This is a genomic window from Psychrobacter sp. ASPA161_6 (assembly GCF_051970285.1).
Taxonomy (GTDB): Bacteria; Pseudomonadota; Gammaproteobacteria; order Pseudomonadales; family Moraxellaceae; genus Psychrobacter; species Psychrobacter glaciei.
In genome coordinates this window covers 57,672-115,342 of sequence record NZ_JBEFNJ010000003.1, presented here as the reverse complement: position 1 = coordinate 115,342, position 57,671 = coordinate 57,672, and the positions used below count along the sequence as shown (strand labels likewise).

Annotated in this window: 48 protein-coding genes (1 of these 48 only partly in view); 17 read left to right on the top strand and 31 right to left on the bottom strand. The window is 43.1% G+C overall.

Annotated elements, in window-relative coordinates:
* On the top strand, positions 1 to 13 hold the 3' end of the coding sequence (locus ACTQ9T_RS09690) for a TRAP transporter permease (RefSeq protein WP_420850986.1). Its footprint begins 1,991 nt before the window's first position; only the last 13 of its 2,004 coding nucleotides appear in the window; the start codon falls outside the window, past its left edge; it ends in the stop codon at positions 11 to 13.
* 141 nt (positions 14 to 154) lie between these two features.
* On the opposite strand, the gene lipA is transcribed toward ACTQ9T_RS09690, so the two are convergent.
* Positions 155 to 1,201, bottom strand: a complete 1,047-nt coding sequence (gene lipA, locus ACTQ9T_RS09685) for a lipoyl synthase (protein ID WP_189584448.1) — start codon at positions 1,199 to 1,201, stop codon at positions 155 to 157.
* A 368-nt stretch (positions 1,202 to 1,569) separates the two neighbouring features.
* On the opposite strand from lipA, the gene acnB reads away from it, so the two are divergent.
* The 3 genes from acnB to ACTQ9T_RS09670 all read left to right on the top strand — a co-directional run bounded on the left by acnB (position 1,570) and on the right by ACTQ9T_RS09670 (position 5,436).
* Positions 1,570 to 4,173: a bifunctional aconitate hydratase 2/2-methylisocitrate dehydratase gene (gene acnB, locus ACTQ9T_RS09680; protein WP_415228340.1), complete on the top strand. Its 2,604-nt coding sequence runs from the start codon at positions 1,570 to 1,572 to the stop codon at positions 4,171 to 4,173.
* Positions 4,174 to 4,386: 213 nt separating this feature from the next.
* Positions 4,387 to 4,827 (top strand): DUF805 domain-containing protein, encoded by a 441-nt coding sequence (locus ACTQ9T_RS09675; protein ID WP_440464921.1) that lies wholly within the window; start codon positions 4,387 to 4,389, stop codon positions 4,825 to 4,827.
* 165 nt (positions 4,828 to 4,992) lie between these two features.
* A complete protein-coding gene (locus ACTQ9T_RS09670) occupies positions 4,993 to 5,436 on the top strand; it encodes a PACE efflux transporter (RefSeq protein ID WP_440464920.1) in 444 nt (147 codons plus the stop codon).
* 119 nt (positions 5,437 to 5,555) lie between these two features.
* On the opposite strand, the gene ACTQ9T_RS09665 is transcribed toward ACTQ9T_RS09670, so the two are convergent.
* A complete protein-coding gene (locus ACTQ9T_RS09665; RefSeq protein WP_240215857.1) occupies positions 5,556 to 6,353 on the bottom strand; it encodes an enoyl-CoA hydratase/isomerase family protein in 798 nt (265 codons plus the stop codon).
* 352 nt (positions 6,354 to 6,705) lie between these two features.
* On the opposite strand from ACTQ9T_RS09665, the gene ACTQ9T_RS09660 reads away from it, so the two are divergent.
* Positions 6,706 to 7,518, top strand: a complete 813-nt coding sequence (locus ACTQ9T_RS09660) for an alpha/beta fold hydrolase (RefSeq protein WP_201591557.1) — start codon at positions 6,706 to 6,708, stop codon at positions 7,516 to 7,518.
* Positions 7,519 to 7,630: 112 nt separating this feature from the next.
* Here the strand turns inward: ACTQ9T_RS09660 and ACTQ9T_RS09655 are convergent, their stop codons facing one another.
* The 5 genes from ACTQ9T_RS09655 to ACTQ9T_RS09635 all read right to left on the bottom strand — a co-directional run bounded on the left by ACTQ9T_RS09655 (position 7,631) and on the right by ACTQ9T_RS09635 (position 13,520).
* Positions 7,631 to 8,710, bottom strand: a complete 1,080-nt coding sequence (locus tag ACTQ9T_RS09655; RefSeq protein ID WP_010199540.1) for an HpcH/HpaI aldolase/citrate lyase family protein — start codon at positions 8,708 to 8,710, stop codon at positions 7,631 to 7,633.
* Between the two features lie 69 nt (positions 8,711 to 8,779).
* The gene (locus tag ACTQ9T_RS09650) at positions 8,780 to 10,006 is read right to left on the bottom strand and encodes a cysteine protease StiP domain-containing protein (RefSeq protein WP_440464919.1); all 1,227 of its coding nucleotides are present in this window, start codon (positions 10,004 to 10,006) and stop codon (positions 8,780 to 8,782) included.
* Between the two features lie 32 nt (positions 10,007 to 10,038).
* The gene (locus tag ACTQ9T_RS09645) at positions 10,039 to 10,863 is read right to left on the bottom strand and encodes an HAD hydrolase family protein (protein ID WP_440464918.1); all 825 of its coding nucleotides are present in this window, start codon (positions 10,861 to 10,863) and stop codon (positions 10,039 to 10,041) included.
* Between the two features lie 42 nt (positions 10,864 to 10,905).
* Entirely contained in the window at positions 10,906 to 12,228 is a 1,323-nt protein-coding gene (locus ACTQ9T_RS09640; protein WP_440464917.1) for a phosphoribosyltransferase domain-containing protein, read from the bottom strand.
* Between the two features lie 65 nt (positions 12,229 to 12,293).
* Entirely contained in the window at positions 12,294 to 13,520 is a 1,227-nt protein-coding gene (locus tag ACTQ9T_RS09635; protein ID WP_440464916.1) for a S1 family peptidase, read from the bottom strand.
* Between the two features lie 859 nt (positions 13,521 to 14,379).
* Here ACTQ9T_RS09635 and ACTQ9T_RS09630 point away from each other — a divergent pair.
* Both ACTQ9T_RS09630 and ACTQ9T_RS09625 read left to right on the top strand, forming a co-directional pair.
* Positions 14,380 to 15,087, top strand: coding sequence for a hypothetical protein (locus ACTQ9T_RS09630; RefSeq protein WP_189584478.1), 708 nt, complete (start codon positions 14,380 to 14,382; stop codon positions 15,085 to 15,087).
* Between the two features lie 121 nt (positions 15,088 to 15,208).
* A complete protein-coding gene (locus tag ACTQ9T_RS09625) occupies positions 15,209 to 15,949 on the top strand; it encodes an MHYT domain-containing protein (RefSeq protein WP_352310161.1) in 741 nt (246 codons plus the stop codon).
* A gap of 251 nt (positions 15,950 to 16,200) precedes the next feature.
* Here ACTQ9T_RS09625 and ACTQ9T_RS09620 read toward each other — a convergent pair whose 3' ends face one another.
* Positions 16,201 to 17,343 carry an ATP-grasp domain-containing protein gene (locus ACTQ9T_RS09620; RefSeq protein ID WP_440464915.1) on the bottom strand — a complete coding sequence of 381 codons (1,143 nt, stop codon included), beginning with the start codon at positions 17,341 to 17,343 and terminating at the stop codon, positions 16,201 to 16,203.
* 824 nt (positions 17,344 to 18,167) lie between these two features.
* Here ACTQ9T_RS09620 and ACTQ9T_RS09615 point away from each other — a divergent pair.
* The gene (locus ACTQ9T_RS09615; RefSeq protein ID WP_440464914.1) at positions 18,168 to 19,472 is read left to right on the top strand and encodes a TerD family protein; all 1,305 of its coding nucleotides are present in this window, start codon (positions 18,168 to 18,170) and stop codon (positions 19,470 to 19,472) included.
* 105 nt (positions 19,473 to 19,577) lie between these two features.
* Here ACTQ9T_RS09615 and ACTQ9T_RS09610 read toward each other — a convergent pair whose 3' ends face one another.
* From ACTQ9T_RS09610 to queC, 13 genes are all read right to left on the bottom strand, one after another.
* The gene (locus ACTQ9T_RS09610; RefSeq protein ID WP_440464913.1) at positions 19,578 to 20,255 is read right to left on the bottom strand and encodes a hypothetical protein; all 678 of its coding nucleotides are present in this window, start codon (positions 20,253 to 20,255) and stop codon (positions 19,578 to 19,580) included.
* Positions 20,256 to 20,372: 117 nt separating this feature from the next.
* The gene (locus ACTQ9T_RS09605; RefSeq protein ID WP_010199561.1) at positions 20,373 to 20,981 is read right to left on the bottom strand and encodes a TerD family protein; all 609 of its coding nucleotides are present in this window, start codon (positions 20,979 to 20,981) and stop codon (positions 20,373 to 20,375) included.
* A 182-nt stretch (positions 20,982 to 21,163) separates the two neighbouring features.
* Positions 21,164 to 21,922: a TIGR00266 family protein gene (locus ACTQ9T_RS09600; RefSeq protein WP_440464912.1), complete on the bottom strand. Its 759-nt coding sequence runs from the start codon at positions 21,920 to 21,922 to the stop codon at positions 21,164 to 21,166.
* A 222-nt stretch (positions 21,923 to 22,144) separates the two neighbouring features.
* Positions 22,145 to 22,720 (bottom strand): TerD family protein, encoded by a 576-nt coding sequence (locus ACTQ9T_RS09595; RefSeq protein WP_189584493.1) that lies wholly within the window; start codon positions 22,718 to 22,720, stop codon positions 22,145 to 22,147.
* A gap of 480 nt (positions 22,721 to 23,200) precedes the next feature.
* Complete coding sequence (locus tag ACTQ9T_RS09590; protein ID WP_189584496.1) at positions 23,201 to 24,268, bottom strand: DUF475 domain-containing protein; 1,068 nt, start codon at positions 24,266 to 24,268, stop codon at positions 23,201 to 23,203.
* 294 nt (positions 24,269 to 24,562) lie between these two features.
* A complete protein-coding gene (locus ACTQ9T_RS09585) occupies positions 24,563 to 25,138 on the bottom strand; it encodes a TerD family protein (RefSeq protein ID WP_189584499.1) in 576 nt (191 codons plus the stop codon).
* Between the two features lie 254 nt (positions 25,139 to 25,392).
* Entirely contained in the window at positions 25,393 to 27,735 is a 2,343-nt protein-coding gene (gene rlmKL, locus ACTQ9T_RS09580) for a bifunctional 23S rRNA (guanine(2069)-N(7))-methyltransferase RlmK/23S rRNA (guanine(2445)-N(2))-methyltransferase RlmL (protein WP_440464911.1), read from the bottom strand.
* 633 nt (positions 27,736 to 28,368) lie between these two features.
* Positions 28,369 to 28,896 (bottom strand): peroxiredoxin, encoded by a 528-nt coding sequence (locus ACTQ9T_RS09575; RefSeq protein ID WP_440464910.1) that lies wholly within the window; start codon positions 28,894 to 28,896, stop codon positions 28,369 to 28,371.
* A gap of 401 nt (positions 28,897 to 29,297) precedes the next feature.
* Positions 29,298 to 30,485, bottom strand: coding sequence for a mechanosensitive ion channel family protein (locus ACTQ9T_RS09570; RefSeq protein ID WP_227669940.1), 1,188 nt, complete (start codon positions 30,483 to 30,485; stop codon positions 29,298 to 29,300).
* Positions 30,486 to 30,636: 151 nt separating this feature from the next.
* The gene (locus ACTQ9T_RS09565; protein WP_240215870.1) at positions 30,637 to 32,133 is read right to left on the bottom strand and encodes a dihydrolipoyl dehydrogenase; all 1,497 of its coding nucleotides are present in this window, start codon (positions 32,131 to 32,133) and stop codon (positions 30,637 to 30,639) included.
* 166 nt (positions 32,134 to 32,299) lie between these two features.
* Positions 32,300 to 32,797, bottom strand: coding sequence for a peroxiredoxin (locus ACTQ9T_RS09560; protein WP_189584514.1), 498 nt, complete (start codon positions 32,795 to 32,797; stop codon positions 32,300 to 32,302).
* Positions 32,798 to 32,955: 158 nt separating this feature from the next.
* Positions 32,956 to 33,285 (bottom strand): hypothetical protein, encoded by a 330-nt coding sequence (locus tag ACTQ9T_RS09555; RefSeq protein WP_010199594.1) that lies wholly within the window; start codon positions 33,283 to 33,285, stop codon positions 32,956 to 32,958.
* Positions 33,286 to 33,514: 229 nt separating this feature from the next.
* Entirely contained in the window at positions 33,515 to 34,231 is a 717-nt protein-coding gene (gene queC, locus ACTQ9T_RS09550; RefSeq protein WP_440465072.1) for a 7-cyano-7-deazaguanine synthase QueC, read from the bottom strand.
* A 291-nt stretch (positions 34,232 to 34,522) separates the two neighbouring features.
* Between queC and ttcA the strand changes: the two genes are divergently transcribed.
* Complete coding sequence (gene ttcA, locus ACTQ9T_RS09545; RefSeq protein ID WP_440464909.1) at positions 34,523 to 35,650, top strand: tRNA 2-thiocytidine(32) synthetase TtcA; 1,128 nt, start codon at positions 34,523 to 34,525, stop codon at positions 35,648 to 35,650.
* 251 nt (positions 35,651 to 35,901) lie between these two features.
* Here the strand turns inward: ttcA and ACTQ9T_RS09540 are convergent, their stop codons facing one another.
* The 6 genes from ACTQ9T_RS09540 to ccoN all read right to left on the bottom strand — a co-directional run bounded on the left by ACTQ9T_RS09540 (position 35,902) and on the right by ccoN (position 42,011).
* A complete protein-coding gene (locus ACTQ9T_RS09540; protein ID WP_440464908.1) occupies positions 35,902 to 36,483 on the bottom strand; it encodes a FixH family protein in 582 nt (193 codons plus the stop codon).
* 175 nt (positions 36,484 to 36,658) lie between these two features.
* The gene (ccoG, locus tag ACTQ9T_RS09535) at positions 36,659 to 38,068 is read right to left on the bottom strand and encodes a cytochrome c oxidase accessory protein CcoG (RefSeq protein WP_189584539.1); all 1,410 of its coding nucleotides are present in this window, start codon (positions 38,066 to 38,068) and stop codon (positions 36,659 to 36,661) included.
* Positions 38,069 to 38,557: 489 nt separating this feature from the next.
* Entirely contained in the window at positions 38,558 to 39,706 is a 1,149-nt protein-coding gene (gene ccoP / locus ACTQ9T_RS09530) for a cytochrome-c oxidase, cbb3-type subunit III (protein ID WP_440464907.1), read from the bottom strand.
* Positions 39,703 to 39,885, bottom strand: a complete 183-nt coding sequence (locus tag ACTQ9T_RS09525; RefSeq protein WP_010199605.1) for a CcoQ/FixQ family Cbb3-type cytochrome c oxidase assembly chaperone — start codon at positions 39,883 to 39,885, stop codon at positions 39,703 to 39,705. Before ACTQ9T_RS09525 ends, ccoP begins: the two co-directional genes overlap by 4 nt.
* Positions 39,885 to 40,523: a cytochrome-c oxidase, cbb3-type subunit II gene (gene ccoO / locus ACTQ9T_RS09520; protein ID WP_201591481.1), complete on the bottom strand. Its 639-nt coding sequence runs from the start codon at positions 40,521 to 40,523 to the stop codon at positions 39,885 to 39,887. Before ccoO ends, ACTQ9T_RS09525 begins: the two co-directional genes overlap by 1 nt.
* Before the next feature lie 9 nt (positions 40,524 to 40,532).
* Positions 40,533 to 42,011, bottom strand: coding sequence for a cytochrome-c oxidase, cbb3-type subunit I (gene ccoN / locus ACTQ9T_RS09515; protein WP_010199609.1), 1,479 nt, complete (start codon positions 42,009 to 42,011; stop codon positions 40,533 to 40,535).
* An 865-nt stretch (positions 42,012 to 42,876) separates the two neighbouring features.
* On the opposite strand from ccoN, the gene ACTQ9T_RS09510 reads away from it, so the two are divergent.
* Positions 42,877 to 43,266 carry a hypothetical protein gene (locus ACTQ9T_RS09510; protein ID WP_010199611.1) on the top strand — a complete coding sequence of 130 codons (390 nt, stop codon included), beginning with the start codon at positions 42,877 to 42,879 and terminating at the stop codon, positions 43,264 to 43,266.
* A 151-nt stretch (positions 43,267 to 43,417) separates the two neighbouring features.
* On the opposite strand, the gene ACTQ9T_RS09505 is transcribed toward ACTQ9T_RS09510, so the two are convergent.
* Entirely contained in the window at positions 43,418 to 44,398 is a 981-nt protein-coding gene (locus ACTQ9T_RS09505; protein WP_201591448.1) for a hypothetical protein, read from the bottom strand.
* Between the two features lie 447 nt (positions 44,399 to 44,845).
* Here ACTQ9T_RS09505 and ACTQ9T_RS09500 point away from each other — a divergent pair, with 447 nt between their 5' ends.
* From ACTQ9T_RS09500 to ACTQ9T_RS09490, 3 genes are all read left to right on the top strand, one after another.
* Positions 44,846 to 46,081 (top strand): lipoprotein-releasing ABC transporter permease subunit, encoded by a 1,236-nt coding sequence (locus ACTQ9T_RS09500; RefSeq protein WP_010199617.1) that lies wholly within the window; start codon positions 44,846 to 44,848, stop codon positions 46,079 to 46,081.
* A gap of 116 nt (positions 46,082 to 46,197) precedes the next feature.
* Positions 46,198 to 46,878 (top strand): lipoprotein-releasing ABC transporter ATP-binding protein LolD, encoded by a 681-nt coding sequence (gene lolD, locus ACTQ9T_RS09495; protein ID WP_440464906.1) that lies wholly within the window; start codon positions 46,198 to 46,200, stop codon positions 46,876 to 46,878.
* Between the two features lie 401 nt (positions 46,879 to 47,279).
* Positions 47,280 to 47,588, top strand: coding sequence for a hypothetical protein (locus ACTQ9T_RS09490; protein WP_440464905.1), 309 nt, complete (start codon positions 47,280 to 47,282; stop codon positions 47,586 to 47,588).
* A 27-nt stretch (positions 47,589 to 47,615) separates the two neighbouring features.
* Here ACTQ9T_RS09490 and ACTQ9T_RS09485 read toward each other — a convergent pair whose 3' ends face one another.
* On the bottom strand, positions 47,616 to 48,191 hold the full coding sequence (locus ACTQ9T_RS09485; RefSeq protein WP_440464904.1) for a DUF2062 domain-containing protein: 576 nt from the start codon (positions 48,189 to 48,191) through the stop codon (positions 47,616 to 47,618).
* A gap of 477 nt (positions 48,192 to 48,668) precedes the next feature.
* Between ACTQ9T_RS09485 and ACTQ9T_RS09480 the strand changes: the two genes are divergently transcribed.
* The 4 genes from ACTQ9T_RS09480 (at position 48,669) to ACTQ9T_RS09465 (ending at position 55,017) form a co-directional block, all read left to right on the top strand.
* Positions 48,669 to 51,695, top strand: a complete 3,027-nt coding sequence (locus ACTQ9T_RS09480) for a ComEC/Rec2 family competence protein (protein WP_440464903.1) — start codon at positions 48,669 to 48,671, stop codon at positions 51,693 to 51,695.
* Between the two features lie 250 nt (positions 51,696 to 51,945).
* Positions 51,946 to 53,001, top strand: a complete 1,056-nt coding sequence (gene sppA / locus ACTQ9T_RS09475) for a signal peptide peptidase SppA (RefSeq protein ID WP_440464902.1) — start codon at positions 51,946 to 51,948, stop codon at positions 52,999 to 53,001.
* A gap of 243 nt (positions 53,002 to 53,244) precedes the next feature.
* On the top strand, positions 53,245 to 54,138 hold the full coding sequence (locus ACTQ9T_RS09470; protein ID WP_440464901.1) for an alpha/beta fold hydrolase: 894 nt from the start codon (positions 53,245 to 53,247) through the stop codon (positions 54,136 to 54,138).
* Positions 54,139 to 54,225: 87 nt separating this feature from the next.
* On the top strand, positions 54,226 to 55,017 hold the full coding sequence (locus tag ACTQ9T_RS09465; protein WP_440464900.1) for a lysostaphin resistance A-like protein: 792 nt from the start codon (positions 54,226 to 54,228) through the stop codon (positions 55,015 to 55,017).
* A gap of 211 nt (positions 55,018 to 55,228) precedes the next feature.
* Here ACTQ9T_RS09465 and dusA read toward each other — a convergent pair whose 3' ends face one another.
* Together dusA and ACTQ9T_RS09455 are read right to left on the bottom strand one after the other, a co-directional pair.
* Positions 55,229 to 56,200 (bottom strand): tRNA dihydrouridine(20/20a) synthase DusA, encoded by a 972-nt coding sequence (dusA, locus tag ACTQ9T_RS09460; RefSeq protein ID WP_201591433.1) that lies wholly within the window; start codon positions 56,198 to 56,200, stop codon positions 55,229 to 55,231.
* A 108-nt stretch (positions 56,201 to 56,308) separates the two neighbouring features.
* The gene (locus ACTQ9T_RS09455; RefSeq protein ID WP_201591429.1) at positions 56,309 to 57,613 is read right to left on the bottom strand and encodes an MFS transporter; all 1,305 of its coding nucleotides are present in this window, start codon (positions 57,611 to 57,613) and stop codon (positions 56,309 to 56,311) included.
* Positions 57,614 to 57,671 lie beyond the last annotated feature (58 nt).

Below are 57,671 nucleotides of genomic sequence, written 5' to 3'. Positions count from 1 at the left end.
TTTAACTGTTTAAAGTGTTGGCTTTGAAAGCTTTAAAGCCTTTACAATTTTATTAAAGTCACAAAAAAAGGGTGAATAACAAATCTGTTATTCACCCTTTTTCTGTTCTTAGGAGATGTCTTAGCGACTAGTCTCACATTACTTTATTGCTAAATTAGCAGCCAAGTTTGCCTTCAGCTTCTAATGCTTTTTTGCTACGAATTGGTGCAGGGCAATCTTCGCCATAGTATTGACGATCTGCAAAGTAGCTTGAGCGTACCATTGGGCCTGCCCAAATGCTAAAGAAGCCAATTTTTTTGCCGTAGTCCATATAGCGTTGGAACTCATCTGGATGGACATAACGATCAACGGGCGCATGATTTTTACTAGGCTGTAGATACTGACCAACCGTAATCATGTCTACGTCATGGGCTTTTAGATCATCAAGTAGTGCATAAATCTCTTCTTCAGTTTCACCAAGGCCGACCATAAAGCCACATTTGGTAGCGATATCTGGACGACGCTCTTTATACAGCTTGAGTAAATCCAAAGAATGCTGATAATCAGAACCCGGACGGAACGCTTTATATAGGCGTGGCACGGTTTCGATATTGTGGTTAAAGACATCTGGCGGCGTTTCAGTTAGCAAGTCTAATGCTACTTCCATACGACCACGGAAATCAGGAACCAATATCTCAATCAAGCAATTTGGGCTGAGCGCTCTGGCTTCATTAAGCACTTCAACAAAATGAGCAGCACCGCCATCTTTTAGATCATCGCGATCGACTGAGGTAATAACCGCATATTTCAGTTTTAGACCTAAGATCGTCTCAGCCGTATGACGAGGTTCGTCGGCATCGAGATTGTTAGGGCGACCATGTCCGACATCACAGAACGGACAGCGACGGGTACAGATATCACCCATAATCATAAAGGTGGCCGTACCATCAGCGAAGCACTGTGGCAAGTTTGGACAAGCCGCTTCTTCACAGACGGTATATAGCTTTTGCTCACGCAAAGTAGCTTTGATACGAGCCACTTCAGCAGGTGATGACATTTTGACCCGAATCCAATCTGGCTTTTTCTTCGCCTCGATGGTCGGGATCACTTTAATTGGGATACGGGCAACTTTATCGTAGCCACGTAGTTTTTCTCCCTGAACTGCTTTTTTGGGTTTAGCTTTGGCAGCAGGAACGTGTGTTTGTACGGCTAATGAGCTCATAGTCTTATCCTAAACCCTGATAATCCTAAACCTTTGTAGGATAAGGGTTTTGTTTATTATTTTCTAAGAATAGGTCGTAAAATTCGTATAGGGATTATAGCAAATCTCAGTCTAAATTTCATCCAACCGTTTTATAATACTGTTATTGATTTTTCAGCATTGAAACAGGCCAAGTAACCGTATAAAAATACCTTATATTTTTTTAATAAATATTGACTATGGAGGCGGGAAAGCGCTTTGCTGGTTAACATTTTGCCCATTTTAAGCTATATTAGCGGGGATAATTATTCCATTTGGTACATAGGCGCAGGCTGTCATGCTGACTACCCACGTATTGTGCTAATCCCCAACTGACGAGGACGACTATTGTGTTAGAAGCTTATCGTAAACATGTCGAAGAACGTGCTGAGCTAGGAACGGTTCCGCTACCACTGAACGAAAAACAAGTAGCAGAGTTGGTTGAACTTTTAAAAACGCCACCTGCAGGCGAAGATGCGTTCTTGATGAACTTGCTAGAAAATCGTATTCCTGCTGGTGTTGACCAAGCGGCTTACGTTAAAGCGGCGTTTTTAGCGGCTATCCTTAAGGGTGAAACATCATCACCACTTATCAGCAAGCAAAAAGCCGTTGAAATTCTAGGCACCATGCAAGGTGGCTACAACGTTCAGCCATTGGTTGCTGCATTAGATGATAAAGAAGTTGCACAAGACGCAGCTGAAGCACTGAAAAAGACGTTGCTCGTATTTGATGCGTTCAATGACGTGACTGAAAAATCGGAAGCTGGCAATACAATCGCAAAAGAAGTTGTTCAATCTTGGGCTGATGCAGAATGGTTCTTGAACCGTGCTGAAGTACCACAAAAATCAACTTATACGACGTTTAAAGTCACTGGCGAAACCAACACTGATGACTTGTCACCTGCGCAAGATGCGTGGAGCCGTCCTGATATCCCATTGCACTCATTAGCCATGCACAAAAACTCTCGTGACGGTATCGTCGCTGACGAAGAGGGTGTTGTTGGTTCTATGAAGCAGATCGAAGAGCTGAAGAAAAAAGGCCATCAACTTGCCTATGTTGGTGATGTCGTCGGTACAGGTTCTAGCCGTAAGTCTGCGACCAACTCAGTACTTTGGTTAATGGGTGATGATATCCCTAACGTGCCAAACAAACGTGGCGGCGGTCTAGTACTTGGTAACAACATCGCGCCTATCTTCTTTAACACTATGGAAGATTCTGGCGCATTACCAATCGAAAAAGTGAATGTTGATAACCTAAACATGGGTGATGTGTTTGACATCTATCCGTACGAAGGCAAAATCACTAAGCATGATTCTGATGAAGTATTGTCTACGTTCAAGCTAAACTCACCAACTTTGCTTGATGAAGTTCGCGCTGGTGGCCGTATTCCATTGATCGTTGGTCGTGGTTTGACCAACCGTGCTCGTGAATATATGGGTCTTGGTCATTCAGACATTTTTGCTAAGCCAGAAGAGCCAGTTGATACTGGTAAAGGCTTTACTTTAGCGCAAAAAATGGTTGGTAAAGCTTGTGGTCTAGAGGGCGTACGTCCAGGCATGTACTGTGAGCCTAAAATGACTACCGTAGGAAGTCAGGATACCACTGGTCCAATGACGCGTGATGAGCTAAAAGATTTGGCATGTTTGGGTTTCCAAGCAGATCTAGTGATGCAGTCATTCTGTCACACTGCGGCTTATCCAAAGCCAGTTGACGTTGAAACTCAGCACACACTACCTGACTTTATCATGAACCGTGGCGGCGTAAGCTTACGTCCGGGCGATGGTATCATCCACTCATGGTTGAACCGTATGTTACTTCCAGATACCGTTGGTACTGGTGGTGATTCACATACGCGTTTCCCAATGGGTATCTCGTTCCCAGCGGGTTCTGGTCTGGTTGCATTCGCAGCAGCAACTGGTGTTATGCCACTTGATATGCCTGAGTCTGTCCGTGTACGCTTCGTTGGCGAACGTCAGCCTGGTATCACGCTACGTGACTTAGTGCATGCGATTCCTTATCAAGCTATCAAAGAAGGTCTATTGACTGTTGATAAGAAAGGTAAAATCAACGAGTTCAACGGTCGTATTCTTGAAATCGAAGGTCTAGAAGACTTGACTGCTGAGCAGGCGTTCGAATTGTCTGATGCATCAGCTGAGCGTAGTGCTGCTGGTTGTACGATTACTCTATCTGAAGCGTCAGTGACTGAGTACCTAAACTCAAACATCACGCTACTTAAGTGGATGATCTCAGAAGGCTATGGCGATGCGCGTACTATCAGCCGCCGTGTTGAGCAGATGCAAGATTGGTTGGCTAACCCAAGCCTGATGCGTGCTGATGACGATGCTGAGTACACGATCGATATGACTATCGATATGAGCACGATTAAAGAGCCGATTCTTTGCTGCCCGAATGATCCAGATGATGCTAAGACATTAGCTGACGTCGCTGGTGATACCATTGATGAAGTATTCATTGGTTCATGTATGACCAACATCGGTCATTTCCGTGCCGCTGGTAAACTGCTACAAGATGTACCAGCAGGTAGCTTAAAAACTCGTCTATGGATTGCACCGCCTACTAAGATGGATGCGCGTCAATTGATGGAAGAAGGTTACTACAACATCTACGCTCAAGCCGGCGCTCGTACTGAGATGCCAGGTTGTTCACTATGTATGGGTAACCAAGCACGTATCGCACCGAAGTCTACTGCGGTATCGACCTCAACTCGTAACTTCCCGAACCGTTTAGGTCAAGGCGCTAACGTATACCTTGCTTCTGCAGAGCTTGCAGCGGTAGCAGCGGTACTTGGTAAATTGCCAACGAACGACGAATATCAGCAGTATGCTGGTATGCTTGATAGCATGGGCGAGGAAGTGTATCAGTACATGAACTTCGACCGTATGACTGACTATACTGAAGAAGCAGACAAAATTAACGTCGCTCAGTTGACCTAATTTTGTTTAAATCTTAAGTTAAACGTTTTTAAGTTTTACAATTCTTATTTAAACAGAAACCCCGTATCGTGATGATGCGGGGTTTTTTGATGATATTTTTAAAAAATATCAATAAATGTTTGCTAAATTTTGTTTGGTATTTATAATCTAATTCGTAAATTCAATTTTTTAATTTACGATTTTTACTTTTAAAGACGTTTAACGATAAATCCTATGGAATATAAAAATATGCTTGATAAGACGACGCCACCACCATTACCACTTAGTGAGGTTGTTAATAATTATGCTGCTGAGGCAAACTACGGCATCATTGACTGGTTCAAAAAAGGCTTGAGAAATTATACCAATTTCTCTGGTCGCGCTCGCCGTAAAGAGTACTGGCATTTCTTGCTTATACAAACAGGGCTAATGATTATTGCTATGATTCTAGATACGATCATATTTGATACAGGAGTAGGGTTATTTTATATACTAGTTGCACTCGGTTTGTTCATACCAAACTTAGCAGTTACTATACGTAGGTTGCACGATACCAATCGCTCAGGATGGTGGATTTTAATATCACTTATTCCATTATTGGGGATTTTATTGATAGTATTTCTTGCAAGCGACACCAAGTTTGAAAGCAATCAGTGGGGTTCACCAGCAAAATAAGCGGTTTTTGATGTCTTATTTTGACATAAGCTCAGACTGATTTTCTACGCTATCTTCTGTATAATATAAGGGCAGGCGGAAACCGTGGCTCTGCACTCAATCTATCTTTTTTCTCTCGGGACGGACCGATACTTTGATATGCACTTAGGTGCTTTGGAGTCTTGGTTGATTACTTTATCCCCACTCAAACGTCGTATCGTCTACGTGATTGTGTTTGAGATTATCGCAATTATTTCCTCTACCTTTGTATTGATGAAGCTGAGCAATAGCGATGCAGCAGACTCTCTACCCGTCGCGATGATGGTCTCTCTGGCTGCAATCATTTGGAACTTTGTATACAACACCGCTTTTGAGACTTGGGAGGAGCGTAGGCAGATAGCAGAGCGCACGCTGCTGATTCGTAGTGTCCATGCATTGATATTTGAAATCGGTTTGGTTTTGATCTGTTTGCCGTTATATATGTTTTGGTATCAGGTTGGTTTGCTCCAAGCATTTATAATGGAAGCTGCTTTACTCGTATTTTTCTTGATTTATAATTTTGTGTTTACCTTTATCTTTGACAAGATATTTACCTTACCTTATCACTATAAGTCAGCATCTGCTTCTTAACCACAGACATAAACGAAAAAAGGGCTACCATATTGGTAGCCCTTTTTTTGATGCTATGGATAGTGAATTATCTGGTTCAGAATAGGTTCAGCCGCCAAATTGAACAGCCTATTACCCAGTTATTTTCCCTGATAAACTGGCTTGCGCTTTTCCATAAAAGCGGTAATGCCTTCTTTAAAGTCATCGGTGACTGCCATCATGTTTTGTTGTTCAACTTCCATATCAAGCGCTTCATTGAGACCAGAAAAGGCGTGAACATTAATCATATGTTTCATTGATGCCAATGCTTTACCCGGTAATTGACTCAAACGAGTGGCAAGAGCCTGCACACTTGCGTCTAATTCATCTGCGCTGACGACACTATTTACTAAGTCTAAACGTGCCACATCGTCTGCTTTGAGCTTATCACCTAGCATCACCAGCTCAGTAGTTTTGGCAGCACCGATTAATTGGTTTAGTAGATAAATACCACCAGCATCTGGAATCAGACCGATATTGACAAAGGCTTGGACGAATTTTGCATTGTCAGCGGCGATACGGAAATCGCAAGTCAGTGCCAGATTCATGCCCGCACCAGCGACCGCACCTTCCAATTTAGCAATAATTGGCTTATGAATATTACGCAGCTTTAAACTCACTTCAGCGACTTCACGTAGCATAAAGTCAAGCTTTGCGACCAATGCCTCAGACTCCATACCGTTCTCTAGCATTTCACCGATATGACCACCACTAGAAAAATTATTATTTGACCCTTGTAGCACAATCACGCGTACGTCTGCGTCTTTATCCGCTTTATCAAGCGCATCTATCATTGCGTTTTTTAATGGTGTGCTAAAGGCATTCAGGGTCTTAGGATCGTTCATGGTGATGGTAGCGATATGATTTTCGCTTTGATACTCGACTAGAGATGGTGACATCTTGGCTTTCCTTAGTTAAATTAGCTGGGTAATATAGGGTTCAAAATAGAAGCTGAGCAGGTTTTGTAACAAATAATTCACTATTGATTACTATAGCAGCTTGCTATGATTATAAAAGCAAGTTTTGTGGGCGCTTAGGACAAATCGACAGTGTGGTTTAATTTATCTCGCTGTGCTAATTCCTTAGGAGGCACAGATAAAAACGGCTCATTCAGAAATAAGACTGTTAACTGAGTGGCTGGTGAATTATGCTAAAAGAACAGTGGGAAAAGTAAAGTGTTAGAAAGACAGGGCTAAAAAGAAAAGACAGTCATACGCTTAATTTTTTAATCGATTACACAAGGAAGTTGTTATGCCAAAGATAAAAATCAATAACGCCAATATCTATTACGAAGATAGCGCCCCAAACGATACGCAAAAACCAGTCATGGTCTTTGCTCACGGGCTACTTTGGAACACTAGAATCTATGACAAACAAGTCGAGTATTTTCAGGACAGCTATCGCTGCATCGCTTTTGACTTTCGCGGACAAGGTCAGTCGCAAATTACCAAAGACGGCTACGACATGGACACCTTGGCAGATGATGCTATTGGTCTACTAGCAGCGCTCGATATAGACAGCTGTCATTATGTCGGTCTATCGATGGGTGGCTTCGTTGGACAACGCATCGCTATCAAAAAACCAGAGCTGTTAAACTCATTGACCCTAATAGATACTTCGGCTGATGCTGAAGACCCTGATAATATTCCTGGCTACAAAAAGCTCATTACGGCTATTCGTTGGTTGGGTATGAAAAGAGTGAGTAAAAAAGTCATGCCTATTATGTTTGGCAGCACTTTTTTGACAGACAAAGCCCGTAAAACCGATCAAAAAGAATGGTTGGCGATGCTCAACGGTAATCGCAAAGGTGGCGTCGTCAAAGCCACGATGGGAGTCATCGAACGTGACGCTGTCTATGATCAGCTTGATAGCATCACGACGCCTACTTTAATCATCGTTGGTGATGAAGATGTCGCTACTCCTTATGACAAAGCTGAGCGTATGCACTTCGCCATCGATGGCTCTAAGCTTGCGATAATAAAAGGCTCTGGACATACTTCAACGGTAGAAGAGCCTGAACAGGTGAATAAAGTGCTCAGTCATTTCTTGACGAGCTGTGTATGATAAATACTGCTAACTCATAATAATAAAGACGCCGTTATCATTGATTTGATAACGGCGTCTTTGGTTTTAATGCTAACTAAGCTAGAGCTCTAGGCGTGATGTGTAGCTAAAGCTACAGTCGTGATGCATAGTCACTATGACCATCATTGATGGTGCCGAATACGTCGGCACGATTGACGATTTCGGTTGCCCATGCACGATGCGTGGCAGGCTCTAGCATGGTGTTGTTGTATTTAAACACCGCTTTGGCTTCGCTATGCAATATGGCTTGTGCCTCATCTAACGTGCTCATCGGCACACAGTAGGCCTGCTGGACTAAAGCGATTTGGCTAGGGTGGATGACTGTTTTGCCGACTAAGCCCAAGCTGACATCTCGGGTCAGCTCTTGCATAAAGAGCGTTGGTTGATCTAAATACTCAAAGACCGGCGCAGTGAGGTAAAAGCCATGCGGCACAAAGCAGCCAAGCAGCTGATAAGCAAGAGTACCGATAGGGGTGTCATAGACAATACTGTTTTTCGGACGACGCAAGCGCAGCGCGGCAAACAAGTCATTACCGCCGATACGTAGAGCGAAAACTGGCTGGCTAAAGGCTTCTTTAAAACCAATGGCCAGTTCTTGATTGTGATGCGGGTTAAATAGGGCAGCGGTCTCAAGCGTGGGCATGAGCAACTGATCGATGCTGAGATTCTGACAGGCCATCCGCCAGTCGGATAAGCTATACATATCGACTTTGGGCATGACGAAGCCGTCGATAAGATCTATATGAGTATAGTCTGCCAATTGTTGCAACATCATCGGATTGCGCGGGCGTATAAAGACCAGTGGACGCGTCGGATGCTGGTTTTTCTGCTCTGACTGCTGCTCTGATTGAATGCCAGATTCTCTTGATGGATCATTGATACTATCGACGTGTATCGCCCAAGTATTGAGCAGGGTTTGCAGTCGTGTCAGTGCCAGCTCGACATCACTGTGACTAACGGCATCTTCTAGGCAGATAATAATACTATTAATCGTTGGTAATTTATCACGCTTAATGACTTGCCAAATATCTTGGCGAGTAGCAGGCATATAAAGGCTCGCACCCAGCTGATACGGATGATGAGTACTGGGCTTGACCATCGCATGCCGTTCAGTGATGAGATGCGCATAAGACTGAGTATAGTTATAAAGGTTTGATTCGTTGTTTGACATAATTGGCATCGTAAATAGTGATAAATGAGTGGTTATACATGGTCATAACAGACAGCTTGTATCGTTGATTCAGCTGTCTTTGCTACGCTGCTTGATAAGAGTGATGGCTTGATAGGGCAGTATTTTATCACCTAATACACTGATATTGATATTTCGCTGCGCACATAAATGTCGCAACAATACGGTATCAGGATGCTCAGCAGTGGCTAATAGGATGCGCTCAGGGTCACGGCGCAATATCGCCCGTGTTGCCTCTGCAATCGTTGGCTTAATACGGTTGCGATTGGTAATAGCGTAGTCCGCCGCCAGTTTATTGATTAATTCAGCAGTTTGGTAGCGTGGCTGCTGGTAGGTTGGCAAGCACTGTGGAGGCGTGCTCAATGAACGTCGTGCCGCATCAATATGATTGATAAATGCTAAGCTGTGATCTACCGCGACCAAATTATCATAAAAGACGCTGCGATGGAGACCTGATTGCGGCTCGGTATATAAGCTACGCGAAATCAAACCCGAGACGGTACTGTTTAGCAGTCCTGATGGTATCAACCAGTCTTCTTCACTAGCCGACAGCCAAGCAACGCCAGCGGGATCAGCGAGTGTTAAGAGGGGTATGACGGTAGTGTTATTGACAGTGCCTTGATCAGAAGTGCTTTGATCAAAAGTATCTTGACCAAAAGTGCTTTGATGAAAAATATTGGCAAAATGTACATGACTAGGGTCGCTGAAGGCTTCAAGACTCCGCGCCAATTCTTGATAAATAGCACCTTTGCCTGTCCAGCCATCGACGAATACTATCGGACTGTTTGGATAAGCATCCAGCAGCATTTGCAACGCGACTGGATCAAGCCCTCGATCCCGAATGATACTGATGCCATAATGCACGCTTGGCAAAGCATAGCTGCTACTTTGGTCTGTTAAAGCGCGCTGCAATAATACCCCAATCGGCAAACCTGCTCGTACCAAGCTGACCAATACTAATGGGCGTTCAGCGTTAACCGCTTGCTCAAAAGTATTGTGCAATGTGTAAGCTAAGTTAGCAATATCAGTCGCAGTCCTCGTCGTGCCTTGCGTTAGCGCCTGAGAATATAGCTGCTCGTGCATCGCAGTTGGCGCGGCCTCTAAGGTCAGCATGTCTGAATAGTGCCGTTGCCCACTTTGGATCAGCGCTTCTTTTTGGCTAACAGGTACATCAGCGACCGCGTCTTTATCGACAATATCGAGCAGCACGGTCACATCGCTGGCAAGATAGCTGCCTGAGCCGTATTTCTCTAGTTTTTGAATATAAAGGTTAGTCATAGAAGGTTTTTTACTCGTATAGGCTGCTGTTGTTATAATTGTTGAGAACTAAGATGGTCATGTAGCTGACCATGGTTGGGCATACCGTACCAGTCCAATAGCTGTAGAAAAGGCAAGTCGGCTAAGCTATCACCAAAACCAAAACTGGGGCGCTGGCTGTCTAAATGATTCTCTAATAAAAACTGTACTGCATGGCGCTTGTGAACCGCATGCGGCAGTATCGCTAAGTTATTAGCATTCACATGGACATAAAAATCTTGATCAAAATTTGGTATGAGTGTGGGTAGCTGCTTGGCTAAATTGGCTAATACTTGATGATCTTTTTGCGCGTGTTTAATCGCCAAATAAATAGTGAGTTCATTGTCAATAAAAACATCGCTATGTGAGGTAAGTTTTAAGCCATTATTAGCCCCAACGTCTTCTTGGTTATGATTACCAATCAAGTCAGTCAACTGCTTTAGTTTGCCTTGTAATGGTGCAAGCTGCTCATGCATATACTGCTGCCACGCGCTTAACAACTCACCCTCAGCCGTTAAAATAATCGCGCCATGGGTTAAGACTTGCCAACTGTAAAAAGGCAATTTAACACGTTTGATTTCATCACGGTCACGTGCCGTCACTACTACCAATTCGGTACTAGCCAATAGCCAATTAAAGAGTGAGGCTTGGCGCTGACTCATAAAGCTTAACGGTTCGCCTTGCTTATTGACCGTGGCGCAAACCAAATTTTCAGGTTCAGTAGTGGGCAAATCCCATGCGTCGATTTTACGTTGGGTTTGAAATAGCGTATCGTCCAAATCCATAAGTGTGTAAGGTTTAATAATGTCGGGATTGGCTTGGAAAAATGGCGTAGTCATAGAAATGTCCGTAAATCATGGGTTTGAAAATCATTGAATAACTTACAGCGTAGGACTCACCACCAGTACATTATCTAAATTTTGCCACAGGTCATCAACACTATCGCTTGAGGTTTCCACACACAATACGATCAAGTCCCAATCACTAGGCTCAACATTATAAGCAAAATTGGTCATACCAAGCCCATAATTATCGCCAAAGCTCAGCATCGTCGTAATCGCACCACCAAGCGCAATCGGTGAGCGGGTCAACGCACTAAATTTAACGATAGCATCTGTGTCTGAATCTGGCTTCTGAGCCGCTGCCTCAAGCCATTCCGCCAATAAAAATGGCAACCAAACAAACTCATTGCTGCCCAATACCAAAATCCGCTCAGGCAACTGAGTAACATCAAAGCTTTTTTGATCAAGAAAGCTTTCTTGGTTATTAAAGCGTGCAAATGCAGCCTGAAAACTTGAAAGATACTTATCAAACCCCTCTGTACTGTCTAGCGTTGGAAAACGCCCCCAGTTGCCCGTATGACCAAGTGCCTGACTACCAGCAGCAGTGGTATCGACCGATGGCATCGTGATGGGTTCAGGATTGGGTGCATCTGTCCATTGCCATGCGCCAGACAGTAAGTGATGACGATGAAACTCAATACCTGTCAAACGATCCGCCATACGCGCAGGCTTGGTGTCCTCTGTCTGCTTGTTTGTGTTTTCTTGATCTAATGACCAATCCACCAAAGTGGTGAGATGTACTTGCTTTAATTGTGTCAGCCCTGCATTGCGTAGGGCAGTGACGACATTGACGCATGTATTACCCGTTGACGCCTCATCATCAACCATAATCAGCGTTTTACTAGCAAGTAACTGCTCTTGAGCGACACTATCAGAGCTCTGATAAATCAAATGCTGGCTGGCATGACTGTGGTCTTCACAAAAAGTCGTCAGTAAAGAATTGGCACCATTCGCATCACTATTTTCATCATGTTGCGCATGACGAGTAGAGTTCAATAGTAGCGCTTGAGGATAGCGCGTTTGTAATGCTTGATGGACACCAGCAGATAGACCGACAGCGGTCTCTGCCATACCAATGACCAAAATTGGCGCTGGCAATTCATTAGGCACTAGGTTTGCCAAATCCGTAAAAGCATGTCGCATGGTACTGGGCGTGACTGGAATATGGCGACCTAGCACTTTTGAGACAAATAAAAATGCACGTTTGGGATTAATGCGCTGAGCAAAGCCAAGCAAGTCTTTTAATTGATAGCTGTCGTTTTTTTCTGAATCACGGTTACTCACGACCATATTCGTTTGATAAGTGAGATCAAGCGTACCGCGTGGTAGCGTGATGGTGGTGCTTTGTTGCTTGTTTGACATTCATATTCCTTAACACACTTTGTTGAAGTGGCTATTTTTATATTAACTTGATTTTTTTAGATATTTTAACCTTGACAGCCCACCAGCCAAAGCGCCCCGCGACTCTGTTTACTGAGTTGCGGGGTAGTCAGTGGAGCAGTTGTGGCGTTAGATCCGTGAGCAGCGCTATCCAAACTGATACCAGCGCTCGCAAGTAGGGCAGATAATAACTGAAATTTTACCGCATAGTTCATATTTTGTGCATGTTCATGGACGAGGCTGGCAGTCACCATGCCGATGACCTCGCCTGTTGGCAGTAATAGTGGACTGCCACTAGAGCCGGGCTGAATTGGTGCGGTAAATTGCATGTAACGAATGTCATCGCTTAAGCCTGTTAGTCCTGAAATACAGCCCTGCGTGACTTGTAGTTGACTACTCAGTCCTGATAGCGGGAAGCCCAAAGTGGTGATAGTCTCGCCCAAAATATCCGAGCACTGCTGCGCTAATGGCAGGTGGCAAGGTAAAGGGTCGCTCACTCTAATAATGGCTGAATCGCTACCGATATCACTGAGTACCACTTGCGCCTCACGGTCAGGCTGACCCTGCTGGCGTACACCAATCATTGCCGCCGATTCAATGACATGATAACAAGTCAGCAGGTGATACTCATCAATCGCAAAAGCCGTACCTGTCCATGTTTCACCAGCTTGAACTTGGCGAGGCGTGCGAGTGTCACTATTGGGAGAACCACGCTGCTGCGCCTCTTGAATGAGCGCATGAGTATCTGGCGGACGAATATCTAGACTGACTTGTACTCGTTGCTCAAGGCTTGCCAGTCCTTGGGTCGAGCTTTCACCGAGCGCTCGACATTTAAATTGCCCATTGCGTTTATAAATCTCAAACACGATTGCGGCTTTGACATGGCGCTCGCTTGCTAGGAAGTCATAGTGAATAGCGCCACCGTTTAACGTCAAACTTACCTTGTGTAATTCGACAGCGGGTAAATTAAGTGTTGGCTCTTGATAAGTATAAGCGATTAGTTGTAAGAAGCTAACCCCTTGCATATCAAATAAGTCAGGTAAATCAAGCTGCCATTCGTGTGGCGTATCGCTATTGTCCAGCTTTGCCCAGTCCTTAGGCTCGTGCAAATAGGCGGGACTACAGACCGCTTTGCGCTGCTCATTTAGAGGTAGCCATAATAGTCCAAGTTGCTGCCCAAACCTAAGCGAATCTGAGGTCGTAAATTCAACAGTACAGCGTTCTTGAGTGATCACTGTGTTTGCGCCTAACACTAATGTGGTCTGTGCTGTCATCGTATGTATCCTAATTGATATTTTCGTGTAGTCGTACTTGTGCGGAGGCTTTATTCGTATGACTGCGATAGAAACCATATTTAGCTATGCTAAGAATTTAACTCAGATGTTATATCAGTGATTTTAGAAAAATGAATATGCTATGGGGTAAATAGTAAATGAAAAGCATAGCGTCAGTTTAAAGTAAAAAACGTGTACTCGTCACAATGTTTTGCTGACAAGCTTTCGCTATTAATAAGAATGATAGAAGCTACAGAAAATCTATTAATAACGTCACATGGTTTTAATATGATTCGATAGAAACTCTATTGAGTTAAGTAAAACCCTATCTAAATCATGGCTTTAAAGAAATGAGATATCTATAAATTAGTAAACTTATATTCTGTATTATGCCTTGAGCCATCTATCGGATAATGTCACCATCTATCGGACAATGGCTTGTGAAGTATTGCTAGACCATAAGAATATCGTGATAATGCGATAAAAATTCATTACTGTTTAGAAACTTTACTGTAGCCTGCTGCTCGTGAAGAGATTTCAAAAGTAACCCCGTATCTGAGACCACCGTTCCTGTCTTATTTTAGCGCTCACTTTTTATTTTTAAATATACAAAAAGCTAAGAATTGCATAGCTGCGAGTAATGCTGTGTTTGATAACTATGCTTATAAATCTAGCAGTTATTACAAGTAAGACGGTTTAGTCACTCTATGTTTAATCGCATAGTTAGAAAAGAATTTTACATATTGCCTTCCCATCATATTTATACGACATAACAGTTAACGAGATAGAAGCTCGCTGTCTGATTTATACAAATGGTTTGGTATAAAAGCTTAGCAGTATTTTAGAAAAGGAATGACTTTTGAAATTTTCTTGTGCATTAGAGACGTCTTCTGAACGCATTCGTTTGGTTAATGTTATTTCACCACTTATCAAAGCAGGTTATCAGCTCGTCTCCCAGAGACAAGAATCATCAGGCAGTGGTGGCAACATCATTCATGTGATTGCGAGAAGTATAGGCGCTAAGACGCAAGCGGATTTGATCGACGACTTGTCCTCTATTGATGGTTGTACCTTGTTTAAACTCGAAATTGATGAAGAAGATATCTCCTCATCAGCACCTGTGCAAACAGGCGAGGATGAAAAAACGACGTTAGCCGCTATTGGTGCTCAATACCCCAAAATAACAGATATCGTCAGCCAATACGAGGCCAGCTTGCCTAGCGATCAGCGTGCTACTGCACTGCATCAGTTAGGACGAAAGGTTGGCGGTGGTATTTATCAACGTGATTATTCACTTGGTAGTCCGCTAAAAATGCCAACGACAATCAGCCGAGAACTCGTACCAGCCTTGAAAGGGTTTTGTAAGGTCAAAGCAAAAAATAACGTGGTTTCTTTAATTAAATGTCCATTCTGTAAGTCATCAGACAGCAATCATTCAGGATGTCATTTTGTCATCGGTTATATCGAAGGGTTTTTGGCGAGTAATCCTGCTATAGAGACAGTCCAAGTTGAGGAAACCAGCTGCGGTGCTGGTAGTACCAATATTTGTGAATTTACCATCGGGTAAACAAAATGAATCATAGACCACTCAATGTCTATATAAAACAATAGTGAGCGCATGGCGTATAAAGGCTTATTCAAGTCTACGCTAAAAGGCTCAGTTCTTATTAAATACAAAAGGCGAAAAAATGATTGAAGTTGAATATAACCTGCTTTTGGTGTTGGTTTCATATGCCATCGCAGTGTTCGGCTCTTATGTGGGTCTAAATCTTGCCATTCGAGTGCCATCTGCTAAGCCAGGATCAGACCTATATTTTTGGGTCGCGCTATCTTCGATTGCCATTGGTGGTGCTATTTGGTCAATGCATTATATTGGTATGATGGCAGTCGATATGAAAATGCCAGTTACCTATAATCTGGGCATGACAATTGTTTCGATGCTGCTTGCTGTTGGTTTTGTGGCTATTGGTATCATGATCGTAGGGCGCGGTGCGTCTAGCATGAGTAAACTGATTGGCGGTGGTGTCTTGACTGGACTTGGCGTTGCAGCCATGCACTATACTGGTATGGCTTCAATGCAGATGGAAGCTACGATGTCATACAATATTCCACTTCTGATCACCTCAGTGATTATTGCCATTGTAGCTGCTATCGCGGCATTATGGTTGGCATTTAACCTACGCGGTACCTTACAGCGTTTCGGTAGTGCGTTCATTATGGGTCTTGCCGTTTGTGGTATGCACTATACTGGTATGGCGGCTATGGAGATGGATGCTACTAACCATATGATGTCTATGAGTTATACGCATGATAGTGCAATCTCTTCAGCGATCATTATTTTTATTGGCTCAGCGATCGTATTGAGCTTGTTATGGGTTCTTGCATCTAAGAATGCCCCTAAGAAAGCAACGCTAGTATTTGGCGAGTAATTCTCAGCCGTTGTTTTTCATCGTTAATGTATGATGTAAACAGTAAAAAAGGTTTTTAGATTGCTATCTAAAAACCTTTTTTGTGCTTGACGATCTTGACTATCGATTAGGCTTATAGTCAATGAGGCTTATAGTCGATTCAATTTAAAAGTAGTACAAGGCAACCGAGTGTAGATGTATATGTGATACTTCAATCGAGGTTAACGCTGTAATACTTTTATAGTGGAATGACTATATCCTCACTTAGTAAGTTACTCAGCGTCTGTCTCTTCAATTTTGACGCTCATCATCAGCGAGCGCACCTGGCAAGGCTTAATTTTTTGAGCAATGTCCTCTAACTGTGGCTTTGCCGTTAATCCTAGCCAATAAGCAAATCCGACTTGTGTGAGATCGATACCGCTATGCGCTGTATAACCGATACCGCCAGAAGGGCGACTGTTAATCTCAAGCACACGGTGCTGACCGTCATCATCTGCCTTGGTCTGTACGCTGACGATACCATCGCAACCAAAGGCTTTAATTAATGGAATCACCACCTCCATAACGTCCTGCTCGTAGCCGACATGCTGGATTTTGCCAGTTTTATGACGAGTAACGGCTGCCAGTACTTCACCATATTCGCACACCACGTCGATAGAGTACTCTTGCCCTGATAGGTAAGGCATTAGCAGCATCGGAATAGGGCGCTCATGTACCATTTGGCTATGAGTGTAGGCATTCACAAACTGCGCGGTATTGATTTTTTTCTCTTCGGTAAAGTATAAATGCTCAAAGCTATCGTAATGCTCGCCATCGTCTTTAGCCAGATCTAGCCGCCAAAAGCCTTGTGCAAAAATACCAGTGACAGGTTTGACGCATAAAGGCTGATGACCATGCTCGCTAAGTAAAGCCTCAAGCTCAGCAGTATTGTCAAAGCGCCAAGCGTCTGCCACCGGAATATTATGGGCATGGCACTGCTGCATAAAGGCAAATTTATCATCGATACACTCTAGCGCTGCGACGCTGGTTGCTCCTGTCAATAATCGAATGCCAGCAGCACTAAATGCCTCACGCTGCGCTTCATAGTCGATACCATTACGACCAGTCAGCAATACTTTTACGTTGTGTTGTTTGGCTTGCTCTAAGACAAATTGCCAGCGCGGTGTGACGGGTTCAGGTATGATTTGCTCATCACTGTCGAGTAGGGTTTTGGATGGCTCAATATATGTGCTGTCGGCAAACTCAAAAATTTCAGGTCTGTCATGGCGGTGTGACGCTATAACATTAAAGGGCGAGTGCGCTTGTGTTTTTAGGGCTTGCAGGCTGGCTAACATATCACGCTGGCTAGACTGACCTTCTGCCAACCAAGCGGCAACGGGGGTCATAGAAAGGATATCGTTAGCAAGGTTACTCATAATTCTCTCAGCATTATTATCAATGTTATAGGTAAGTGTTATAGGTATTAGATAACCGGGCGTGATTGTCGCACGTTTCTTGTCAAGATGGTCAATACTCATCCGTTGCCAAAAAAGCCACGCTGCGCCGTCGCTTATAGCAAAGTCTATTATATAGAAATGCTACGCTCTAGGGCGTGTCCTCATTTAAAAAATGGCGATAAAAATGAGATAAGTTGCAGTCAGACAAGGAAAATAACGCAGATGATATCGAGATATTAGTTAGCTATAGTCAGAGCACTTTTAAACCGCTACGGTGTTATCCGTCCTAGATGTACTCAGTGTACTACCTGCGGTCGGTCGCCTTGTAGCGATTCTAAAATTCCTTGACATTGTTTGGAATTGTTTGGCAAGATTTAACTATTTTTAGCCCATTTCGATGACCATCGATTGAATTGAGAGCACGCCTTAGTGTGCTGATTAAAAATATGACATTATCCATGCTACTATACGACGATAGTGAACCTAAAAAACGCTAGGGCGTGTTGAACATTCACAAATAGGCACTGCTGATCGCTAAAACTGCTCCAAACAAGGCGTAAAACGACGGTAATGCTAGTGCCTTAACTAGATTTACAACGCAGTATGGGGAAGTTTTAGCATCAGCTCTAATATCAACAGAGGGAGACAGGACTATTTTTTGCCACTTCATTGTTAAAAAAAGACGCTTAAAATAACTAAACTTACTGTTTTTAACGTCGAACTGTCTAAAAAATAGTCTCTGTCAGTGCCATGGTTGAATGTTCAACACGCCCTAATATAATAAATAACTCAAAGGACATATGATGAGCCAGAACCAACCTCAAAAACTGATTGCTGGTGCCAATGCGCCACTACCGACGGACAATATTAGCATTCGCATTTTAAGTCAAAATGCCATCGATTGTGCTGCTTATCGTCTGACCACTGACGGTAAAGTGCGCGGTGATGGCGATATGATATTTTATGGGCAGACGCGTAGTGATGACGGCAATGTCAGCTTCCGAGGTCACGATAGTGATGGATTTTTTGATATTAATTTAGCAGCGCAACCGGCGAATATTGACAAAATTGCCTTGGCATTTTCTAGCGCGCAAGCCTTGGCGCAAATCGGTGATGTTGATATCCAAGTATTGCAAGGCAGTCAAGTGCTGATGACTTGTCAGCTTAGTAGTGCTGGGCGTAATGAAAAAGCCATTATCCTTGCAGAATGCTATCGTCGGCAGGGCAGCTGGAAGTTTCGCTTTATTGCCCAAGGTTTTGAAGGCGGTCTGAAGCCGTTATCTGAGCATTTCGGCGTTGAAATTGCCGACGAAGCACCAGCTCAGTCCTCATATCAAAATAGCAATCAGGCTCAAAATCAAAACCAGTCACAGGGTCAATCTCAACCTATCAATACTCAACGTCCAATCAATACGCAAAAGGCGGGCAGTGCCTCTCAAGCAAGTACGCCGCCACCGATTCCAGCCAGTCCTGCTATCAATTTGAGCAAAATCACCTTAACCAAAAACCAATCCAGTATCAATCTTAAGAAGCGCGATGACTTTGGCAAAATCTCGGTCAACCTAAACTGGAACCAACGTCCAGATATGGATAAGCAAGCACCGAAAAAAGGTTTGTTGGGTGATCTGTTCAAGCAGCATAAAGCGGGCGGTATTGACCTTGATGTTGGGGCGATGATTCATCTAAAAAATGGCGAAAAAACCCTGATTCAAGCCTTAGGCAATCGCTTTGGTAGTTTGCAATCAGCACCTTACGTTTGTCTGCGCGCCGACGATAGGACAGGACAAGTGAGTGGCGGTGAGTGGCTCGATATCAATGGTCAGCAGTGGTCGCAAATTGAGGAAGTATTTATCTTTGCCTTCATCTACGAAGGTGCGCCGAACTGGGCAAAAACGGATGGGGTAGTGACCATTCATGTGCCTGATCAGTCGCCGATTGAGACGCGCTTAACAGAAGGCACAGGCAACTTGCCAATGTGTGCCATTGCGCGTTTGGTCAATCAACAAGGCAGTATCAACGTTGAACGTATCAATCAATACTTTAAAGGCCATCAAGAAATGGATAAAGCCTTTAATTGGGGCTTTAGCTGGAAACGTGGTAGTAAGTAAGTGCTTGAATAGCACCCCTTAATACAAATAAACAGCCCCTCTATTATCAATAGACGGGCTGTTTTTGTAAGGCTTATTAATTGTTAGTTGCATTACTTGCTATGTTCAACTTTCAGAAATGCTTTTATTTTTATATCTATCTAACTGAATTTGTAACCGTGTTAGCTTTTTATTAATCATTTCACGATTTTTTGCTGATTTCATCCAATTGGGTAGTCTCGAAGGCATACTAGCATTACCAGCAACGGCTGTTCTTTCTCTTAGTGTTGCATTGATATAACTATGTAATTCAGTTAAGTGGCTCTGATTAAATGCCCAAATTTTACCAAATCGGCAGGGTACTTGTAAGAAAAGGGGAAGCCCAAAATCAGCGTCAATAGCTAACCTTGCATCATAACGTTGGTATTTATTCGCTCTTTCTACGGGTACTGCATTGGTTTTACCACAACTTGAGCAGTCAATAGCAATAATAGAAGGCAAAGCTTGTTTATAGGAGAATATTATTTCTTCGTTAGCAGTCAATCGTGTACCACAAAAGCTACACGGACAATCTCCTATTAGATTACATTGACCTACCCAGTCAGCTTGTTCTTCATTTTTTACTAATGATAATTGGCAGTGTTTACAGACAAATTTAGCACACCAAACTTTGCGTTCGCTTTCTATTCTATATTGATATTCATTTTCAACTTTACCTACAGTGTCACATTCGATACAGCATACTATACTTTGCTCGGCATAATAAGTTAGCCTGTCACCGTTATCAATGTGTCTTGCTTGCATGGCTATCCCAAATTATAAGCTTATTTTATTCATATTATAATAATCAAAAAAACAGCTCAACGAAAGTCGTTAAGCTGTTTGTATTGAAAGTAATGAAATTTAAAAATAGATCAGGGATTAAGCATGTGGCGTAATAGCAGGCATCAAATCATGGAAAGTACGACCTGAGGCAGTTTCGCCAATGGCATGCATTTTCCATTCATTATTATGGCGATAAACTTTTGCCATTACCATCGCTGTATGACTGCCTTGCGCTGATAGGTTATAGCGCGCGACTTCTTGGTTATTATTGGCATTGACAATACGGCAAAAGGCATTTTCTACTGTTTCAAACGTCTGTCCGGTAAAGCTATTGACGGTAAATACCAGCGAGACGACATTAGCAGGGATTCTTGAAAGATCGACGTTGATAACTTCGTCATCGCCATCGCCATCGCCAGTACGGTTATCGCCTGTGTGCACGATGCTGCCATCTTTTGATTTGAGCTGGCTGAACCAAATGGCATCAACTGCCTGCTTGTTGCTATCGAACATGATGCACGAAGCATCCAAATCGATAGAGTCGCCGCCGCTACCGCCACCAAATAATTTGCCTAAGAAGCCACCCTTTTTCTCTTGTGGTCCTTGCGCCACGTCCCAACCTAGACCCAATTTTACTTGAGTCAGATCGCCGCCGGCTTCTTTGCTTAGGGATATTTTTTGTCCCTTTTGTAAACTAACTGCCATGATAAAATCCTTATATCACTCTCAAAAAATACGATTAGCTGTGTCGAACTCGCTTAGTCTACAAGGCGTAGTACTTGCACTCGTTTTCCTTACTAATCAAATTTTTGTACATGATATTATAATAATTGTGGGTGATAAATTGTGAGTAGAATTGTCTTGAAAAATTGTCTTGAAAAACTAAGTTATAAAATATTATCTAAAAAACCACCGCCACCACCGCCACCACGACCTCCGGAGCTACTGCCCAAGATGCTTTGTAGCCAGCCTTGATAGCTGTCACGATTGCGTGAGCAGATGATGACTTTACCATTGCCTGAGAAGTTCAACACCATGCCTTCGCCACTAGTGACTGAATTTATGATGCTGCTCATGATACCTTTCTTCTTGCTGGTTGAGACCGACAGCTTGTACTCAAGATTCGAGTCCCAGCAGACTACATGACCATTATCGATGATGACGTCTTTGTCTGGGGTGACATCAATCTCAAACAACGAGCCAAAGCCAGATACCACGACCTGACCTTGACCTTGCGTCTGCATAACCATAAAGCCACCAGTATCACCAAACACCGCGCCGCCAAGGTTACGCTGAATATTGGCTCTGATATCGACACCCGTTTGTGCAGCGACGAAAGCGCCATCGCTCAAGGTATATTGCTGATTACCGACATCAATGATTTGCATATCACCATCTAAGGTTGGCGCAAGCAAACAATCGCCTTCACCATTCACCGCTTCAATCTGCTGCTGAAACAATGATTCATCGTTCGCAAAACGGCGCATCAATGATTGCATGAGGCCACCTTGCAGCTTACCTTTAAGCTCAAGATTGGATTCCATCATGACCATCGCATTGGCTTCACAATAGATCGAGTCGCCTTTTTTGAGGTTGCAATGTAAAAAAGGCTCAATGGTACCGATTAAGCTAAACGTTGCGGCCATGGGGTGCAAATCCTTATTCTAATACAGTTGAAATATGCTTTTTTAATGCGACATCTGTGATTCTAAATCGTTAACTTGATTGATTTTAGAGACGCTATTAAATTTAAAGCCATCAAATGCTTTAAAAGGGCACACTTGATGGCTTATGTAGATAGCCAACAATCAGGTGTCTGACTGCCGCTATTAACTGTTTGAGTGATTAACGTTGCTATTAATAAACGTCTAAACGTTGACGCCATAAGAGCCGGCTAATGGTCCAAGACCACCGCTGAAGCCTTGACCAACGGCGCGGAATTTCCAATCACCGCTGTGACGATACAACTCGCCAAAGATCATCGCAGTTTCAGTGCTACCGTCTTCTGATAGGTCATAACGAGCGATTTCAGTATCGCCATTGTCGTTTACGACACGGATATAGGCTTCGCCTACTTGACCGAAGTTTTGGTTACGGCTTTGACCTTCATAAATGATGGCACAAATAGCAACTTTGCTGACATCAGCAGGGATACTAGCAAGGTTGATTTTGATTTTTTCATCATCGCCATCGCCTTCACCAGTACGGTTATCGCCAGTATGCTCGACCGCGCCATTGTCTGATTTTAAGTTATTGAAGAAGATAAAATCTTGGTCGTTACGAACCTTACCTGCTTCATTGACCAAGAAGCCAATCGCATCCAAGTCAAATTCTTGACCGTCAGTGGCGCGTGGATCCCAGCCAAGACCGACCGTGATATTGGTCAAACCTGGTGCTTCTTTTGATAAGTTTACGTTGCCGCCTTTTGTTAAGCTAATAGCCATATAGATATCCTTTAGATTAATAATTAAGTGGATTGGGTTGTGAAATAAATGAACTAAAATTATGCAGTGACTGATATATGTGGGTAAATCATAAAAAAACTACCTGTATGCCATACCCTGCATATCATTACGTTTTACTATACTAAGCGTTTGCTCACTAAGCAAGGCGTATTTTGTGCGCTTACCAGATGGTTACTAAGGGACATATCAGTGCTGCAACTCTGATACTTTTTAACAAACCTAGTAACAGTGGTTAAGATATTGTTATCGCAAAGTATTTTATGAGTCTTCAGAAGTTGGCTAAAGGTTCAGATAATAAGCAGCTGAAAAACTTTGTAAAAGTTGCATGCCGTAAATAAAAAATGCTCATAAACGAAAACAGGTTATACCAACATCTTGGTATAACCTGTCATTAAAACGTATTATGCTAAACAAAACGTATTATGTTTGATGCTTACTACGCTTCAAACTCACTATTTATCAGTTAAGAGATTTTGCTTCTTGTTTGCGATAATTGAGTGAGGCCACAAACGCCCAACCAATAAAGGCAATACCGATAAGACCAGTGATAATTTCTGGTACATGAAACTTCACCGATAACAGCATGATAATGGCTAAAGCACCGATGGCGTAATGCGCACCATGCTCAAGATAGACAAACTCATCAAGCGTGCCTTTATCGACCAAGAAGATCGTCATCGAACGCACGAACATTGCACCAATAGCAAGACCGAGCATAATAACAATAACGTCATTGGTAATTGCAAATGCGCCAATTACGCCATCGAAACTGAAAGAAGCATCAAGAACTTCTAAGTACAAGAAGCCAATAATACCGCCTTTCATAATCGCGCTGGTCGCCGCAGCGCCCGAGCCATTTTCTCCGTTTTCTAGATCTTCTTCCAGATCACCTTCAAGCATACCAGAGACTACCTGTACGCCTAGATAAACTAAGATACCCCAAACACCCGCAATCAAAACGGCAGAAGCTTGTTCAGCGGTGGCCCAAGATACTGAAATCATCAAGACAATAAGCGCAACGAAGACGCTCATGGCATCCACTTTGCCTAGCTTCGCAAGACGGCTCTCAAGCCAGTCAAACCAATGCACTTCTTTTTCATCGAATATAAAGTTTAAGAAGACCAGTAGTAAGAAAATACCACCAAATGCTGAAATTTCAGCATGATGTGCCATTAGTCTTGCTGAGTATTCTTTAGGATCATTCAATGCCAAATCTATAACTTGCATCATACCAAGGTCAGCGGTAACCGCGACGATGACAATGGGGAACACCAAGCGCATACCAAATACGGCGATTAAAATACCAACCGTTAAAAATATCTTTTTCCAAAATTCGTCCCAGCCCTTTAGGACTGAGGCATTGACCACTGCGTTATCAAAAGACAACGAGATTTCCATAACGGCCAAAATAGCAGTAATCGAGAGAGTGGAAATCATACCACCCATACCGCCATGTGAATATCCCCACCATGCCGCGACCGCTAAGGCAATGGCCGTGAAGATAAAGTCTAAATAAAAATGTCTCATGACACATCCTGTCTAGTTGCGTAAAGCTAAGGTTGTCTATTATAGACACAGCACAAAAAAGCGGTTATCGCTAACCACTTTTTTATGCATAATTCTAAACGAAACATAAAGCATTATTGGTCGTTTAGCTATCAATAATTGTGGCTATTTTGCAACTAAAAGTACGTTATTCATTAGCTTATTCAGAACTCTACAAAGCTACTTAGCATAGCTAACTAATAAAGGTGCTTTGAACGCTAGTTTTAGCAGTGCTTATCACCCCAATTGTGATAATGATATCATCTAAACACGGGTTTAGATATCGACGCCGTATTGCTGGCACATGGCTTGCAAGCCGCCAGAATAGCCCTGACCAACGGCGCGGAATTTCCATTCGCCGTTATGACGATAGACTTCACCAAATACCATTGCGGTCTCAACAGAGTAGTCTTCTGCCAAATCAAAACGTACTACTTCGGTGCCAGTATCTTCATTGACGACACGGATGAAAGCATTGGCTACTTGCCCAAAGTTTTGGCTGCGAGCTGCCGCATCGTGAATGGTGACAGTGACAACGATTTTATCGACATCGGCAGGTACTTGGGTTAGGTTTACTTTGACGACTTCATCATCACCATCACCTTCGCCAGTACGGTTGTCACCAGTATGCTCAACTGCGCCATTGTCAGATTTGAGCTGATTATAGAAGATAAAGTCATGATCGCCGCGTACTTTGCCCGCGGTGTTTAACAAAAATACGCTGGCATCAAGGTCGAACTCGGCACCAGAAGTAGCACGCTCATCCCAGCCAAGACCGATAAGTAGCTTGGTTAAATTTGGATCAGTTTTGGTTAGCGATAAATTACCGCCTTTATTAAGTGATAATGCCATGAGATTGTCCCTGTTGTTAGCGTAAAAATTTTTGGTATGAAATAATGAAAATAAAAGCGATGTTGAACCAAAATTGGTGCAAGACCATCGCTTGATAACGCTCTATCATAACAACAAAAAATGACCCAATCAAAGCCGATTGGGTCATTATTGTGTTTCATCGTCGTTGAGCAAAAAACCCAAACTTTGAGTAGCTAGACTGCTGCGATGAATTTCTCTATTTGTCTAGTACTCTTGTATCGATAAGCGCTTGATTACAGGCTTTGACGGTGACGAATCTCAAAACTCTGATGAATGGGTTTTTTGATATTAAAATCGAAGCCAATGGTTTTTTGGGTGATATCAACGATGTCATAGCGCTCGATTAATTGCTCATCAAGCTCAAAGCGGGTAAAGTTATTGGAAAAATACAACACACCATCAGCGGTCAAGCGGTTCATCGCGCGATTAATAATAGCGGCATGATCTCGCTGCACATCAAAAGTACCTTGGAACTTTTTCGAGTTTGAAAAGGTCGGTGGATCAATGAAGATGATATCGAATTGCTCGGTATTTTCCTTAATCCACTCAAAAATATCGGCAGCAACGAATTGATATTTATTGCGGCTGACGTCCAAACCATTGAGCACAAAGTTTTGCTTGCCCCAATCGAGATAGTTCTGTGACAAGTCAACGCTGGTGACTTTTTTGGCACCCGCCAATGCCGCATGTACACTTGCCGTACAGGTATAAGCAAATAAATTCAATACTGATTTATTACGACTGTTGTCTTTAATCCGCGCGCGCATATTACGATGGTCAATAAACAGACCGGTATCGAGATAATCGGTGAAGTTGACGTAGAAATACGCGCCATCTTCGCGAGCAACATGAAACTTGCCACGCTTTTCTGTGGTGTTCTGCTTGCTATATTGATCATTACCAGACTGGCGTGCCCGAGTTTTGATAAAGATTTGTTCGCGATTAATATCAAACACTTCGCGGATACCCATCAAAGCTAGATTAAAGCGCTTCTTCGCGGTCTCGGGTGGAATGGTCTTTGGTGGTGCATATTCTTGCACGTGCGCATAGTCACCATATAAGTCGATAGCCACTTTAAAATCAGGCAGGTCAGCGTCGTAGACACGCACATTACTCACATTGTCTTTTTTGGCCAGTTTCTTGAGTTTGGCAAGATTTTTTTGCAAGCGATTGATAAAGTCTTGACCGTCTTCTACTTCAATCTCACGCTTTTCAAAACGGCTCACAAGATTACCTGTTTGCCCTGCAATCAACTTGCCATAGCGGAAATAAACGGTAATGGCACCATTATGACAGCGTAAGGTTTTTGGTTCTTTGATCGGTAGAATATCTACTTGTTCGACATGAGAGGCCAATATGCCAAGCATCGGGTCAATGCCACTACCGGCAAAGCTGTCTTGCAAAATAAGCCCAATCGCTTGATATAATGGCTTAATCATCTCTTCGTCACCCAAACGCTCACCGTAAGGTGGGTTGGTAATAATTAGAGGATTGCTCAATCGACCATCATCGACCAACGGCTTTAGCACGCTGCTTAGCTGGTCAAGGGCGCGCGTTTCGATGTCGAGTAGCGGTAGCAAGTCTTGTAAACCAGCGGCAATAAGGTTCTTTTCTGTGGCGATAATCGCGCCACTATCGGCATCAAAACCCAAGATTAGCGGTAGGGTATCTGGCTGCTCGTTAGCGATTGCTAAGCCTTCACGGAAACGTGTCTGGGCATCATCAATCATCTGCTGCCATAGCGTCTCGTCATGATGCTGCCATTGGTAAAAACCAAATTGATTGGCGGCTTTGTCGATACCCACCGCATAATCACAATGCATGAGTAGCGCTTCAATGATAAAGGTGCCAGAGCCACACATTGGATCGACTAAGGCATTATAGAAAGGCGCGTCGCCAGCGTCATTTTTCTTATGCCAGCCCGCGCTATAAAGTAAAGCTGCTGCTAAGTTTTCTTTTAATGGCGCTTCGGTCATCGCCACGCGATAGCCACGGCGATGCAAACTGGTGCCTGACAAATCTAAATACAGTTCAGCTTGCTTGTCATTGACCGTCGCAAAAATAGCAAAATCTGGATGTTTGCTATCAACGTTAGGGCGACTGTCATAAACTTCATTAAAGGTATCAGCAATAGCATCTTTGATACGTAGCATCGCAAACTGTTGACTGACAGCGACGCGTTTGTCGACGGACAGACGGATGGCAAAGGTTTGCTCTAAGTTGAATTGCTCCGTCCAATTGACCGATTTTGCCAAACCATAAAGCTGCTCGGCCACATCATACTCAGCATTAATATTTCTGCGTTTGATTAACATCAATACCCGTGACGCTACCCGCGACCATAGGCATATAGTATATAAGTCACGCAACGTACCCGTAACGGTCAGACGCCCCGTACTTTTGATATCGCTTGCAATACCAAAACTCGTCAGCTCAGTCTGTAATGGTGCCTCAAGCCCATCGGCACAAGTGATAATCAGCTCAAGTGACAACTCTGCTGAGATCGCTGGTGAAAGTGCTTCTGACAACGCTGGTGAAGATGCGGCGGCAAGGGCTGGCGCGGTTGTTTCGGTCATACGGATACCTGTGGGCTAAATTGATAAGTAATGATAAATAAGGCACATCATAAGATAAGATGTTTAACCGTCAATTTTACCATAATTACGCTATGGATGGTTTAAGTGCCTTTGATTAAAAGACGGCGTTTAAAATTTTGGCGTTAAGGTGTTATTAAAACTACTGCTATCTATAGTGAGTGAAAACTGCAGTGAGTGAAAAATAGTACAGATACACCACGCACTGCTGATATCCATTTTTCTTGCTTGCTGTGCCTGCGCAGACAGAGGCGACAAAAAATTGATATCAGTAATACCGTCGCATTTTTAGGATGTTTTGGCTATAGCGTCAGATTAAAAAAATGGCGCATTATTGGTTTTTAATCTAGGGCGTGTGCTCATTTTAGTATGGTAATACAAATGAGATAAATTGCAGTCAAATGAGATAAATTGCAGTCAAATGAGGAAAATAACACCGCTAAGCGATAGAAGTTCTTGTAAAAAACATAAAAAAACTGCGTAGCCCTTATGTTCAAGGACTATGCAGTTTGGCAGTTCGACAGTATTTGAGCCTCAGTATTCGAGCCTCAGTACTTAAGCATCTATCGACGCCTGATAATACCAGTCAAAAGTCAATGTACTTAAGCATTGTGATTAAGCCTTACTTTTCAAATAATCTAACATGGTGTCTGCATCTGATACTTCAAATGGGTCTATTGGACAGTTGTCGCCAAAATCAGGTTCCTTAAACACTTTTTTGATGGCTTTGTTGTCGACAAGCATCGAATAACGCCATGAGCGCATACCAAAGCCAAGATTACTCTTATCAACCAGCATGCCCATTTTACGAGTGAACTCACCATTGCCATCAGGCAGCAAAAAAACGTTTTCACGGTTTTGCTTTAGGCCCCATTGGTACATGACAAAGGCATCATTGACAGAAATACAAACGATTTCATCTACGCCTAACGCCTTAAACTCAGGGTAAAGCGCTTCATAACGAGGTAGATGGCTGGTCGAACAAGTTGGCGTAAAGGCACCTGGTAGTGAGAACACAACCACTCTTTTATTGGCAAATAACTCATCTGTGGTGAGGTCATACCATGTGAATGGGTTATCTCCTCCAATAGATTCATCACGAACACGAGTTTTGAAAGTCACATCAGGTACATGGGTAATCATTATTTACTCCGATTTGGGTTATTGTCTTTTTGTTTTTAAAATGCTGCATTTATATGATAATAGTTATAGTAATCCATAAGCAAATCTTTAGGCTTATATTCACTATATAGTTAATACTAAATAAAATGGATAAGTTATTTAATAACGCGAAACTGTTATAAATTTTTCTGGCTTGCTGTGCCTATGCCGACAGAGGCTGCAAAAAATTCATCCCAGTCCCGCTGTATCTTTTTCATATCGGACTGACTATATAAGCTATCAAAATATATGAGCTTTTTTTAGACCTTACAAGCTACGCTAGCTGCTTTGGCCATATCATAGAGAGCTATGTTTGAAGTAGTCTCTGTCGCTTAAGATTTTTGAATTTACTTTTCCAGATTAGGGGCATTCCTTAATAAACGTTATTTATTATCCTTGGTTAGCGGCCGTTTTTCTGATACGACCTGCGTTGTGGTCGCAAAGGGTTTGGTAGCGATAGGATAATCGACGTCTTTTGGCATCAGTAAGCGCATATGCGGGTAAGGGGTGGAGATATTGGCGGCATCAAAGGCACGCTTGATATCCTCTTTTAGACCTTCCTTGATTTTGGGCATGCGCGCGACAGCGGCAGGCTTGACCCAAAAACGCACGATAAAAAACACTCCGTACTCACCAATTTCATCCACGGTAGCTGAGCATTCAGGACGATTGAGCACCACTTCAGTATCAGCAAGGACTTGCAAAATTTCCTTGCGAGCAGTGTCGACATCATCTTCAAAAGCGATACGCACACGAATATCGAAGCGAATAAAGTTCTTGGAGGTTAAATTGGTAACTTCAGAAGAGGCAACGTTAGAGTTGGGAATAATGACGGTGATGTTGTCTCGAGTCAAAATATGGGTGGTGCGTAATGCAATGAGTACGACACGACCTTCATTGTCATTGATATGAATCCAGTCGCCAACCTGAAAAGATTGTTCGAGCAAAATGGTGATACCTGCAATGAAATTAGCAAGGGTTGATTGGGCAGCAAAACCGACTGCCAAGCCCACAATCCCTAAACCTGCGACCAATGAGACAATATCAAAACCAAATTGCGCCATGACGCTGGCAAGTCCGAGTACCAATAGCAGCACTGACAAGATGTTTTGCAGCAGCTGCTCTATAGAAGCATTGAGACCATAATGCTGTAGCACTCTGTGAATAATCTGTCCAGATGACGTCCAAAGTACATAATAAATACCCGCCCATGTACTGGCTTTTGCAGTGGCCTTGATAGTCTCTGGCTCAAAGTAAATTTGGCTCATAATGGCAATCAAGCTGGTAACTATCCAAATATAACGCAAAACGGAGCGGACGATTTTGGCACGGCGCTCATTCAGTCGAATGCGGGATTTGCTTTTTTTGACAATATAAATAGCCAACCAATAACAAAACCCCAATACTGCAAGCAGTATTAGGATTTTGATACCAGTGCTAACCAACTCTACTGCTTGCGATGTCCAATCGAATGACTCTTCGTCTATAGAGCCGCCCAAAGCGAGGTAAAGGCTAGTGTGCAGGTCACGAATAATCTCTTTAAAAAAATCGGTAACACTGGCGATTGGCATTTTTTCGTCCATGCAGGGTGTGTTTGTACAAAGTTTTGTACACGAGATACTTGGCTATAAACTACCTCAAGTCATCAAAGCAATCAAACATGACCTGAGTGGTGATTGAGACTAAGCCCTCACTTATTGGAAAGTGTGACTGAGGTATCCATTAAGAGTTATCTTTTTGTGTGTCTTGAGATTGGAAAGGTATCTCCATCTTATACTGGACATCACGTAGCGCGGTACGTAAACCTTCTAGTATCGTTGGATGATAGAAAGGAGTGTCGAGCATGGCTTTGATACTCAAGTCATTGGTAATCGCCATAGCGAGTATATGACCGATATACTCGGCATCAGGACCTACCATGCTAGCGCCTAAGATTCTATCGGTTTTTTTGCATCCATAGATATGCAATAGACCACAATTGACACCCATCACACGACTGCGACCTTGGTTATCAAAACTGACGCGACCAATGACATATTCCAACTCTGGATCTTGTTGTATTTCTGGTAGAGACATACCGACATTAACAATTTGGGGCGAACAAAACACGATAGAAAAGGGAACCGCTGGTGGACGGATATAGGCGGCGTCTTTATTGTCACAGACCATATTACCTGCACTAAAACCTTCATCACTGGCCACATGTAACAGTGGAATATTGGCGTTAGCATCGCCAACGATAAAGACATTCAAATCACCGATTTGACCGGTTTTCTTGCTCAGATCTTTTGGGCGGTTTTTTTCATCGAGTACAACGCCTAGGTTTTCAACACCTAGCTCGTCAATATTGTTACGGCGACCTGTCGCGACCAGTACGTATTCCCCTTGCCATTGCTGTGTCTCACCTGCGCTGTCTTCATAGTCAATAAAAGCGAGTGAACCTTTATTGCCTTCAGCCGTTTGTACACCGACATTGTTAATTTTACTACCTAAGTGCATCGTCAGCTCACGGCTTAAGCAGTCGATGGCCTTATTGCTAATGTCTGGATCTTTTAGTCCAGCAACTTTTTTGACGCGATTAAATAATGTCACATCCACACCCAAGCGATTAAATGCTTGGGCGAGCTCCAAGCCAATGGCACCTGCACCAACGACCGCCATAGATTTTGGTAAATCTGGCAGCTCAAAAACAGTGTCAGAGGTCAGCAAGGTATCGCCAAGCTTGTCCGCCCAACCTTCTGGAATAAAAGGCGAGCTGCCTGTGGCCACGATGATTTTTTCTGCTTCAATCACCTCATCATTGACCTCAATCAGACCTTGTTTATTGATATGAGCGTGACCCGCTATTTTTTTGTGATCAGGCCAGCTATCTACTTGCTCTTCGAGATAGCTTTCGAAATGACTGCGCTCATCGCGCACACGCTCCATAACTCGCTTGCCATCTATCTGGGCAGTCGCATGAATACCGAATTCAGCAGAATGGTTGGCATCATGTGCACGGTCAGCCGCTGCGATCAATAGTTTGCTAGGCATACAGCCTACAGTGACACAAGTCGTCGTCCAAAAGCCTTCGTTAATAATGACGACATCGTCTTTGATTTTACTGGCTTGGCGAAAGGCGTTTTGTCCTGCTGTACCTGCACCAATGATGGCAACAGAGACTTTACGGGTGACTTGATGGTTTGTGCTATCGACAGCGGTGTCGGACTGGTTTTTCATATTGTTCTCAAGTAGTTATATTTTATAGGATGTGAGTGACTGATAAGACGTTGGCTTTTAATCGTTTGGGCTCAGCGACTCAATAAACGCTATTTTATGATAAACGCTATTTTATGATAAACGCTATTTTATGACCAATAATTAGTGCCAATAACCATAATAAAAGTTATGGCGCTAATATCGTCAGTAAACGCTCAGTATAATCTTTGGCGCGTAGATTGCGCTGCGCATGCGTGAGATTGCCGTCTTTATCGAATACGAAAGCTGAGCGTACCAGACCTAGCGTTATCTTACCGTACATGTTTTTTTCTTTTATGACCTCAAAGTACTGGCATAGTTTTTCGTTGCTATCACTGATAAGTGGAATCTGTAGATCATATTTCGCGATAAACTTTTCATGAGATTCGACACTATCACGGGAGACCCCGACAATATCATAGCCCAAATCATCAAACTCACTAAGACGCGCCGTGAATTCTGTCGCTTGTGTGGTGCAGCCTGGAGTGCTGTCTTTTGGATAAAAATAAAGGATCAGTCCTTTGTCGGTATGCGCAACCAAGTCTTTTAGGTCAATGTCATCATGAATAAAGTGACCATCGAGCTCACGCACCATCGTCACTGGAAAGTCGGGCAGGGCGATAGTTTCTGTGGTTGGTTTAGCCATGGTAAAGTCCTTAGTCATTTTAATGTTTGTTTGAGTTATGATTGTCTTATTATAGGCAGATTAGCAGAAATAAATACTCAGTTTTACACTTCACTTATTCATTGGCAACAAAAAAGACTGGTAATGACCAGTCTTTTTTGTGTTGAACCTTTTATCAATTATGCCGGTTTTTGTGGTTTCTTTAGATCTAAGCCGACGGTGCATTGCTGCAAGTCTTTTTGCATTTCCTTCACGTAAGATAGGCCTGACGGGTCTTTCTTGTCTTGGGCGTAGCTTTCAATTTCCCACATTTGACCGATCGTCATGTTGCTACGAACGCCAATGGTGCAATTGCACAGTTTGGTCGCGTTATTTTTATCAGCAACTTTATATTTGACGGCCCCGTTCACACAGGTATTAATATTGTCTTGCTCGATATCGGTAGCATTGGCCTGTGGTATGGCAAAAAGAGCCGCTAAGGCTAGGGGTAATACTGGCAAAAACTTCATAAACATCCTCTTAAGGGTAGCGTCAATTTTGTAGATTTTTACTCAAAAATTAAATTACTGAGGTAAATAAGGGTATTTCTCTATCGGTTGTCTATCTGATGACAGAGAGAATCGTCCATACCATAGCAAGTATCGCAATTAAAATACAACGGCGGCGTGCTGTGTTAATGCAAGCGAATGTTTCGCTAATGTTTAGTTATACTGTCTGTCGCTATGAGTACTTAAACTGTTAAGGTTGATAATGAGTAGGATCAGTGATACCTGCTTGGGCGAATCCTTGGCGGCGCAAGGTACAGCTATCGCAAACACCGCAGGCAAGACCATTTGCGTCGGCTTGATAGCAAGAAATTGTCTGACCATAATCGACACCTAATGACAGCCCAAGCTCGATGGTTTTTGCTTTTGACAGCTGCTGTAATGGCGTCTGAATGGATAAATGATGGCCTGTAACTCCCGCTTTTGTCGCCAAGTTTGCCATGTGCTCAAAAGCGGCAATGTATTCAGGACGGCAATCAGGGTAGCCTGAGTAATCGACTGAGCTGACGCCAATAACGATATGGTTGGCGTCGGTCACTTCAGCGACGGCTAAGGCATAAGATAAGAATATGGTATTACGAGCCGGTACATAGGTGTTTGGAATGGCATCGTTATCAATCTCATCACGTTTTTTATTAGGGAACTTCTCTGCATCCCCATCAGGAACCATCATACTGTGATCCGTCAATGATGAGCCACCAAGCTGAGCGATATCAATATCGATAATGCGATGGTTGACCGCTGCCGTTTCGGCGATATTTTTTGCGGCGACAAGCTCACTATTATGGCGTTGACCATAGTTGAAGCTGACTGCAGTCACCGACGCATAACGTGCCTTGGCCCAATACAAACAAGTCACCGAATCAAGCCCGCCCGACAATAGCACAACGGCATTTTGGCTTTTATGCAGAGCATTTAAGTCAGTATCGGAGGCTTGATTATTGGAGGTGCTTTGCGAAGTAACGTTAGTCATAATGGTATCTATTATTGGTTTACGAAAAACGGTTATTTTAGCAAAAATCCAACCGTTACATAACCATGCAGCCGTTATTTAATGTCCTCTTTTCAAACTGTGAGCAAATTTTGTTATAATTGCTGCTTTTAAAGCATCAGTGTTAACGCTTGCCCATCATGTATGACAGCACTGTAATAGCAGTTTGCTGTATAGCAAAATCACCCTTGTAAAGATATTGAGTAACTTATGACTGCAGCGACCTTGTTTACGCCAAAAATTACGCCAGAGTTTGATGAGACGTCTGCTGATGCAGGTAGGGCAGACTATACTTTAGAGACTGATAGTATGAAGTATGATGATGCCGCTGAGGATGATTTGATTGCTGAAACGTTATCACCTACTCAATCAGCACAGTTTCGCAAGCTACAGAAGAAACTGCGTAGACAAGTATCTTGGGCGATTCGTGATTTTAATATGATCGAAGAGGGTGACGTGGTGATGGTCTGTGTTTCAGGGGGCAAAGACAGCTATACCTTATTGGATATTTTATTGCTGCTAAAACGTATTGCACCGATTAATTTTGATATCGTCGCGGTTAATTTGGATCAAAAGCAGCCAGGTTATCCTGAGGATATTTTGCCAGCGTATCTAAACGAGCAGGGCATTGCCCACTATATTTTAGAAAAGGATACTTATAGTATCGTCAAAAGCGTGGTGCCAGAAGGTAAGACTTATTGTTCGGCATGTTCGCGTTTGCGTCGTGGCTCATTATATGGTTTTGCAAAACAAATTGGCGCGACCAAAATTGCTCTTGGTCATCACCGCGATGATATGTTGGCCACGTTCTTTTTGAACTTATTTCATGGCGGTACGCTCAAGTCTATGCCACCGAAACTGCTCAGCGATGATAAGCAAAACATGCTTATTCGCCCATTGGCCTATGTCGAAGAGAAAGACATCATTGAATACGCAAAATTGAAAGAATTCCCGATTATTCCATGTAACTTATGTGGTAGCCAGACCAATCTACAGCGCGCCATTATTAATGACATGCTACGAGAATGGGACGATGCTCATCCACAGCGTTTGGCCTCTATCTTTAAGGCCATGCAAAACGTGGCACCGTCGCAACTAGCAGACCGTGAATTGTTTGACTTTGAAGGGTTAAGTCTTGATCGTGATGACAATGAGCGTTTGTTTGAAGGGGATAATATTCAGGCAGGGCAGACCGATAGCTTGGCTGAAATTGGCTTACCAATAGCGCCACAAACGCAAACTTTTAATCCAAAGTTTGCCAGTAAGCAACAGTCAGATAAAGCGATAGAAAGTAGTCGACACACACAGAAGATTCCAACAATTAATCCTGTTATCTAGGGCGTGTCCTCAATTCAATCGATGAATATCTAAATGGGCTAAAAATGGTTAAATTTTGCTGATATTAATTTTTTGTAGACTCTGTCTGCGCAGGCAAAGCAAGCAAGAAAAATGGATATCAGCAGTGCGTGATGGTTCGATATCACTTTTCACTCACTATAGCCAAAAAAACCAGCTTATTAATGGCTGGTTTTTTTATGTCTTAATGAATTGATTATTCGCTGAATCTACGCAGTCTGTATTTATATAAGTCAACTCTCAGCAAATACTGGTAGCGGATCAAAACTAACCTTTGAACGTGGCAATTTTGCCACATCTTGCATACGCCAATCATCTTTGCCTTCATTGCTCACTTGCAAATAGTACTTGGCTTTTACGGGGTCAATATCTACTTTGGCGCTATATTTATTACCTTCCTGATGCAGCAGCACCACATCACGATCTTTTTTGATGTCGGTCGCATGGGAGATTGATAAATCTAATTTATCAGGATAAGTAAGCGGGGTGCCATTAAGTAATTTGCCCGATTGTAAGCTTTGCTCAGGATAATTCAAATAAAACACAATATTACCGTCATCGGCAAACTGCATCTCGCCATGCAGGTCTAAGTCATAAGTCAGCTTGTCACGGGACACATCATGATAAAGCGTCTTGCCATCCATATACCAATCGTCACGAACCACACTGTCACGGATTTGATAGGAGTAATAAACAAACCAGAGGCAAGCAATCACCACAAAGGCTGGCATGCCAATCACAAAGATAACCACCATATAGTTTTTATACCATGGCTGGCTATCTTGGTGCTTAAAATTTGGTGCTGGAGTAGACATAAAATACCTATTAATCAAATAGCTGTTTATGGATATCCAGTTATCGGATATCTATACAGTGGTATCGACGGATAAATTGACGGCTAACGGCTGTCAGTTTAATGATAATTTATAACCCGCTTGTCGATGACTAACGGGTGAAATATATGAGTCTACACTTGCCACACGCAAGCGTTTACTGACCTTGGGTGGTAAAGACGTTTTGTTTGCTGACCATGTACTGACCATCATTGCTGTTCACATTTAAGGTAACAAGCGTTTGACCAGATTCAATGACATCAGGATCACCATAAATACTGACGGGCATATCAAAGCTTTCACCCGCTTCTAATGGTACATCATTAAAACGCAATTCCAAACTCAGACCTTCTTGCGGGGCAAGGGTTATCTTATAGATATGAGGCTCTTGTGTTTTATTGGTCAGCTTGACGATATAGCTATTTTCAATCATGCCTTGAGTATTGATGGATGACAACTGATTGCGGTCACGGCGAATATCAATCTCTAAGGGGACACGATCGGTCAAGGCATAAACGACACCACCGCAAAGCACGGTCAGTAGCGCTAAATAGGCAAAAAACCGTGGGCGAAATACTCGGCTTTTCTCTTTTTCTGCCAGTTGCCGTTCTGTCGTATAGCGAATCAAGCCACGGGGATAACCCACTTTATCCATGACTTCATTACAGGCATCGACGCACGCGGCACATTGAATACAGGCCACTTGTAAACCATCACGAATATCGATACCAGTAGGGCATACTTGCACACACATCTGACATTCGATACAGTCGCCTAAATGTTCCGGATTGGTCCCTTTTTTGCGCGCGCCTCGTGGCTCACCGCGCTCATAATCATAGGAAACAATCAGCGTATCTTTATCAAACATAACGCTTTGGAAGCGCCCGTAAGGACAGATCTGAACACACATCTGCTCACGCATGTAGCCAGCATTCACATAGGTAGAAAAAGCAAAGATAAAGACAGATACCCAAATCCACGTAGGCCAATCAGGGAAAGGTATAACGCCTATCATCTGCCAACTATGATATAAGCTATCAGTGCCGGAGACATAGCTTACGAATGTAGTCGCCGTAATCATTGAAAAAACAAACCAAATAAAATATACCAAACCACGTTTAAAGGCTTTTTTTGCACTCATCGGTTCTTTATCGAACTTCATGCGCTTATTACGGTCACCAATCACCCATTTTTCAACGTACTGATATAGATGCGTCCAGATCGTTTGGGGACACGCATAGCCGCACCATACCCGACCAGCGTATACCGTTACCATAAATAAGGTAAAAGCGGCAATCAACGCAAAGGCGGCAATGAAATAAAAATCCTGAGTCAAAAAAGTCATGCCAAAAATATAGTAATGCTGCGAGGGCACATCAAACCATATTGCCTGCCTATCATTATAACGCAGCCATGGCAGTAGCAAAAACAGCGCCAAAAACGCATACATACTAACGACGCGGATATTTTGATAAAAACCCGTAATAAATCGAGGATGAATACGATGCTTGGTGGCATCAAGATCAATCTGCTGTACAGGGATTTTATTGGGTTGTGGTGCTGACATAAACGTGCCTCTTTAAAAAAAGAATCAGTCTGCTGGCATGATGAACAAACACCTATAATAAAAAGATGTCGGGATGTGCGATGTTATCAATGTCAGTAAGTAGCTGAGTGGGATAATCACTGTAAAAAACAGTGAACCCTGCTACCAAATGAGCGATTGTAAATAGCCAATTACGATTGAACCATTCATACTAAAAATGGCGATCGATTCGTGGTTTTCAAATCGTGCTATTTTAGCATTATCCCTACTATAAATGGGGTAATAATGCTCAAAAACAATCATTGTATCCAAATTATATTGACCGACTAGTTGTCGTCGAGTCGCCTGCACAGCTGGCTTTGCAGAGTAAATAAGTATCATGACAAAGACATGAAAGCGCTTAAACTAAAATTTTCAGCCAAATTGCCAAACAAAAGGGAGAACTGCAATAACAGTTCTCCCTTTTTTCGATCTTATCCATTTATCCTATAACGACTGACTAAAGTAGTCTTAGTTAACGGTAGCTGTTGCCGGTGCTGCTGCTTTTGATGCAGTAGCAGTAACAGGTAGGGCTTGAGTGGATTTAGCTGGCTTGTCTGACAAAGAGTAAATATAAGCAGCAAGTAGCATAATACGCTCATTACCTAGCTTCGTTTCCCACTGCGGCATCACACCTGCGCGTCCGTAACGTAAAGTATTACGTACCGTTTCGCGCTCGCCGCCATATAACCAAATGGTATCAGTTAAGTTTGGCGCACCCGCTGAAATCATACCTTTGCCATCTTTATCATGGCATAACGCACAATTTTGTTGGAAGATAGCTGAACCTTGAGCAACCAATGTCTGATCAAGTTTGCCGTTGCTTTTGCTACCGTTATTCGACGACAACGATAATACATATTCTGATGCTGCACGCACACCGTCTTCACCGATCTGATCGCGCCATGCTGGCATACCACCAACGCGGCCATTGTGTAGCGTGGTCAAAATATTTTGTGCTTCGCCGCCATATAACCAATCATTATCAGTTAGGTTAGGATAGCCTGTTGCACCTTTCGCATTCGAGCCATGACATACCGAACAGTTCTGTAAGAACAAACGGCTACCGACTTTTAGTGCGTTCGGATTTTCAGACAGCTTTTCAATATAAGGGGCAAGCTCAGCAATTTTTCCGTCAATTTGTGTTTGCAAATCTGCAGGTGGTGTCTCACTACGACGCATGGTTGCTTGCAACTCATTAAGTGTGCCCAATGTCGCAGTCGCGCCCGCTGCATCTGCTTTTACCAAGATGCTTTGCTCAAAATTATCGGTAAAGATTTTATTATTGCTTTCAAGCTCACTGAATAGCTCGTTCTTAGAGGTCCATGGTACGGTTTCGCCATCGACTTCTACGGTGGCGATGCCTTCCCAGTGTGCTGGGAACATTGCTGGGAAAAATACCCAGTAAGCGACACCCCAAACGATTGAGCCAAAAAATATCACCAACCACCATTTAGGGAGTGGTTTGTCGTATTCTCGGATACCATCATATTCATGACCAGTGGTACCGTCTTCCTCAACGTCTGGCTTGTATTTTAATACAAACAGTAGGACGCCAAGAATGAAAAGCCAGCAGCCGAAACTGAATAGCGTGATCCAAGAACTCCAAAAAAATGTCATCGTTTATCCTTATTGCGCTGCTCTTCAGACAGAGACTTTATATCCTCGTCATCAAGCGCAAGTTGTGCATCTTCTTCGAAGCGTTTTTTGTTTTTTGGCGAATACGCCCACCATGCAACGCCTACGAAGGCAACAAAGGCAGAGACGGTCGCAATTGTTTGTAATTCACCAATACCCATTAGCGCTGTCCTTCCATTGCGGTGCCTAACTGCTGAAGGTAGGCGACTAAAGCATCAAGCTCAGTGGCACCAAGCACAGCATCAGGAGCACCTTCAATATCTTCTTCAGTGTAAGGTACGCCAAAACGATCGCGGAATAGACGCATCTTCGTTTGTACGTTCGTACCGTTGACTTCGTTGGTCGCAAGCCAAGGGAAACCTGGCATCACTGACTCAGGTACTAGTGACCGTGGCGCAATGAGATGTTGCTTTTGCCAGTCTTCCGAATAGCGTCCACCAACACGTGCTAAGTCAGGCCCTGTACGTTTTGAACCCCATAAGAATGGATGATCCCATGTTGATTCAGCGGCACGTGAATACGGCCCATAACGTTCAACTTCAGCACGCAGTGGGCGAACCATCTGCGTGTGACAGACGTGACAACCTTCACGAATATAAATATCACGACCTTCAAATTCAAGCGCAGTCCATGGCTCCATAGAAGGTAGTGGGGCGTTCACGCCACCTTCTTCTGGACCCTTGTTATCATAAATCAGCGGTACGATTTCAACTAACGTTGCAAAACTAATCGCAATAACGATACCGATGACCAACAAGCCTGTATTTTTTTCAATAATTTCATGCGGTGTACCAGCCATGATCGCTCCTTATACTTTAGCTGTCGAGGTATTGACACTAGATTCGTGATCCGTAGGATCAGCAACATCTACAGGCTTACCTTCAGGCATCTTAAGTGTTTTATAAACGTTATATGCCATCACAAACATACCCGACACATATAAGAAGCCACCAAAAGCACGACCAATATATGGGAAATGTGAGAACTCAACCGTATCAACGAAGCTATATACCAAAGTACCATCTGGGTTAGTAGCCAGCCACATCATGCCTTGGCCAATACCTGAGATCCACATTGATACGATGTAAAAGATAGTCCCTGCCGTCGCTAGCCAGAAATGCGTGGTGATTAAGCTGATAGAGTACATTTTTGGCTTATTATAAATACGAGGCAACAGTACATATAGCGAACCAATAGTAATCATGCCCACCCAACCAAGTGCACCTGAGTGTACGTGACCAATTGTCCAATCCGTATTATGCGATAGCGCATTAACGGTTTTGATAGACATCATTGGGCCTTCGAATGTCGACATGGCATAGAATGACAGTGCCACAATCATAAAGCGAATGATCGGATCGGTACGTAACTTATCCCAACTACCAGATAGCGTCAAGACACCATTAATCATACCACCCCAAGAAGGCGCGAATAAGATAATGGAGAACACCATTGCCAATGACTGCGTCCAATCAGGAAGCGCCGAATAATGCAAATGGTGACCGCCAGCCCACATATAAGACGCAATCAATGCCCAAAAGTGAACAATAGACAAACGATACGAATAAATAGGACGACCAATCTGTACTGGGACAAAGTAATACATCATCCCAAGGAAAGCTGCCGTCAAGTAAAAACCGACCGCGTTATGTCCGTACCACCACTGCACCATGGCATCGGTTGCACCGCCAAATAACGAGTAAGATTTAAACGCACTAACCGGAATCGCCATGCTATTTACGATATGTAGTAACGCAATCGTAATAATAAAAGCGGCAAAGAACCAGTTAGCCACATAGATATGTGAGGTTTTACGTTTGATGAGTGTTCCGAAGAAAACAATGGCATAAGATATCCACACCAACGCAATCAATATGTCGATGGGCCACTCAAGCTCAGCGTATTCTTTACTCGAGGTCAAACCTAGCGGTAATGTAATGACAGCAGAAACGATAACAGCCTGCCAACCCCAAAAGGTAAACCAAGCCAAATACGGTGCGAACAAGCGTGTCTTACAGGTACGCTGGACGATGTAGTAAGACGTTGCGAACAGGGCAGAGCCACCGAACGCAAAAATAACCGCATTGGTATGTAGCGGTCTTAGACGGCTAAAGGTCAGCCATGGGATGTCAAAGTTGAGTGCTGGCCATGCCAACTGTGAAGCAATGAACACGCCAAGACTCATGCCGACGATGCCCCATACAACGGCCATTATCGTAAAAAATCTTACGACAGTAATTTCATACTCACGGTCAACTGGGGCGACTGCTGTGTTTTGTAAACTCATTGGATGATTCCTTTACAGCCCGAATTATCAACAGAATTAACTAACTCTCCGCGCTATCTGTATCAAATAAATTGATGCAAGCAAATAGTGACTGCGGTACATGCTGTTTTTTGACTCATTTATCATCTTAAGGTTATTAACTATCAAGCTAAGCTTCCACTCGGTATCTACTGATGCAAAGAGGAAGGGGGAAGCGCTAGAAAAATATCTCGCTTACAACCAGTTGATAGTAGGATTGTTAATAACTCGTTAAGGGGAATAAGGAGTGGCGCCGTATAATTAAGCATCAAACATCTAGCGATGTTAAGGATTTATCTTAATTACTACTGAAAATAACAGCACTAACGAAGATAGATACTGGTATCCACCTGGTAATAAAATATTATTGACCATTGATGTATGCTAGCGGCGGCTGACAAAAAAACAGATTAACGTAATGTTTAGTTAAAACTCCCGACTCTGTTTAAGGGTATTGTAACGCAATCCTAATCAAATATCATCAGAACTATGCGGCAAAATACAAACTCTTTGGTAAAAATATAGGCAGGCAACTCTTTGTAGTTATGCTAGGAGCCTATTTTATACTCAATTTTAAGACTATTCTAGAGGGTTAAATGATACGAATTGCAGGGTACAAGGACAAACTCTAGAGAAATTTTTGTAACAATGGCAACATTAGCCTTATAAATAGGTTTTACTTATCATCAAATCGCCCCTTATAATGAGGCTGAAGAATATCGATAGTAGATTTCCTATCCATTGTTATGACAACAATGACAAAATAACGATTTTAATCATTTGGACACAATTGGGCGGCGGTAATCCATAAGGTGAACCCAGTGCCCCATTCATTAAGGATAATAAGATGGCAGTTTTTTTGACAGATGCATGGTTCGATGACGTTGAGAAGTTAGGTAGTGAAGCCGGTGAGCTAAATTTGCCGCCAGCGCTGGCTAATATGATTATTAACCTAAAAGTGTCCGACACGGACAAAGACATCGAAGCCAACTTTGCCGATGGCTTGTTGCATCGCGGCTTGAATGATAATGCGACCACCACACTCTTGCTTGACCGTAGTATTTTGCAATCTATCATCACTGATTTCGACACTAATGAAATTATGGGTGCGTTTATGGGTGGCAAAATTCGTGTCGAAGGTGACATGTCACAACTGATGGCGGTACAAACTGCGCGTCCAAGTGCTGAGCAAAAAGAATTGTACAAGCGTATCAAATCAATGACGACGATGGCTTAAGCCTGTATTCTCTCGATTTTCCCAATCGGTTAGTTTTGATCAATCTTATTCACACTGACCATAAAAAAATCCCCTAATTCTATGTTAGGGGATTTTTTTATGATCGGTAACTGTCACAATGACGTATAGTTAAGGAGAGCTGTTGAATTTCCTAGCTGGCTTTTGATTGCGCCGTCGCGTCTTGTGACTTTTGATTTTCTTTGTAAATGGCGGCTTGTAGCCAAACATTTGCCTGAATGTAGTCATGTACTTTGATAGAAGCAGTCTCTACTGTATTGAGTGCGCCAATACGTACCACGAATGGATCGGCATCTTGCTCACGTAGTATTACCACATCAAACAAGATAATTGATTTGCCATTAAAGAGAGTTTCTTGCTTGCCAAGTACTTGACCTTGGCACCATGCTTCGTCTTCTTGTCCCAAAGTATCACCGAACAGATACGCACACATATGACCCAAGTTAATCTCTACAGGAGCCATTTGTTCTTTGGTTTCAGGCTTCCATTCTTTGATTTGCTCTTGTAGATCGTCTGGTATCTGACCATCATTGGCAGCGACGATGTCATTAAACGCGCGGTGATAGCGGATGGCTTCTTGATCTTCTACCATAATGACTTCTTGCTGTTCGCTCAGCTTAATTTCATGCGCCCAAGCACTGAAATTCGCAAAATACGAACTGTCGCGTTGGTATAAGTGGCGATTGGCGGTATAAAGCTGGTCAAAGGCATAAATAATACTGCCATCAGCTGTACGTAGGCGCAGTACTGCGTCGTGCGAGTTGTCATTGGCGATGATACGCTCGATTTTGCAATGCAGCCCATAAGGACTGTCAACACAAGGGTAGGCGTTGATAAAACGTTCTGGTTTGCCGTCTTTCATTGCCAGCACTTGGTTGATGTGGCAAGGCTGATCTTCAGACAACAACAAGCAACTGTCCTTGGCGCTGACGTTGGGGTTGAGGCCCTTGGGCATGGCTGCTTTTTCGATCATCTTTTGTAGCCACTCTGGCACATCCTGACTCATGTCATCGGTTAAAATACGCCAATGATCGGCGTGACCCGCAGCTTGCTCGTCGGATAATGTGATTTTGGTAGGAGATTGGATGTTTTTATATTGATAATTAATGGTCATGAAAATACTCAAACTTAAGTCAGCGATGAAGTTTGGACCTAACACTGTGATTGCTTATCTAGCATCCAATATCTACAATCATTGGTCTATGATAGCCAGCAATGTCAGCAGCACAGGGTCAGCAAACAACAATGAGGGGTTAGTGACAATTGTCCTTAGCATACAATATATAGGTATAGACGCAAGTAATAGCAAGCCCCTCATAAAAAATAATAACAAAACCCTATTTTTATTAAAAAATACGCGCAGTTTTTGCTAATGACTGGCACATATCTGCCAAATTGTGTCAAACTAGCTCCCTTTTGATGGCCAAATCTGGCCTATTTTAAACCCTATTTTTGTGTTCGATTTATATGTTGGTATGGCAGACGCCATATATAAGGCGTTTGTCGCTGCTCGTTTTGGCGCATATAAAAGTCGCACGTAGATAAGATAAAGAGTTTGAATATGTTTCGTCCTTTAGCGTTATTTATCGGCTTACGATACACCCGAGCAGAGCGTAGTAATGGTTTTATTTCCTTTATATCGCTGATCTCGATGATAGGTTTGACCCTTGGGGTTGCCGTATTGATTACGGTACTATCGGTCATGAATGGTTTTGACCGCGAGCTAAAAACCCGTATTTTGGGCATGGTGCCGCAAGCAACGGTTATCTCAAGTGAGGTGATTGGCGATTGGGAACAATTGGCAGATCGTATCAAAGAAGATCCAGAAGTGGCTGCTGTGGCACCCTTCATTCAATTACAAGGCATGCTGACGTCGAATGGCCAAGTAGCAGGCATTATGGTCACTGGCGTCGATCCTCAGTACGAAAAAAATGTCTCGATCATCAACGATCATATGACTGAAGGTAGTATCGATACGCTACAAGCTGGTGATTTTAGTATTGTACTGGGTGAAGAGATGGTGCAATCGCTGGGCTTAAGTATCGGTGATAAGGTGACTTTGGTGTTGCCAGAAGCATCGCCATCACCTGCTGGTGTGATACCGCGCTTTAAGCGTTTTACCCTCACGGGTATTTTTAGTATCAGTCCAGAAGTGGACAGCCTCATGGCCTTTATTCCGATGAGTGATGCTGGCAAATTGTTACGTCTGCCAGCTGGTGCTCAAGGTATCCGTATGAAGCTAAATGATATCTTTACCGCGCCCATCGCTGCTCAAAAAGCGGCTGCCATTGCCCCTGATCGACTCTATCCGAATGACTGGACGCAAACGCATGGCAATCTATTTGGGGCGATCCAAATGGAAAAAGCCATGGTAGGATTGCTACTGTTCTTAATCATTCTAGTGGCAGCATTTAATATTGTTTCAAGCTTGGTGATGCTGGTCACGGATAAAAAAGCGGATATTGCGATTCTAAAGACCTTTGGCGCGTCACCTCGTCTGATTACGCAGGTCTTTATGGTACAAGGCGTAGTCATCGGCGTCATCGGTACGATTGCGGGTACGATATTGGGCGTTATATTTGCCCTCACGGTTAGCGACATTCTAGGCTTTATTAATCAAGCCTTCGGTCTCAATCTTTTTGATGCTTACTTTGTCAATTACCTACCATCACAGCTGCGCTTGACGGACGTGGTATTGATTACTGGTGCATCGTTTGTATTGAGCTTTTTGGCCACGATTTATCCAGCACGCCGAGCGGCTAAAATTCAGCCTGCACAAACACTGCGCTATGAATAATTAAAGCCATAAGCGAGGGATTGGGCCGCGGATTTACTCGCGCGCTCAAGGCTGGAATGTTTAGTCAGGTTTAAAAAAATCATGAATATCGGTATAAATAAAATAAAGGAAGCGCTATGTCTGCCATTCTAAAAGCGACCAATATTAATAAGATATATGATGAAGGTGCAGTTAGCACCCAAGTATTGACAGGCTTGGATTTGACCGTCCACGCGGGTGAACGCATCGCTATCGTTGGTACCAGCGGCTCGGGCAAAAGCACTTTGCTACATTTGCTGGGTGGATTGGATACGCCAACCAGCGGTGAAGTTTGGTTGCATGGTCAGTTGTTAAACAGTATGAATGAGACCGAACGCGGTGCGATGCGTAATAAGCATTTGGGATTTATTTATCAGTTTCATCATCTATTGGCTGAGTTTACTGCCATTGAAAACGTCGCGATGCCATTGCTGCTACGCCCAAAAGTATCAACGACTGAGGCGAGAGATCAAGCAATAGCGATATTAGAGAGCGTTGGTCTAGAGCATCGTTTGGCGCATAGACCTGGCGAGCTATCAGGCGGTGAGCGTCAACGCGTGGCCATTGCTCGTGCACTCGTCACCAAACCTTCGCTTATATTGGCAGATGAGCCAACGGGCAACTTGGATTATGACAATGCGCAAAGCGTTTTTGGCCTACTATCAGAGCTGCAAAGTACCATGAAAACGGCACTACTGATGGTAACGCATGACCGTAACTTGGCAGCATTGGCAGATCGTCAGCTGTTACTGCGTAATGGTCATTGGGAACAATACTGAATAGCTTAAGTATGAAATATCCTAAGTATTTAAGTATTAAGGTATTTAAGTATTAAGGTATATTCTCAATTCAATCAACAGTCATATAGATAGGCTAAAAATGGCTAAATTTTGCCAAACAGCGAAGATAATATCGAGGTATTAACTGGATATTATCTTCGCTTTTTTTCTTGTTTGGCTACAATGGGGCTCATTTTTATCACCCTGCTTAAAATGATGACACGCTTTAGAAGAAATATCATAAAGTAGAGTATAAAAAATAGGTTGCCAACTATAGTTTGCTGAGTATAATTGGATGCAGTAAAGAGTAGTGCAGACCCTAATCCTAACAATGTACCTGATGTATTTTTTATATAGAATCGGCTGTAGTAGCCTTATTTAATAGAACAAGGATAATGACAATGAATGAAGATGAAGATCCAGTCGCTGCTTTTGGCAGTGCCGAAGAAGGCAATGAGCCATTGAAACCGTATATTGATCCAACGTTGTTTGACACCGTCGACAAAGATGCACAGATTGAACTACTTACTTCAGTTTTTGATTCTATTACGCTGGCAGGTGTTGATTACGATTTAAAAGCGCAGGATAGCGCCACTGGTAAACGCTATACGCTGCTCAAAGACGAAAAAGTGGTCGATATCTTTGTGATGGATAGCAGCTTTACAGACAATGTCCTAGCAGCGATAGAAAAAGACAAAGAAGACGATTGATTAAGCAGTATGTGTTGGGATTGCAGATTATCGTTTAGGTGGTTTATCTTGAGCGGTGTGCTGACGTTTTTGCCAGCTTGACACGGTTTTATAACGCCAAATAGCTTTAAATGCCAATCCGCAAATGATGCTGGTAATAATAGCGAGTATGGCGCTTCCCACACAAAACGCGGTTAATGAAACAGTACCGTGATAAGTGATAAAGGGGTTGGCGCCATCAGATAGTACCCACAAGCTAAAATCAGCAATCATCCTGCCGATAAGTCGTAAACTGATCATCGGCACATCAATAATTTTGGCACCGATGTAGTAACCAGCATAAAAGATAGGCAGGCTAGTGACGGGGTTGGTGATCCACGTCAAACCAAGCGCCATAGGGACATTGGCACGAAAAATTAGCGAGCCAATTAATGCCAATAGCATCTGTCCGGGTAACGGAAAAAATGCACTGAGTACACCAATATAGACCGCTTTATTTAAGCTGTGCCGGTTAAAATGCCATAAACGCGGATCAGCCAAATGCGGTGCAAATAATTTCAAAATGCGGCTTTCTAGAATTTTCTCTGGTGTGGGCAGCAAGTCTTTAAGACGTTTTTGGGGCACAGTATCGCCTTTAATCGTTATCAACCGCTGGCTCAATCATATTGATGGGCTGATATAAAGAGATATTAGGAATAAAATACGGGTGAGAATAGTATCAGAAAAAAAGGGTAATAGTGTCGAATAATTATTATTGTAATACCTCTCATCAGTATAGGGCAATACTAAAATAAATGCTATCGCTTGACCAACGAGACAGTCGTTATTGCTAGGGCCTGTCTTCAATTCAATCGATAGTCATCTAAATGGGCTAAAAATGGATAAATCTTGCCAAACATCGTCAAATAGCTGGTTAATATCCCGATATTATCTGCGCTATTTTTCTTGTTTGACGGCAGTTTATCTCATTTTTATCACCATTTTTGAAATGAAGACACGCCCTAGAGTGAAACGATATACTCGCGCCCATTTTTGTGAGCAACAATAATCCGTTAAAATTGACTGTATTTAAACAGTCAGCTCATTAAGCAAGGAGCGCTGGTGTACTGGTTACTTGGTAGTCTGGTGATTATCGCTATGATGGGCGTTTTGGCAGTCGCGGATAGTCTGGCGATACCAATCAACTCATTAATAGAGCTGCATAACGCTAACAGTTGGCTGCTATTATTAGTCATTATTGCTATTGTCTTGATAGCCATTAATCAGCGTCGAGCGCTGTCTAATAACTTGGCAAACATCCAAAAGCTTTCTTCTAAACACCAACCTTCTCAACCTTTTTTTTCTCAAGACACGTCTAAATATTTTTCTTCTTCCTCTAAATTTCCCATTCGAATTGTCAATTATTTGCTGATAATGATACTGGCCATGGGGCTGGTGATGGGTAGCGCATTGCAAGCCTTGATGGGTTATCAGCAGGCTGAAGCGACCAAAATTACTGAATCTATGCGTGTACAGGCTTTGGTCACTATCGAGGGTATTAGTGATAGCGTTTACGATGGGGTCACCAATAGCGGTTATCGACAAGTCGCTACCGTCAGTCATATATCGCCCTTAATATCTGAGTTGACAGCTCAAGAATTAGATAGTGCTAAGGTCAATTATTTCACAAGTATGAAAAATAGCCTAAGCAATAGTTTATTTGATGATATTTCAAATGAAAGTAGTGATAGCAATATTGAATATCGAGTGCTACTCAATGCTTATCCAAAAAAAGGCTCTAAAAGCGCTCAGGTCGCTGATCTAAATCAGTTGCGACCGGGTGATCAGCTGTTTATGACGTTAACGCTCGCACCGCTTGCTACCTCTGAGCAAGCTCTCAATAATCCCTCTGGGTTTGACAGTTATCGCTGGTTGCGAGGTCGTCATATCGATGGGGTGGCAAATATAGTGACGACCAGCACGTCGTCTTTTGCGCTCGATGAGTCGTCTGCATTGGAAGCTGCTTCTCGCTCCTATCTTAAGCGTTTTCGTACTCGGATTGACCAAGGGCGTTGGCAATTGCGACAGCATTTTTATCAAGAGTGGGCGGGACAAACTACAGCCACGCAGCAAGCAAAAGCGGTGACTCTAAGTTTGCTCACAGGCGATCGCAGCTTAATCAATCGCGATACCAAAGATCTGTATCAATTGGCTGGTATTTCACATTTGCTGGCTATCTCTGGCACTCATGTGTTGTTTTTAGCGATTATGCTGGCAGGGGCAGTCGTATTCTTGCTCAATCGTCTGTATCCAGCCTTATATCGGCACATACCACGCTGGCAAGTGCGCTGGTGGGTGATGATCAGTGCCGCTTTTATTTATGCGCTATTCACTGGTTTCGATGTACCCGCTGCTCGTACTGCCTGGATGTTATTGGCGATAGGTCTAGTACGATTAAACTTGCTACCGATTAGTACGATGCGAGTATTGTTGGCGCTGGCAGTCTTGATGGCATGGTTTGATCCTTATGTGCTCTGGCAAGCTGGGTATTGGTTGTCCTTTATCGCTGTGGCGCTGTTGCTAAAATACGATAGTGCTTCACAGTCGCAAAATAACTCAGTGTTATCACAATCAGAAAAACCTCTCTCTCAGCATGATACTAAATATAGCCGTATCTTACTTACAAAAGTATGGCTCACAGGCCAACGTGTCTTTAAGTTGCAGTTCTGGTTATTTATCTCGTTGCTACCCATTACGTTGTTATTGTTTGGCAAAGCCTCACTATGGGGTCTAGTCATCAATTTATTTGCCATTGGTTTATTTGGCTGGGTTATCGTACCGCTCAATCTACTAGCTGGGCTTTGCTACTTATTATGGCCTGCGCTTGCTGATAGCATCTGGGTGTTGGTCAGCGCAATCATCAGTAATTTACATGATTTGATTACGTGGTTAACATCATTGCCAGCGCTGTCAGAGGCGTGGCTGTATACGCCAGTGAATATGGCGATATTACTGATGGTATTGCTGGCGATGTTGCCTTGGTTATTACCACGTGGACTTATCAGTCGTTGGCTGGCATTACCGCCTTTGACGCTATTAATGATGACGGTATATGCCAACCAGCAGTCATTAGCCACGTCACCAACTTTATATATATTACCCACTGGAGATCACTATATAAGCGCGGCGGTGCTGCAATACCCTATAATGGATAACGAGGTTGGGGTTAAGGATAATAAGGCGCAGTCCGCGAAAGGAAGTGTGAATTGGTTATTTTTGGCAGACCACAGGCCTAGTGCTACGCGTACCATGCCAAGCACCTTGACGGCAGAGAAGCTGTCCGCGATATTAGAGCAGCAATTACGCACCTTATCGATTAAACGCTTAGAAGGGCTCGTAGTACAGACAAGCAGTGCAGGATTGACCGATACGCTCACTATTAATGATGCTAGCAATACATTTAAACCTAACGCCTCAGAGTTGTTGCCGATGACTGTTGCCAGAATAAGTCAGCGCCTACCGACCAGCCAGTATTGGCAAGCAGGGCGTAGTGATCGTTGGTTTGAGCGAGAAAAACTTTATAGAGAAACAAGCGAATCTAACAATGCTAACAATGCAGCGCATGTCACTACCAAAACGTATATCAGCCCTAAAAGTTGTGAGCAAAATGACTCATGGCAGCTCCCCAACGGGGATTTATCATTACAAGCAATGACGGGCTGGAGTAAGATAGATGACGCCAGTGTGTGGGACTGTACAATTGCCATCGACAGCAGGTTGCCGATACAAGTATTGCAGTATAATGCAGCTGATCCACTTAATTCACCGCTGGCCACCTCTCAACTACTAACGGCAATTCCCTCTACAGCAAAAAATACGCAACCAAATAACCAAGAACTTACTATGCAAGCTCAGTCTTTGCCATCACGTATCGTTGTTGATGCCGATACCCATCAGCGCGTTTGGCAACTGTGGTCACTGCTCTGCCAAGCTGAACCGTTTGATGATAGCGCCTATAGTCATTATACTTGGCTTGGGCACAGCGCCTCACACCTAGCGACCGATGATATTAAGCGCCAGCGTATCAATGAGGTCATTACTTATGATGATAATGCACTTGAGGCAGCACTGTCTCTGAACGCTCATTGAGTCCTAGAATAATATTTGGACGCGACATCTTATTTTGACAATACATTCTAAAAATCATCTTAACCGTAGCAGCGTTATAATATGGTGATATTTCACGGTTACACTCTTGAACCATAACCGAAATAGCACCATACTTAGTACTCTATTAATATAGATGACCCCTACAGTGAGAAAATTTGATTTCTCACTGTATTTATTTTCTATATCATCTCTTTTATCGTTTTAGACTGTTTCTGACTTAGGAAGTTATATGCCCAACTGGCCACCAGACCCTAACAAACGTTCTGACAATTCGGCAAATCAGCCAACACAGATGCCACAGTCAAGCCAGCCAAGCGGACAAGAATGGCGCCTGATTGAAAATACCTTATTGGCTAGTGTGGTTGAGCAGCGCCGCGCTCGTCGCTGGAGTATTTTCTTTAAATTATTGACCTTTGGTTATATCTTATTGATATTTTTGACCCTTGGTCGTGGGTGTAGTAGTTCGCCAACGGGTATGGATGCAGTCGATACCAGCGCGCCGCATTTGGCCGTGGTTGAGCTGCAAGGCGTCATCAGTAATGACGATGTTGCCAATTCTTATGATGTCAATGAAGCTTTGAGAGATGCTTTTGCGAATAGTAATTCCAAAGCGGTGGCATTAGATATTAACTCACCTGGTGGCTCACCTGTACAGTCTGATGAAATCTGGCAGACTATGAGGGAGTTGCGCAAAGAGTACCCAGATAAAAAGCTTTATGCTGTTATCGGTGATATTGGTGCTTCAGGTGCTTATTACATCGCTTCTGCGGCAGATGAGATTTATGTCAATCCATCAAGTTTGGTTGGCTCTATCGGTGTCATTATGCCAAGCTACAATGTCAAAGGTTTGATGGACAAGGTCGGTGTAGAAGATCGTACTATTACGGCTGGTGAGTACAAAGACATTTTAAGCTTGTCGCGCCCATTGACTGATTATGAAGAAAATCATGTCGAAAAAGTATTGGCCAATACGCATAAGCATTTCATTAATGCTGTAAAAGAAGGTCGAGGTGACCGCTTGAAAAACCCTGAGCAAAACAAACTGTTCTCAGGATTATTTTGGACAGGCGAGCAGTCTATTGAGCTAGGTTTGGCAGACAAGACAGGTAGTATCACAAGCCTGAGTAAGCAACTAGATCTTGATACTGTGATTAGCTATAGCCCAACTGATCCGTTCCAAATGTTTATGGATCGTTTTGCCGTGCAACTGGGTGCAGGCATTGGCTCTAGCGTTAGTGTTGATGGTTTTTTACCACAAGAAGAAGGTAACGTAAAGATGCGTTAAGCGTTTAATGTTTTAGATATACTGTGTATGATTGTTGAGGCTGGGCATATAATTATGCTCAGCCTCAATTGTATGTAATGCTAAATAAATATCTTATTTAAGACTAAATCTTTAAGACTAAGTCGTTATCAATGTCGCGATAGCTATCAATTTTGCTATATTGGTGATATTTAGCTTAAGTATGCTATAAGGTTCAATCATTAAAAATAATATATAACATAAACCATCCCACGAGAGCCTGTTATGAGTGATGAAATAAATTTGCAGACCTTTGCAGCGCTACCTGTCTCCAAAAAAACCAATAAGCCCGTTATACATTTTGCCCATGCCAATGGGATGCCAAGTGCCGTTTATCAGCCGTTTTTTGAGCATTTAACAGAGTTTTTTACCATCGAATATATCCCGATGTTAGGCAATACGCCTGATTATCCAGTGGATGATCATTGGCGTCGACTGACTCAACAGATTATCGACAGTGTAAAAAGCACCTGTGAGAAGCATGGCATCTCGCAAGTCGTGGCTGTTGGGCACTCGCTGGGTGCTATGTGTACGTTACAGGCGCTGTACCGTGCGCCTCAGCATTTTGCTCAGGCGGTATTAATGGATCCGCCTTGGATTTATGGCAAAGTCAGTTTTTTGTGGCATTTGGCAAAGACAGCAGACAGATTGCCTCTTATGAATAATCGTTTGATGGACAAGCTGTCACCAGCTGGCGTGTCTAAGCATCGCCGCGATGTGTGGGACAGCCGAGCCGACGCGTATGAAAAAATGCGGCATAAAGGTTTTTTTAAAAACTTTGATGAGCGTAGTTTTCAAGGATATATCGAGCACGGCTTACATGAGCGTGCGGATGGCAAGGTAACATTGGCGATTCCGAAAGCAAGCGAAGTGGCGGTCTTTCGAACCAATCCATCATGGTATTGGCTGGCACCAAATCGAGGGCCCAAAGTACCTGTCACATTGATTATTGGTCAAGACAGTATCTTTCTGAAACGCCGTTTCCCGCAGCAAATCAAATCCCGACTCAATATTCCTTATGCAACCCATGCGGGTGGTCATATGTTCCCGCTTGAGCATCCAGAGTCTGTGTCACGGCAAGTATTGGACTTAATCAAGCAACAACTCCCACATGAATGATGCTCGCTACTTATTTAACGGCTTATATGAATAACTATATGAAGCTGTCAGGAGCATTGCTCGTTTATTTTTTTGAGTCACCGCCTTATGCCAAACCAACCTAGTGCCACCAATGACCCGTCTATAAATGCGCCCGAGCGTTTGCCGTTATTTTCACGCTTCGGTGCATTTTCAATGACCGTAGGAATGGTCATATCATTTTTTATCAGTCAATTGTTAGGAGTATATGTTGCAGGTAAGCTGTTATTACCAGCAGCTAAAAGCTCAAGCGTGGCTGATGTATTTTTCTTTGGCAGTAGTAATGGTACGGTCGTGAGTGTGTCGATCATGATTGGCGGTATCTTGCTCGTCGCCCTCATCGTTATGCTGATTCAGTTAAGAGGTGGTAATTGGCAACAGTATCTAGCGCTCAAACCGTTTTCAGTAACGGTTGGCGTCGGCATGCTGGGCTTGCTACTGATATTTATGATTGGCAGTCAGGCATTGACTTACTGGCTCGATAAATCACCATTGGTATTTGTAGACCCGCTGTACCAGTCAGTCAGCTCAGTGTGGCTACTGGTGTTTGCGATGGTGATCGTTGCGCCATTATACGAAGAGCTGGTCTTTCGCGGCATATTATGGTCGGCCATTGCTGAGCAATTCGTCGTCTCACCAAGTCAAGAGCAGCGTGGGGCGATCATTGCCAGTATCATCACCAGTTTGATATTTGCGGTGATTCACTTGCAATATGGCGTTTATGAAATCAGCACTATCGTAGTGTTGGCATTGATATTTTGCTACGCACGTGTCAAGTCTGGTTCGCTGCTACTACCAATGCTGCTACATATTGTGAATAATGGCGCAGCGATGTGGCAGTATTTAGCGCAAACAGCTTAGGGCGTGTCCTCAATTCAATCGATGGTCATCTAAATAGGTCAAAAATGGCTAAATCTTGCCAAATGGTGTCAAATAGCTGACTAATATCTCGATATTATCTGCGCTATTTTCTTTGTTTGACGCCAACTTATCTCATTTTTATCGCCATTCTTAGAATAAGGACACGGCCTAATCAAAATCTGTTTAATCAAGCGTCTGTTTAGTAAAAAAGCTATGCATCAGGATTTAACGCCAAGACTTCAGATGCTGCTTGCTTAATATCATCTATGGTCAGCTTGGGTTTGCCACTCAATGATTGACGCCATTTTCGAGCACCTGTCAGCCCTTGAAACAATCCTAAATAATGACGCGTCATCGTGGGTAGTGCTTCACCTTTGGCGACTTTTTCTTCTAGATAAGGATAAAGCTGCGTCAAAATGTCTGAGCGCTTAGGTGCTGGCTCACCCCATAAGCTGTTGGCTTCTGCCAGTAGATAAGGGTTGTGATAAAACGCGCGGCCAATCATCACACCGTCTATATGCTGCAAGTGCGCTTGAATATCTGCAACTGTCTCAATACCGCCGTTTATCTCGATATCGAGTTGTGGAAAGTCTTGTTTGAGACGATACACATCCTCATAGCGCAGTGGCGGAATGTCGCGATTTTGCTTGGGACTAAGACCTTGTAGCCACGCAGTACGGGCATGAACGATAAAACGGCTACAACCTGCAGCAGCAACTTTCTGCACAAAATCTGCCATAAACTCATAACTGTCAAAATCATCGATACCAATGCGGTGTTTAACCGTCACTGGGATATCGACAGCCGCTTGCATATGTTTGACTAAGTCAGCGACAGTGTTTGGCTCGGCCATGAGACAAGCGCCAATTTTATTATGCTGTACCCGATCTGACGGGCAACCAACATTGATATTGACTTCATCATAGCCATGCTGCTGGGCGAATTCAGCACACTGGGTCATCTCACCAATATCTGCACCGCCAAGTTGCAGGACAAGTGGGTGCTCAAGTGTATCAAAGCGCAAATGCCGAGCCCGATTGCCATGTATGAGCGCACCAGTACTGATCATTTCGGTATATAGATACGTGTGCGGATTAAACAGCCGTGCAAAATAACGATAATCTGTCGTTGTCCAATCAATCATCGGGGCAACGGACAGTCGTTTATTGGTCATATCAACCATGGGTATTAAGCCTTAATATTTGTGTCTTAAATAAATGGATAAGGTGCAATGGATGAGACATACCATTGCACCTTAGTTTCAATCTTGATGTGGATACTGATCAGCTATTTACGAGATCACGTGATCAATTTTTTTGTATTCAGGTAGATTATAAAAATAAAGCCCCATGATAATACCAATAAAACCAATAAACGTAATGTATAGTGCTGGTGAGAAGCTTATTAAAGTAGTGGCATAGCCTAGACCAAAAGGTACTAGCACGCCCACGATGCCGTAGGTAATATTATAGCAAAAAGCCATTCCTGTGAGGCGCACATTGGTCGGAAACAATTGCACAAGGATAGCAGGTACCATACCGACGATGCCAGCGCAGAAGCCTAATAGCGCATACATGATTAATATGTAATCACCACCTGCCTGCAAATGGTAAAAGAAGGCCAGCATTTGAGCAATGAGTAGAACAGAACCAACAACTAAAATTTTACCAAAGTTTTCATGGTTAGACACCATGCCATAAAATATGCAACCAAAAATCATAAATATGATGCCCAAACTATGAGAAAACCCAAATAGATCACTATCTAAAACAAAGTTTATCTCTATTAAATCTGGTAGCAGTAGAATGACAACAGAGGTAATGCTAGAAATGACCAGTGTCAGTACCATACCGACAAATATAGAATGCTTACAATGTTTAAAAAGTATGGTAAATGGTTCGCTCACGCTAGTACCGATTTTTGACTTGTCCAGTGCAAGAAAGAATGGTGTCTCTCCAACGAGTCGCCACACCAATAATGGCAAAAAGCTTAATACAGCGGCAACTAAGAATGGCAAACGCCACCCATAATCAGTCAACTGATCCGTCGTCATAAAGGTAGAGAGCCACATAAAGAATGCATTTGAAAATAGCACACCCACTAAAAAGCTGGCAGTGACATAGCTACAGGCTACTGATAAATACTGCCGCGGTACATGCTCTGCCACAAAAACCCATGCCAAGGGGACATAAAGGCCATATGCCATACCCTGTATAAGCCTTAGGAAAATAAATAAAGCGGGCGCAATCCATCCCCACTGTGCATAAGTGGGCAGACATGCCATCGCCAACAAACTTGCAGCGGTTACTATCAGGCTTAGCAACAATATGGGCTTTCGACCTTTTATATCACCGTATCGACCAAAGAGGATACCACCAATTGGACGTGCCAAATAACCAACAGCAAAAAGCCCCAGCCCTTGTAGTTTAGCAACTTGAGGGTTGGTGTTCGCAGGAAAAAATGCAGCCGAGATGATATCTGCAATGTACAAGTAAATCAAAAAATCAAAAAACACTACAGCGCTGGTAAAGCTAATAAACAGCACTACATTTTTGTCTCTAGCAGACATTAACGCATATTGAGAACGAGACGGCATAATAGATCACGCATCCACAGAGTAAAGTGGTCATTAAGACGGTCATCGTTTGGATAAC

Bases quoted from the DNA above. Each gene is read 5' to 3' on its own strand.
- ACTQ9T_RS09510 (WP_010199611.1), top strand. From the start codon at position 42,877: ATGGCAGTTTTTTTGACAGATGCATGGTTCGATGACGTTGAGAAGTTA.
- ccoN (WP_010199609.1), bottom strand. From the start codon at position 42,011: ATGAGTTTACAAAACACAGCAGTCGCCCCAGTTGACCGTGAGTATGAA.
- ACTQ9T_RS09625 (WP_352310161.1), top strand. From the start codon at position 15,209: ATGATTGAAGTTGAATATAACCTGCTTTTGGTGTTGGTTTCATATGCC.
- lolD (WP_440464906.1), top strand. From the start codon at position 46,198: ATGTCTGCCATTCTAAAAGCGACCAATATTAATAAGATATATGATGAA.
- ccoO (WP_201591481.1), bottom strand. From the start codon at position 40,523: ATGGCTGGTACACCGCATGAAATTATTGAAAAAAATACAGGCTTGTTG.
- ACTQ9T_RS09615 (WP_440464914.1), top strand. From the start codon at position 18,168: ATGAGCCAGAACCAACCTCAAAAACTGATTGCTGGTGCCAATGCGCCA.
- sppA (WP_440464902.1), top strand. From the start codon at position 51,946: ATGCCCAACTGGCCACCAGACCCTAACAAACGTTCTGACAATTCGGCA.
- lipA (WP_189584448.1), bottom strand. From the start codon at position 1,201: ATGAGCTCATTAGCCGTACAAACACACGTTCCTGCTGCCAAAGCTAAA.
- ACTQ9T_RS09505 (WP_201591448.1), bottom strand. From the start codon at position 44,398: ATGACCATTAATTATCAATATAAAAACATCCAATCTCCTACCAAAATC.
- ccoP (WP_440464907.1), bottom strand. From the start codon at position 39,706: ATGACATTTTTTTGGAGTTCTTGGATCACGCTATTCAGTTTCGGCTGC.
- ACTQ9T_RS09500 (WP_010199617.1), top strand. From the start codon at position 44,846: ATGTTTCGTCCTTTAGCGTTATTTATCGGCTTACGATACACCCGAGCA.
- ACTQ9T_RS09640 (WP_440464917.1), bottom strand. From the start codon at position 12,228: ATGTCAAACAAGCAACAAAGCACCACCATCACGCTACCACGCGGTACG.
- ccoG (WP_189584539.1), bottom strand. From the start codon at position 38,068: ATGTCAGCACCACAACCCAATAAAATCCCTGTACAGCAGATTGATCTT.
- ACTQ9T_RS09565 (WP_240215870.1), bottom strand. From the start codon at position 32,133: ATGAAAAACCAGTCCGACACCGCTGTCGATAGCACAAACCATCAAGTC.
- ACTQ9T_RS09620 (WP_440464915.1), bottom strand. From the start codon at position 17,343: ATGAGTAACCTTGCTAACGATATCCTTTCTATGACCCCCGTTGCCGCT.
- ACTQ9T_RS09465 (WP_440464900.1), top strand. From the start codon at position 54,226: ATGCCAAACCAACCTAGTGCCACCAATGACCCGTCTATAAATGCGCCC.
- ACTQ9T_RS09635 (WP_440464916.1), bottom strand. From the start codon at position 13,520: ATGACAGCACAGACCACATTAGTGTTAGGCGCAAACACAGTGATCACT.
- dusA (WP_201591433.1), bottom strand. From the start codon at position 56,200: ATGGTTGATATGACCAATAAACGACTGTCCGTTGCCCCGATGATTGAT.
- ACTQ9T_RS09585 (WP_189584499.1), bottom strand. From the start codon at position 25,138: ATGGCATTATCACTTAATAAAGGCGGTAATTTATCGCTAACCAAAACT.
- ACTQ9T_RS09455 (WP_201591429.1), bottom strand. From the start codon at position 57,613: ATGCCGTCTCGTTCTCAATATGCGTTAATGTCTGCTAGAGACAAAAAT.
- ACTQ9T_RS09665 (WP_240215857.1), bottom strand. From the start codon at position 6,353: ATGTCACCATCTCTAGTCGAGTATCAAAGCGAAAATCATATCGCTACC.
- ACTQ9T_RS09600 (WP_440464912.1), bottom strand. From the start codon at position 21,922: ATGGCCGCAACGTTTAGCTTAATCGGTACCATTGAGCCTTTTTTACAT.
- ACTQ9T_RS09470 (WP_440464901.1), top strand. From the start codon at position 53,245: ATGAGTGATGAAATAAATTTGCAGACCTTTGCAGCGCTACCTGTCTCC.
- ACTQ9T_RS09655 (WP_010199540.1), bottom strand. From the start codon at position 8,710: ATGTCAAACAACGAATCAAACCTTTATAACTATACTCAGTCTTATGCG.
- ACTQ9T_RS09490 (WP_440464905.1), top strand. From the start codon at position 47,280: ATGAATGAAGATGAAGATCCAGTCGCTGCTTTTGGCAGTGCCGAAGAA.
- ACTQ9T_RS09590 (WP_189584496.1), bottom strand. From the start codon at position 24,268: ATGAGACATTTTTATTTAGACTTTATCTTCACGGCCATTGCCTTAGCG.
- ACTQ9T_RS09605 (WP_010199561.1), bottom strand. From the start codon at position 20,981: ATGGCAGTTAGTTTACAAAAGGGACAAAAAATATCCCTAAGCAAAGAA.
- ACTQ9T_RS09610 (WP_440464913.1), bottom strand. From the start codon at position 20,255: ATGCAAGCAAGACACATTGATAACGGTGACAGGCTAACTTATTATGCC.
- ACTQ9T_RS09555 (WP_010199594.1), bottom strand. From the start codon at position 33,285: ATGAAGTTTTTGCCAGTATTACCCCTAGCCTTAGCGGCTCTTTTTGCC.
- ACTQ9T_RS09575 (WP_440464910.1), bottom strand. From the start codon at position 28,896: ATGATTACCCATGTACCTGATGTGACTTTCAAAACTCGTGTTCGTGAT.
- ACTQ9T_RS09525 (WP_010199605.1), bottom strand. From the start codon at position 39,885: ATGGGTATTGGTGAATTACAAACAATTGCGACCGTCTCTGCCTTTGTT.
- ACTQ9T_RS09675 (WP_440464921.1), top strand. From the start codon at position 4,387: ATGGAATATAAAAATATGCTTGATAAGACGACGCCACCACCATTACCA.
- ACTQ9T_RS09570 (WP_227669940.1), bottom strand. From the start codon at position 30,485: ATGCCAATCGCCAGTGTTACCGATTTTTTTAAAGAGATTATTCGTGAC.
- ACTQ9T_RS09650 (WP_440464919.1), bottom strand. From the start codon at position 10,006: ATGACTAACCTTTATATTCAAAAACTAGAGAAATACGGCTCAGGCAGC.
- ttcA (WP_440464909.1), top strand. From the start codon at position 34,523: ATGACTGCAGCGACCTTGTTTACGCCAAAAATTACGCCAGAGTTTGAT.
- ACTQ9T_RS09540 (WP_440464908.1), bottom strand. From the start codon at position 36,483: ATGTCTACTCCAGCACCAAATTTTAAGCACCAAGATAGCCAGCCATGG.
- ACTQ9T_RS09645 (WP_440464918.1), bottom strand. From the start codon at position 10,863: ATGACTACGCCATTTTTCCAAGCCAATCCCGACATTATTAAACCTTAC.
- rlmKL (WP_440464911.1), bottom strand. From the start codon at position 27,735: ATGACCGAAACAACCGCGCCAGCCCTTGCCGCCGCATCTTCACCAGCG.
- ACTQ9T_RS09595 (WP_189584493.1), bottom strand. From the start codon at position 22,720: ATGGCTATTAGCTTAACAAAAGGCGGCAACGTAAACTTATCAAAAGAA.
- ACTQ9T_RS09660 (WP_201591557.1), top strand. From the start codon at position 6,706: ATGCCAAAGATAAAAATCAATAACGCCAATATCTATTACGAAGATAGC.
- ACTQ9T_RS09560 (WP_189584514.1), bottom strand. From the start codon at position 32,797: ATGGCTAAACCAACCACAGAAACTATCGCCCTGCCCGACTTTCCAGTG.